Source organism: Streptomyces sp. NPDC048473, assembly GCF_043200155.1.
Taxonomy (GTDB): Bacteria; Actinomycetota; Actinomycetes; order Streptomycetales; family Streptomycetaceae; genus Streptomyces.
The window spans coordinates 56,753-114,423 of the sequence record NZ_JBICXE010000021.1 but is presented as its reverse complement, the minus strand read 5'-3'; the positions used below and the strand labels follow the sequence as shown (position 1 = coordinate 114,423).

At 69.0% G+C, this 57,671-nt stretch carries 47 protein-coding genes and 1 pseudogene (2 of these 48 running past the window's edge); 37 read left to right on the top strand and 11 right to left on the bottom strand.

Going from position 1 to position 57,671, the window contains the following annotated elements:
* Positions 1-18 carry the final stretch of a response regulator transcription factor gene (locus tag ACGFU7_RS28860; RefSeq protein WP_393699508.1) on the top strand. It extends 675 nt beyond the left edge of the window, so the window shows 18 of its 693 coding nt (coding positions 676-693); its start codon lies off the left edge, out of view; its stop codon occupies positions 16-18.
* Between the two features lie 15 nt (positions 19-33).
* On the top strand, positions 34-1,428 hold the full coding sequence (locus ACGFU7_RS28855) for a sensor histidine kinase (RefSeq protein WP_393699506.1): 1,395 nt from the start codon (positions 34-36) through the stop codon (positions 1,426-1,428).
* 9 nt (positions 1,429-1,437) lie between these two features.
* On the opposite strand, the gene ACGFU7_RS28850 is transcribed toward ACGFU7_RS28855, so the two are convergent.
* Positions 1,438-2,436: a TAXI family TRAP transporter solute-binding subunit gene (locus ACGFU7_RS28850; RefSeq protein ID WP_393699505.1), complete on the bottom strand. Its 999-nt coding sequence runs from the start codon at positions 2,434-2,436 to the stop codon at positions 1,438-1,440.
* 181 nt (positions 2,437-2,617) lie between these two features.
* Between ACGFU7_RS28850 and miaB the strand changes: the two genes are divergently transcribed.
* Positions 2,618-4,111, top strand: a complete 1,494-nt coding sequence (miaB, locus tag ACGFU7_RS28845; protein WP_393699561.1) for a tRNA (N6-isopentenyl adenosine(37)-C2)-methylthiotransferase MiaB — start codon at positions 2,618-2,620, stop codon at positions 4,109-4,111.
* A gap of 68 nt (positions 4,112-4,179) precedes the next feature.
* Positions 4,180-4,893, top strand: coding sequence for a class III extradiol dioxygenase subunit B-like domain-containing protein (locus tag ACGFU7_RS28840; protein ID WP_393699503.1), 714 nt, complete (start codon positions 4,180-4,182; stop codon positions 4,891-4,893).
* A gap of 93 nt (positions 4,894-4,986) precedes the next feature.
* On the opposite strand, the gene ACGFU7_RS28835 is transcribed toward ACGFU7_RS28840, so the two are convergent.
* Positions 4,987-5,247: an antitoxin gene (locus ACGFU7_RS28835; protein ID WP_393699501.1), complete on the bottom strand. Its 261-nt coding sequence runs from the start codon at positions 5,245-5,247 to the stop codon at positions 4,987-4,989.
* Between the two features lie 296 nt (positions 5,248-5,543).
* Here ACGFU7_RS28835 and miaA point away from each other — a divergent pair, with 296 nt between their 5' ends.
* The 6 genes from miaA (at position 5,544) to hflX (ending at position 13,474) form a co-directional block, all read left to right on the top strand.
* The gene (gene miaA, locus ACGFU7_RS28830; protein WP_393699499.1) at positions 5,544-6,482 is read left to right on the top strand and encodes a tRNA (adenosine(37)-N6)-dimethylallyltransferase MiaA; all 939 of its coding nucleotides are present in this window, start codon (positions 5,544-5,546) and stop codon (positions 6,480-6,482) included.
* A gap of 107 nt (positions 6,483-6,589) precedes the next feature.
* Positions 6,590-7,027: a hypothetical protein gene (locus ACGFU7_RS28825; RefSeq protein WP_114249333.1), complete on the top strand. Its 438-nt coding sequence runs from the start codon at positions 6,590-6,592 to the stop codon at positions 7,025-7,027.
* Positions 7,028-7,102: 75 nt separating this feature from the next.
* Positions 7,103-7,975, top strand: coding sequence for a diaminopimelate epimerase (dapF, locus tag ACGFU7_RS28820; protein WP_393699498.1), 873 nt, complete (start codon positions 7,103-7,105; stop codon positions 7,973-7,975).
* 140 nt (positions 7,976-8,115) lie between these two features.
* A complete protein-coding gene (locus ACGFU7_RS28815) occupies positions 8,116-10,260 on the top strand; it encodes a RelA/SpoT family protein (protein WP_393699496.1) in 2,145 nt (714 codons plus the stop codon).
* A gap of 96 nt (positions 10,261-10,356) precedes the next feature.
* A complete protein-coding gene (locus tag ACGFU7_RS28810) occupies positions 10,357-11,811 on the top strand; it encodes a M1 family metallopeptidase (RefSeq protein WP_393699495.1) in 1,455 nt (484 codons plus the stop codon).
* A 142-nt stretch (positions 11,812-11,953) separates the two neighbouring features.
* Complete coding sequence (hflX, locus tag ACGFU7_RS28805) at positions 11,954-13,474, top strand: GTPase HflX (protein WP_393699494.1); 1,521 nt, start codon at positions 11,954-11,956, stop codon at positions 13,472-13,474.
* Positions 13,475-13,553: 79 nt separating this feature from the next.
* Here hflX and ACGFU7_RS28800 read toward each other — a convergent pair whose 3' ends face one another.
* Both ACGFU7_RS28800 and ACGFU7_RS28795 read right to left on the bottom strand, forming a co-directional pair.
* On the bottom strand, positions 13,554-14,720 hold the full coding sequence (locus ACGFU7_RS28800) for a trypsin-like serine peptidase (RefSeq protein WP_393699493.1): 1,167 nt from the start codon (positions 14,718-14,720) through the stop codon (positions 13,554-13,556).
* Between the two features lie 261 nt (positions 14,721-14,981).
* Positions 14,982-16,202: a trypsin-like serine peptidase gene (locus ACGFU7_RS28795; protein WP_393699492.1), complete on the bottom strand. Its 1,221-nt coding sequence runs from the start codon at positions 16,200-16,202 to the stop codon at positions 14,982-14,984.
* Between the two features lie 329 nt (positions 16,203-16,531).
* Here ACGFU7_RS28795 and ACGFU7_RS28790 point away from each other — a divergent pair, with 329 nt between their 5' ends.
* Genes ACGFU7_RS28790 through ACGFU7_RS28770 form a run of 5 tightly spaced genes read left to right on the top strand, consistent with a single transcriptional unit; the run spans position 16,532 to position 24,667 of the window.
* On the top strand, positions 16,532-17,911 hold the full coding sequence (locus ACGFU7_RS28790; RefSeq protein WP_393699490.1) for a diaminobutyrate--2-oxoglutarate transaminase family protein: 1,380 nt from the start codon (positions 16,532-16,534) through the stop codon (positions 17,909-17,911).
* A gap of 29 nt (positions 17,912-17,940) precedes the next feature.
* Positions 17,941-19,830, top strand: coding sequence for an IucA/IucC family protein (locus tag ACGFU7_RS28785; protein WP_393699489.1), 1,890 nt, complete (start codon positions 17,941-17,943; stop codon positions 19,828-19,830).
* Positions 19,831-19,874: 44 nt separating this feature from the next.
* The gene (locus ACGFU7_RS28780; protein ID WP_393699559.1) at positions 19,875-20,681 is read left to right on the top strand and encodes a GNAT family N-acetyltransferase; all 807 of its coding nucleotides are present in this window, start codon (positions 19,875-19,877) and stop codon (positions 20,679-20,681) included.
* Between the two features lie 60 nt (positions 20,682-20,741).
* Complete coding sequence (locus tag ACGFU7_RS28775; RefSeq protein WP_393699488.1) at positions 20,742-22,646, top strand: IucA/IucC family protein; 1,905 nt, start codon at positions 20,742-20,744, stop codon at positions 22,644-22,646.
* Positions 22,647-22,696: 50 nt separating this feature from the next.
* Positions 22,697-24,667, top strand: a complete 1,971-nt coding sequence (locus tag ACGFU7_RS28770; protein WP_393699486.1) for an ATP-dependent DNA helicase — start codon at positions 22,697-22,699, stop codon at positions 24,665-24,667.
* 83 nt (positions 24,668-24,750) lie between these two features.
* Here ACGFU7_RS28770 and lexA read toward each other — a convergent pair whose 3' ends face one another.
* The gene (gene lexA / locus ACGFU7_RS28765; RefSeq protein WP_277328760.1) at positions 24,751-25,545 is read right to left on the bottom strand and encodes a transcriptional repressor LexA; all 795 of its coding nucleotides are present in this window, start codon (positions 25,543-25,545) and stop codon (positions 24,751-24,753) included.
* Between the two features lie 534 nt (positions 25,546-26,079).
* On the opposite strand from lexA, the gene nrdR reads away from it, so the two are divergent.
* Both nrdR and ACGFU7_RS28755 read left to right on the top strand, forming a co-directional pair.
* Positions 26,080-26,592, top strand: a complete 513-nt coding sequence (gene nrdR, locus ACGFU7_RS28760; RefSeq protein WP_093898913.1) for a transcriptional regulator NrdR — start codon at positions 26,080-26,082, stop codon at positions 26,590-26,592.
* Positions 26,593-26,754: 162 nt separating this feature from the next.
* Positions 26,755-29,658: a vitamin B12-dependent ribonucleotide reductase gene (locus ACGFU7_RS28755; protein WP_393699484.1), complete on the top strand. Its 2,904-nt coding sequence runs from the start codon at positions 26,755-26,757 to the stop codon at positions 29,656-29,658.
* A gap of 167 nt (positions 29,659-29,825) precedes the next feature.
* On the opposite strand, the gene ACGFU7_RS28750 is transcribed toward ACGFU7_RS28755, so the two are convergent.
* Together ACGFU7_RS28750 and ACGFU7_RS28745 are read right to left on the bottom strand one after the other, a co-directional pair.
* Positions 29,826-30,362 carry a TerD family protein gene (locus ACGFU7_RS28750; RefSeq protein ID WP_393699483.1) on the bottom strand — a complete coding sequence of 179 codons (537 nt, stop codon included), beginning with the start codon at positions 30,360-30,362 and terminating at the stop codon, positions 29,826-29,828.
* Between the two features lie 133 nt (positions 30,363-30,495).
* Positions 30,496-31,452 (bottom strand): DUF1152 domain-containing protein, encoded by a 957-nt coding sequence (locus tag ACGFU7_RS28745; protein ID WP_393699481.1) that lies wholly within the window; start codon positions 31,450-31,452, stop codon positions 30,496-30,498.
* 89 nt (positions 31,453-31,541) lie between these two features.
* On the opposite strand from ACGFU7_RS28745, the gene ACGFU7_RS28740 reads away from it, so the two are divergent.
* Positions 31,542-32,147, top strand: coding sequence for a YdbC family protein (locus ACGFU7_RS28740; RefSeq protein WP_361448102.1), 606 nt, complete (start codon positions 31,542-31,544; stop codon positions 32,145-32,147).
* Positions 32,148-32,205: 58 nt separating this feature from the next.
* Here ACGFU7_RS28740 and ACGFU7_RS28735 read toward each other — a convergent pair whose 3' ends face one another.
* On the bottom strand, positions 32,206-32,907 hold the full coding sequence (locus ACGFU7_RS28735; protein WP_393699480.1) for a TetR/AcrR family transcriptional regulator C-terminal ligand-binding domain-containing protein: 702 nt from the start codon (positions 32,905-32,907) through the stop codon (positions 32,206-32,208).
* 166 nt (positions 32,908-33,073) lie between these two features.
* Here ACGFU7_RS28735 and abc-f point away from each other — a divergent pair, with 166 nt between their 5' ends.
* The 6 genes from abc-f (at position 33,074) to ACGFU7_RS28705 (ending at position 40,079) form a co-directional block, all read left to right on the top strand.
* Positions 33,074-34,684, top strand: a complete 1,611-nt coding sequence (gene abc-f / locus ACGFU7_RS28730) for a ribosomal protection-like ABC-F family protein (RefSeq protein WP_393699479.1) — start codon at positions 33,074-33,076, stop codon at positions 34,682-34,684.
* Between the two features lie 25 nt (positions 34,685-34,709).
* Positions 34,710-35,369, top strand: a complete 660-nt coding sequence (locus ACGFU7_RS28725; protein WP_393699477.1) for a histidine phosphatase family protein — start codon at positions 34,710-34,712, stop codon at positions 35,367-35,369.
* A gap of 12 nt (positions 35,370-35,381) precedes the next feature.
* Positions 35,382-36,284, top strand: coding sequence for an ADP-ribosylglycohydrolase family protein (locus ACGFU7_RS28720; protein ID WP_393699476.1), 903 nt, complete (start codon positions 35,382-35,384; stop codon positions 36,282-36,284).
* 233 nt (positions 36,285-36,517) lie between these two features.
* On the top strand, positions 36,518-38,284 hold the full coding sequence (locus tag ACGFU7_RS28715) for a DUF4153 domain-containing protein (protein ID WP_393699474.1): 1,767 nt from the start codon (positions 36,518-36,520) through the stop codon (positions 38,282-38,284).
* Positions 38,285-38,687: 403 nt separating this feature from the next.
* Positions 38,688-39,398 carry a ribonuclease HII gene (locus tag ACGFU7_RS28710; protein ID WP_393699472.1) on the top strand — a complete coding sequence of 237 codons (711 nt, stop codon included), beginning with the start codon at positions 38,688-38,690 and terminating at the stop codon, positions 39,396-39,398.
* Positions 39,399-39,458: 60 nt separating this feature from the next.
* Positions 39,459-40,079: a hypothetical protein gene (locus tag ACGFU7_RS28705; RefSeq protein ID WP_393699470.1), complete on the top strand. Its 621-nt coding sequence runs from the start codon at positions 39,459-39,461 to the stop codon at positions 40,077-40,079.
* A gap of 67 nt (positions 40,080-40,146) precedes the next feature.
* Here the strand turns inward: ACGFU7_RS28705 and ACGFU7_RS28700 are convergent, their stop codons facing one another.
* Positions 40,147-40,785, bottom strand: coding sequence for a hypothetical protein (locus ACGFU7_RS28700; protein ID WP_393699468.1), 639 nt, complete (start codon positions 40,783-40,785; stop codon positions 40,147-40,149).
* A 217-nt stretch (positions 40,786-41,002) separates the two neighbouring features.
* Positions 41,003-43,174 carry a RecQ family ATP-dependent DNA helicase gene (locus ACGFU7_RS28695; RefSeq protein WP_393699466.1) on the bottom strand — a complete coding sequence of 724 codons (2,172 nt, stop codon included), beginning with the start codon at positions 43,172-43,174 and terminating at the stop codon, positions 41,003-41,005.
* Between the two features lie 111 nt (positions 43,175-43,285).
* On the opposite strand from ACGFU7_RS28695, the gene ACGFU7_RS28690 reads away from it, so the two are divergent.
* From ACGFU7_RS28690 to ACGFU7_RS28660, 7 genes and pseudogenes are all read left to right on the top strand, one after another.
* Positions 43,286-44,584 (top strand): DUF4192 domain-containing protein, encoded by a 1,299-nt coding sequence (locus tag ACGFU7_RS28690; RefSeq protein ID WP_393699464.1) that lies wholly within the window; start codon positions 43,286-43,288, stop codon positions 44,582-44,584.
* A gap of 546 nt (positions 44,585-45,130) precedes the next feature.
* Complete coding sequence (locus tag ACGFU7_RS28685) at positions 45,131-45,895, top strand: NUDIX domain-containing protein (RefSeq protein WP_393699557.1); 765 nt, start codon at positions 45,131-45,133, stop codon at positions 45,893-45,895.
* A 112-nt stretch (positions 45,896-46,007) separates the two neighbouring features.
* Positions 46,008-46,151, top strand: a pseudogene (locus tag ACGFU7_RS28680) (ATP-binding cassette domain-containing protein); the annotation flags it as partial.
* A gap of 79 nt (positions 46,152-46,230) precedes the next feature.
* Positions 46,231-47,790, top strand: a complete 1,560-nt coding sequence (locus ACGFU7_RS28675; RefSeq protein WP_393699462.1) for an ATP-binding cassette domain-containing protein — start codon at positions 46,231-46,233, stop codon at positions 47,788-47,790.
* A 160-nt stretch (positions 47,791-47,950) separates the two neighbouring features.
* Complete coding sequence (locus tag ACGFU7_RS28670) at positions 47,951-48,838, top strand: FadR/GntR family transcriptional regulator (protein WP_393699461.1); 888 nt, start codon at positions 47,951-47,953, stop codon at positions 48,836-48,838.
* A 324-nt stretch (positions 48,839-49,162) separates the two neighbouring features.
* Positions 49,163-50,710 carry an RNA polymerase sigma factor gene (locus tag ACGFU7_RS28665; RefSeq protein ID WP_389654551.1) on the top strand — a complete coding sequence of 516 codons (1,548 nt, stop codon included), beginning with the start codon at positions 49,163-49,165 and terminating at the stop codon, positions 50,708-50,710.
* Between the two features lie 132 nt (positions 50,711-50,842).
* Complete coding sequence (locus ACGFU7_RS28660) at positions 50,843-51,673, top strand: S1 family peptidase (protein ID WP_393699459.1); 831 nt, start codon at positions 50,843-50,845, stop codon at positions 51,671-51,673.
* Positions 51,674-51,774: 101 nt separating this feature from the next.
* Here the strand turns inward: ACGFU7_RS28660 and ACGFU7_RS28655 are convergent, their stop codons facing one another.
* On the bottom strand, positions 51,775-52,008 hold the full coding sequence (locus ACGFU7_RS28655; protein ID WP_024489001.1) for a hypothetical protein: 234 nt from the start codon (positions 52,006-52,008) through the stop codon (positions 51,775-51,777).
* 434 nt (positions 52,009-52,442) lie between these two features.
* Here ACGFU7_RS28655 and ACGFU7_RS28650 point away from each other — a divergent pair, with 434 nt between their 5' ends.
* From ACGFU7_RS28650 to ACGFU7_RS28625, 6 genes are all read left to right on the top strand, one after another.
* Positions 52,443-54,563 carry a type IIA DNA topoisomerase subunit B gene (locus ACGFU7_RS28650; RefSeq protein WP_393699457.1) on the top strand — a complete coding sequence of 707 codons (2,121 nt, stop codon included), beginning with the start codon at positions 52,443-52,445 and terminating at the stop codon, positions 54,561-54,563.
* A gap of 128 nt (positions 54,564-54,691) precedes the next feature.
* Positions 54,692-55,210: a DUF1453 domain-containing protein gene (locus tag ACGFU7_RS28645; protein WP_393699455.1), complete on the top strand. Its 519-nt coding sequence runs from the start codon at positions 54,692-54,694 to the stop codon at positions 55,208-55,210.
* Positions 55,207-56,370 (top strand): sensor histidine kinase, encoded by a 1,164-nt coding sequence (locus ACGFU7_RS28640; protein WP_393699453.1) that lies wholly within the window; start codon positions 55,207-55,209, stop codon positions 56,368-56,370. Before ACGFU7_RS28645 ends, ACGFU7_RS28640 begins: the two co-directional genes overlap by 4 nt.
* Complete coding sequence (locus ACGFU7_RS28635) at positions 56,367-57,044, top strand: response regulator (RefSeq protein ID WP_393699452.1); 678 nt, start codon at positions 56,367-56,369, stop codon at positions 57,042-57,044. Before ACGFU7_RS28640 ends, ACGFU7_RS28635 begins: the two co-directional genes overlap by 4 nt.
* Before the next feature lie 130 nt (positions 57,045-57,174).
* A complete protein-coding gene (locus tag ACGFU7_RS28630) occupies positions 57,175-57,618 on the top strand; it encodes a DUF485 domain-containing protein (RefSeq protein ID WP_393699555.1) in 444 nt (147 codons plus the stop codon).
* A protein-coding gene (locus ACGFU7_RS28625) for a cation acetate symporter (protein ID WP_393699450.1) crosses the window boundary here: on the top strand, positions 57,615-57,671 show its beginning. Its footprint extends 1,536 nt past the window's final position; only the first 57 of its 1,593 coding nucleotides appear in the window; it begins with the start codon at positions 57,615-57,617; the stop codon falls past the right edge of the window. The genes ACGFU7_RS28630 and ACGFU7_RS28625 overlap by 4 nt, the downstream gene beginning before the upstream one ends.

Here is a 57,671-nt window from a genome sequence, read left to right as displayed (position 1 = left end):
GTCGCCCCGTCCGCGTAGAGGCGTACGTCCCAGGTGCGCACCCGGCTGCTTCCGCTCCTCATCGTTCTCATGGCGAGCGTCCTGCTCGCGCTCGGCTTCCCGCTGGCCGTCAGCGTGGCTGCCGCCCAGCAGCAACGCGTCGTCATAGACCGCATCGACGACACGGCACGCTTCGCCGCGCTCGCCCAGTTCATCGCCGAGCGGACCCCCGGTTACGACGAGCGCCGCCGCACCCTGCGGAGCGAACTCGACACCTACGCATCGGTGTACGGCATCCGCGCCGGTGTCTTCTACCGCGACGACAGCGCCATGGCGAAGGCCCCGGCCCACTGGCAGCTCCCGATCGAGGGGGAGGGGCGAGAGGCCTTCAAGGAGGCGCTCCTGGGGCGTCGCAGCCACGATCCGCCGCAGGTCTGGCCCTGGCAGCGGGGCAGGGTCGTCGTCGCCTCACCCGTCGTACGGGACGGCGATGTCGTCGCTGTCGTGGTCATCGACTCGCCGACCTCCGAAATGCGCGCGCGCACGCTGCGCGGCTGGCTGCTGATCGCGGCCGGCGAAGCGGTCGCGATGCTGGTGGCGGTCGGCGCCGCGATCCGGCTCACCGGCTGGGTGCTGCTGCCCGTACGGACCCTGGACGCGGCCACCCACGACATCGCCAGCGGCCGGATGAGATCCCGGGTCGCGGCCTCCGGAGGGCCGCCGGAACTAAGGCGCCTGGCCCGCTCGTTCAACGAGATGGCCGACAACGTCGAGGACGTGCTGGAGCAGCAGCGCGCCTTCGTCGCCGACGCCTCGCACCAGTTGCGCAACCCCCTTGCCGCGCTGCTGCTGCGGATCGAGCTCCTCGCCCTCGAACTCCCCGAGGGCAACGAGGAGATCGCCTCCGTGCGCACGGAGGGCAAGCGCCTCGGGCAGGTTCTGGACGACCTGCTCGACCTGGCGCTGGCCGAACACGCCGATGCCGATCTGCAGCTCACGGACATAGGCGCGCTCACCGCGGAACGCGTCGCTTCCTGGCGGCCGGTCGCCGAGGAGAAGGGAGTACGGCTCAGGGCGGACGGCTCGTCCGCCGTTACCGCCTGGGCGGACCCCATCGCCCTGTCGAGCGCCCTCGACGCCATCATCGACAACGCCCTGAAATTCACCCCTGCCGGCGAAGAGGTCCTCGTCACGGTCGCCTCCGGCCGCGATGACGTCACGGTCGTCGTCGCCGACCGCGGACCGGGCCTCACCGCACAGGAGATGGAGCGCGTCGGCGACCGCTTCTGGCGCAGCGCCCAGCATCAGAACGTGAAGGGTTCCGGCCTCGGGCTCTCCATCTCCCAGGCCCTCCTGGTGGCGGGCGGCGGCTCCATCGGCTACGCCGCCCATGAGCCGCACGGGCTGCGGGTGACGGTGTCGGTGCCACGCCAGGGCCCGCAGGGCTGAGCGCGGGGATCAGGGCTTGACCGAGCGGTAGTAGCGCTTGGCCCCTTCGTGCAGCGGCAGCGGATCGGTGTAGATCGCCGTCCGCAGATCCACCAGCTGGGCCGCGTGCACCTCGCGCCCGATCCGGTCCCGGCTGTCGATCACGGTCCGAGTGAACGCCTCGGTCATCGCCGGATCCGTACGGTCCGTGGTCACCAGCACATTGGCGACCGCCACCGTCGGCACCGCCTGCCCCTGCTGTGCATTGCGGTAGGCATCGGCGGGCATCACGGCCGAGCGGTAGTAGCGGGCGGACCCGCCCACGGCCTGAAGCTCCTTGATCAGCGGGGCCTCCAGCGGCACCAGCCGGATCGCGAACCGGTCCGACAGCTCCTGCACGGCGGAGGTGGGCAGTCCGCCGGACCAGAAGAAGGCATCGAGCAGGCCGTTCTCCAGTTGCTTCGGCATGGTGTCGATACCATCGGGAACCGGCGTCACATCGTTCGCGGGATCCAGACCGGCGGCCGTCATCAGCCGGTCGGCGACCAGCCGTACGCCCGACCCCGGCTGTCCCACCCCGACGCGCTTGCCGATCAGGTCCGAGACCTTCCGCACCTCCGAGTCCCGGGGCACGACCAGCTGGACGTAGTCGTCGTACAGCCGCACACAGCCCCGCAGCCGGTCGGCGCCGGGCCGGCCGCTGCGCAGATAGGTGGCCAGGGCATCGGTGGTGGCGATGGTGAAGTCGGCCTTCCCGGTCGCCACCCGCGCGATGTTCTGCTGCGAGCCCTCACTGGTCTGCAGCCGTATCGACACCTGGGGCAGATCGCTGGCCAGGTCCCCCTTGAGCCGTTCGCCGTAGCGCTGGTAGACCCCGCTGCGTACGCCGGTGCTGAAGGTCAGCGTTCCGCTCGGCGCCGGTTGTCCGAGCGGGAGCAGCCACCACAGCAGCAGCCCGAGCACGACGACGAGGGCGGCGCACGCCTGAAGGGTGCGGCGCCGGCCGATACGGGACAGTGCCTGGAGCATGGCGGCGATCCTGCCAGCCCGCCGGGGCGATGACCAGGGGCGGGCCCCGGCGGCAAAGAGCCGCAGTCCCCGCACCCGGGCACAGGGGCCGTGAGCCCGGCCGGAGAGGTATTCATCATTGCGGCCCGACCGGAGCCCTTACCCTGGACGGGTGAGCGGCAACGACGTGGCTGGTGGAGTAGTGGACGGTTTGAAGACGTACGAGGTGCGCACCTACGGGTGCCAGATGAACGTCCATGACTCCGAGCGGCTGTCGGGGCTGCTGGAGGGCGCGGGTTACGTACGTGCCGCCGAGGGCTCCGACGGCGACGCCGACGTCGTCGTCTTCAACACCTGCGCGGTCCGGGAGAACGCCGACAACAAGCTCTACGGCAATCTCGGCCGGCTCGCCCCGATGAAGACCAAGCGGCCCGGCATGCAGATCGCCGTGGGCGGCTGCCTGGCGCAGAAGGACCGCGACACCATCGTCGCGCGGGCCCCCTGGGTGGATGTCGTCTTCGGTACGCACAACATCGGCAAGCTGCCGGTGCTGCTGGAGCGCGCCCGTATCCAGGAAGAGGCGCAGATCGAGATCGCCGAGTCCCTGGAGGCCTTCCCCTCCACGCTCCCCACCCGCCGCGAGTCCGCCTACGCGGCGTGGGTCTCCATCTCCGTCGGCTGCAACAACACCTGCACCTTCTGCATCGTCCCGGCGCTGCGCGGCAAGGAGAAGGACCGCCGCACCGGCGACATCCTCGCCGAGATCGAGGCACTGGTCGCCGAGGGCGTCTCGGAGATCACCCTGCTCGGCCAGAACGTGAACGCGTACGGCTCCGACATCGGCGACCGCGAGGCCTTCTCCAAGCTGCTGCGCGCCTGCGGGAAGATCGAGGGCCTGGAGCGGGTCCGTTTCACCTCGCCGCATCCCCGCGACTTCACGGACGACGTGATCGCGGCGATGGCCGAGACGCCCAATGTGATGCCTCAGCTGCACATGCCGATGCAGTCGGGCTCGGACACGATCCTCAAGGCGATGCGGCGCTCGTACCGGCAGGAGCGCTTCCTCGGCATCATCGAGAAGGTGCGCGCCGCGATGCCGGACGCCGCCATCTCCACCGACATCATCGTGGGCTTCCCCGGCGAGACCGAGGAGGACTTCGAGCAGACCATGCACGCGGTCCGCGAGGCGCGCTTCGCCAACGCCTTCACCTTCCAGTACTCCAAGCGCCCCGGAACCCCGGCCGCCGAGATGGAGGGGCAGATCCCCAAGGAGGTCGTCCAGGAGCGGTACATGCGTCTGTCCGCCCTCCAGGAGGAGATCTCCTGGAAGGAGAACAAGAAGCAGGTCGGCCGAACGCTGGAGATCATGGTCGCGGAGGGCGAGGGCCGCAAGGACGGCGCCACCCACCGCCTCTCCGGCCGCGCCGCCGACAATCGCCTGGTCCACTTCACCAAGCCGGACGAGGACGTGCGTCCCGGCGATGTGGTGACCGTCGAGATCACCTACGCGGCCCCGCACCACCTCCTCGCCGAGGGCGCTCCGGTGGGCGTACGGCGGACCCGGGCCGGGGACGCCTGGGAGAAGCGCACCGCCACCGAGGCCGCCAAGCCTGCCGGAGTGATGCTGGGGCTGCCCGGTATCGGTGCCCCGGCGCCGCTGCCGGCCGCGGCGGCCCCCGGCTGCGGCTGCGACTGACACCGGCAGGACGCAGGCGGCGGCGGTGGCAGACGGGCGCACAGCGCCCAAGCAGTACGCTGCCCACCATGCTTGTCGCCGCCGCTGTCTGCCCCTGCCCGCCCCTGCTGGTACCCGAGGTCGCCGCCGGTGCCGCGCCCGAGCTCGACGCCCTGCGGAAGGCCTGCGCCGATGCCCTCGGCGTGCTCGCTGCCGCCCGGCCCGATCTGCTGATCGTTGTCGGGCCCGCGGACCACGCGGGGCGTGGCCCGCATCCCGAGGGGGCCACCGGCACCTTCAAGGGCTTCGGCGTCGACCTCGGTGTACGGCTGGGGCGCGAAAAGGGGCCGGTGTCGGACCGCCCGCTTCCGCCGTCGCTCGCCGTCGGCGCCTGGCTGCTCGCCCGCGCGCCATGGGGCGCGGCGCCGGTCGAGGGGCTCGGCGTGGGGGAGCCGCTCGAAACCGGTCGCTGCACGAGCACCGGACGGGACCTGGCCGCCAGGGCGGACCGGGTGGCCCTCCTGGTGATGGGTGACGGCAGCGCCTGCCGCACGCTCAAGGCCCCCGGCTATCTGGACTGCCGTGCCGAGGCGTTCGACGCGGCGGCCGCCCATGCGCTGGGCACGGCGGACCCCGACGCGCTGATCGCGCTGGACGAGTCGCTGGCGTACGAACTGAAAGTGGCGGGCCGGGCGCCCTGGCAGGTGCTCGCGGGCGCGGCCGAGGGGGCGGGCCTGGGCGGACAGCTGCTGTACGAGGACGCTCCGTACGGCGTGGACTATATGGTCGCCACCTGGTCCTGAGCCCCCGCCCGTACCCTTGCCCGAGCGGATACAGCCGACGGCCGTGCAGCGTCGTCGCTCCACGGCCGTCCGTCGGGCTTGATCAGTTGATGTTCAGGAAGCGGGCGGCGTACCACCGTCGTCGTGCTTGGTACCACCCTCGTCGTGCCTGTGGGACAGGCGCTCGACCGCGTCCTTGGCCTTCTTCGTGCCGGACTCGATCTTGTCGCTGTACTTGCCCTTGGTCTTTTGGTCGACCGTCCGTGCGGCCTTGTCGAGCCCTTGGTCGATCTTGTCCCCGTGCTGATGCGCGAGATCGCCGACCTTGTCCTTGGCGGGGCTCAGCTTGGCCTTCAAATTGTCCAGGAAGCCCATCGGGCACCTTCCCTGCTGGGGGGACTAGGGTCGGGCGTCCTCTCCGGCCTCGCTGCCGGCGGCCTCATCAGGCAGCCCTGAGGGTGAACGGCAAACCGTGAAAAAACGCCCGTATTCACTTACGAATTCTACTGGTACGGGCGAAGATCCGCGCCGCGCGCAGCGTCGCACCCCGCCACTCGGCGCCCCGGGGGCCGGGGCAGGGGGCTTCCGGCCGGCACGGCAAACGACCCCCGTTCGGAGCCGGTCACCTCTCTCGTTCGGGAAGAGGGCCAGAGGTTTGCGAGACTGGGGCGGTGAGAAGTTCAGCTCCCGCACCGCGGGTCATCACCGTCGTCGGTCCCACTGCAGCCGGAAAGTCCGATCTGGGGGTATTCCTTGCTCAGCAGCTCGACGGCGAAGTGGTCAATGCCGACTCCATGCAGCTCTACCGGGGGATGGATATCGGCACCGCGAAGCTGACGCTCTGCGAACGCGGAAACGTTCCGCACCGCCTGCTGGACATCTGGGACGTCACCGAGGCCGCCAGCGTCGCCGAGTATCAGCGGCTGGCCCGCGCGGAGATCGACCGGCTGCTTGCCGCCGGCCGCACCCCCATCCTGGTCGGCGGTTCCGGGCTCTATGTGAAGGGCGCCATCGACGCCCTGGAGTTCCCCGGCACGGACCCCGGCGTACGGGCCAGGCTGGAGGAGGAACTGGTCGAGCGTGGCTCCGGGGCGCTGCACGCCCGGCTCGCCGCCGCCGACCCCGAAGCGGGTCGGGCCATCCTGCCCAGCAACGGCCGCCGAATCGTCAGGGCGCTCGAAGTCATCGAGATCACCGGCAAACCCTTCACCGCCAACCTCCCCGGTAACGATGCGGTGTACGACACCGTGCAGATCGGCGTCGACGTCGCCCGCCCCGAACTCGACGAACGCATCGCGCTGAGGGTCGACCGGATGTGGGCGGCCGGACTCATGGACGAGGTGCGTGCCCTGGAGGCGCACGGTCTGCGCGAGGGGCGGACCGCGTCCAGGGCGCTCGGCTACCAGCAGGTGCTTGCCGCGCTGGCCCAGGAGTGCACCGAGGGCGAGGCGCGCGCCGAGACCGTACGCGCCACCAAACGATTCGCGCGCCGTCAGGACTCATGGTTCCGCCGCGACCCGCGGGTCCACTGGCTGAATGGCGCCGCGGAGCACCGCAGGGAACTCCCGCAGCAGGCGCTGGCGTTGGTCGAACGAGCGGTTACAGCCTGATCACGTGATGGCATCGGGAAGCCCTGCCCGTCATTTCGGCGACCGGGAGCGTGCCATCATCGAGCATCGATCGACCAGTGGAGTCCGAGTTGGGAGGGCGCGTGGCGATGGAGGCCGGCCCTCGCGACACAGAACAAGACGCACCGGACACGCTGCACGAGGCAGGACGCTTGAGCCCCGACGGGCCCGATGAGCTCGAGGTGACCCCCGAGGTCGAGGTCGAACTGCGGCCCGCGCGGCGGCTGCGCATCTGGCAGCTCGCACCGATCGTCATGCTCGCCGCCGTGGGATCGCTGATGTTCGCGTTCCCGCTGGCCTTCGAGTTCGGCGACGGTGGCGCGGTCGTCGCCATGCTGGGCCTGCTGATCAGCTGCTGCGCCGCGGGGTGGGGCATGATGGCCGCCCGTCGCGTGGGTTACACCTGGCCCGGGCTGCCGCAGCGGGGCTCGGGCGAGCGATCCGACTGGCGCGTGATCGCGCTGTACGTCGCCGTGTGCGCCGCCCTGGTCGCACTGGCCGTCTGGCGCGTGGCACGGCTCCGCTGACGGACGGAGCGCTTTCGACGGGTGACGGACGGGCCGGTTTCGCCGGCTGTCGGTGCCGCCTCGTACAGTTGCCCTGTGAGCACCTCGCAGATCGCCTTCCTCAAGGGCCACGGCACCGAGAACGACTTCGTGATCGTTCCCGACCCGGACAACGCCGTCGACCTGCCCGCCTCCGTCGTCGCCCGCCTGTGCGACCGACGGGCCGGTATCGGTGGTGACGGGCTGCTGCACGTCGTACGGTCCGCCGCGCACCCGGAGGCCCGGGCCATGGCAGGCGAGGCCGAGTGGTTCATGGACTACCGCAACGCCGACGGTTCGATCGCCGAGATGTGCGGCAATGGCGTACGGGTCTTCGCCCACTATCTGCAGCGCGCCGGGCACGTCGAGGAGGGCGACCTCGCCGTCGCGACCCGGGGTGGGGTGAAGAAGGTGCACATTGCCAAGGGCGGTGACATCACGGTCTCCATGGGGCGCGCGCTCCTCCCCGGGGACGGCGTCACGGTCAGCCTGGACGGCCGCAGCTGGGACGCCCGCAATGTGAACATGGGCAATCCGCACGCGGTCGCCTTCGTCGACGATCTGGCGCACGCCGGCAATCTGCTCTCCGTACCGCCGTTCAGCCCCGCGGCCGTCTACCCCGACGGCGTCAACATCGAATTCGTCGTGGACCGCGGACCGCGCCATGTCGCGATGCGGGTCCATGAGCGCGGCTCGGGCGAGACCCGCTCCTGCGGCACGGGTGCCTGCGCCGTGGCCGTCGCCGCGGCCCGCAGGGACGGCGCCGACCCAGCGGAGACCGGCACCCCGGTCACGTACACGGTCGATCTGCCCGGCGGCACCCTCGTGATCACCGAGCGGCCGGACGGCGAGATCGAGATGACCGGAGCCGCCGTGATCGTCGCGGAGGGCTTGATCGACTCTGCCTGGCTCGAAACGGCGATCGGCTAGAGCTTCGCTCGAATGGGTGATCCGTTTCACGCTGAGCGAGAGCCGGACTCCGCCACGTGGTGGGCTCGATAGCATCAAGCACCGGCCCGGAGGCGCGTCCGCACCTCCCCACCGCCGGTCGACGTTGCCGGAGGTGCCCCATGAGCGCAGAGGCCACCAACCCAGGTGCTCCCATCCGCAGACGGGGCCGTCCCCGGATCGATCTCCGCAGGCTCGGCCGCGTCGCGCTGCTCGGCCCCGTCTCCCGCGACCGGCTGCCCGACGCGATCGGCCATGTCGCCGAGGCCCACCGGGCCCACCACCCGGATGCCGACCTCTCCATCCTGCACAGGGCCTACGTACTCGCGGAGTCCTCGCACCGCGGACAGATGCGCAAGAGCGGCGAGCCGTACATCACGCACCCGCTCGCCGTCACGCTGATCCTCGCCGAGCTCGGCGCCGAGACCACGACACTCACCGCCTCACTGCTCCACGACACCGTCGAGGACACCGAGGTGACCCTCGATCAGGTGCGGGAACAATTCGGCAAAGAGGTCTGCTACCTCGTCGACGGCGTCACCAAACTCGAAAAGGTCGACTACGGAGCCGCGGCCGAACCCGAGACCTTCCGCAAGATGCTGGTCGCCACCGGGGACGACGTCCGGGTGATGTCGATCAAGCTCGCCGACCGGCTGCACAACATGCGCACCCTCGGCGTGATGCGCCCCGAGAAACAGGCCAGGATCGCCAAGGTCACCCGCGACGTGCTGATCCCGCTGGCCGAACGACTCGGCGTACAGGCCCTCAAGACCGAGCTGGAGGACCTCGTCTTCGCGATTCTCCGCCCCGAGGAGTACGAACACACCCGCGCACTGATCGCCGCCGCGTCGGCGCAACCGGACGCCTCCGGCGCCGCGGCCACCCACGACCCGCTCGCCGCCATCGCCGAGAACGTCGCAGCAGTGCTGCGGGAGGCCGGCATCCCCGCAGAAGTCCTCATCAGGCCGCGCCACTACGTCTCCGTACACCGCGTCAGGATCAAACGCGGCGAACTGCGCGGCACCGACTTCGGCCGGCTGCTGGTCCTCGTCGGCGAGGACGCCGACTGCTATGCCGTGCTCGGTGAACTGCACACCTGCTTCACCCCGGTGATCTCCGAGTTCAAGGACTTCATCGCCGCACCCAAATTCAACCTGTACCAGTCACTGCACACCGCGGTCGTGGGACCCGACGGGGCGGTCGCCGAAGTCCTCATCCGTACGCACCGGATGCACAAGGTCGCCGAGGCGGGCGTCATCGCCCTCGGCAATCCGTACACCGCGGACAGCGGCTCCGCACCGCAGTCCGCCGAACCCGCGGACGGAGAGCGCGCCGACCCGACCAGGCCCGGCTGGCTCTCCAGGCTCCTGGAATGGCAGCAGTCCGCCCCGGACCCCGACACCTTCTGGACCACACTCCGCGCCGACCTCGCCCAGGACCGGGAGATCACGGTCTTCCGCACCGACGGCGGCACGCTCGGGCTGCCCGCCGGAGCCAGCTGCGTCGACGCCGCCTACGCGCAGTACGGGGACGAGGCGCACAGCTGCATCGGCGCCCGGGTCAACGGCCGGCTGGCCACCCTCGGCACCGTACTGAGCGACGGCGACACCGTGCAGCTGCTGCTCGCCGAGGACGCCGCCTCCGGCCCCTCGCCCGACTGGCTCGACCACGCCAGGACCCCCGCCGCCCGTATCGCCATCACCGGCTGGCTGGACGCCCACCCCGAGGATGCCCAGGGCCCGCACAGCAGCAGGCCCGCGGAGCCCAGGACCGAACCACAGCCCCAGGAAAACACCGACCCCGGGCACGCCAGGTCCGCGAGCGCCGTGGTGGACCGGCCGGACGCCACCGTACGACTCGCGGGCTGCTGCACCCCCGTACCACCCGACGCCGTGACCGGATTCGTCGTGCGCGGCGGCGCCGTCACCGTGCACCGGCTGGAGTGTCCCGCGGTGGCCCGGATGCAATCCGTCGGCCGGGTGCCGGTCTCGGTGAGCTGGGGCGACGCGGCAGGGTGCCGGGTCACCCTGGTCGCCGAGTCCTTCGGACGGCCCCGGCTGCTCGCCGATCTCACCGAGGCGATCGCGACGGCGGACGCGGCGATCATCTCCGCCACCGTCGAACCGCCCAGCGAGCAGCGCGTCCGGCACACCTACACCTTGCAGCTCTCCGATGCCGCCGGACTACCGGCGCTGATGCGCGCTATGCGTGACGTGCCCGGGGTGTACGACGTGAGCCGCGCCCAGCACCCCGCCGCCACCGTCTGACCCCGCCGCGCAGCGCCATCTGCCTCAGCGATCTCGTTCGAGTGGCGTGGCGCGCGCCGCACCTGCCCAGGTGGGAGTCGCTGGTAGCGGTAGTTCATGCCGTTCATCTCCCGCCGTCTGCGGGCCGCTCTGCTGGCCACCGCATCGGCCGCCCTCGTTGCCGCCGCCCTCCCCTCACCCGTGCCGCTCGGCATCGGCGACCAACTCTTCCCGCACCTCGGCAACCCCGGGTACGACGTCCTCTCGTACGACATCGGACTGACCTACCACGGCAGCAACAGCAAGCCGCTGGACGCCGTCACCACGATCGACGCCCGGACCACGCAGCCGCTGGACCGGATCAACCTCGACTTCACCCGGGGCACTGTCAGTGCCGTCGAAATCAACGGTCTGCGCGCCGACTTCGCCATTGCGGACGAGGACCTGGTCATCCAGCCCGCCGGCCGGCTCCCGGCCGGAGCGCCGCTCCACATCACCGTCCGGCACACCAGCGACCCGGACGGCGAACAGGACAGCGGCGGCTGGCTGCGCACCGCCGACGGTCTGGCCATGGCCAATCAGGCCGACGCCGCGCACCGGGTCTTCCCGAGCAACGACCACCCCGCCGACAAGGCGTACTTCACCTTCCGGATCACCGCGCCCAAGGACTTCACGGTGGTCGCCAACGGCCTGCCCGCCGGCACGGCCCGGCACGGCGGAGAGACCACCTGGACCTACCGGACCGAACACCCCATGGCCACCGAACTGGCCCAGGTCACCATCGGCCGCTCCACCGTCCTGAAACGCACCGGGCCGCACGGACTGCCGGTACGCGACGTGGTGCCGAGCGCCGACCGCGAGCGGCTGGAACCCTGGCTCAGCAAGACACCCGGTCAGCTGGAATGGATGGAACAGCAGGTCGGCCGCTACCCCTTCGAGACGTACGGACTGCTGGTCGCCGCCACCAACACCGGCTTCGAGCTGGAGACCCAGACGCTCTCGCTCTTCGAACGGTCCCTGTTCACCCAGACCGCCTACCCCAAGTGGTACGTCGAGTCGATCATGGTGCACGAGCTCGCCCACCAGTGGTTCGGAGACAGCGTCTCCCCGCATGCCTGGTCCGATCTGTGGCTCAACGAGGGACATGCCACCTGGTACGAGGCCCGCTATGCCGAGGAGCACGCCGACAAGCCGCTGGAAAGTCGGATGCATGACGCCTACATCAGGTCCGACGGCTGGCGCGCCGCGGGCGGCCCGCCGGCCCGCCCCGACGTTCCGGCGCCCGGGCAGAAGCTCAGCCTGTTCCGGCCGGTGGTGTACGACGGCAGCGCACTGATCCTTTACGCGCTGCGCCAGGAGATCGGCGAGAACGCATTCGACGCGCTGGAGCGAAGCTGGGTGGAGAAGCACCGGGACTCCAATGCCGCCACTGCGGACTTCGTCCGGCTGGCGTCACAGACTGCGGGCCGCGACCTGACCTCGTTCTTCGACGGCTGGCTCTACGGCAAGAAGACTCCGCCGATGCCGGGCCACCCGGACTGGCACAGCGCCAAGCCCGCAGGACAGCGGTAAACCCGGGTGACGGGCCCGGCGGACCATGCCACTATCGACGGGTCGCCTCGGCGGCCGGACCGGAGATTCCCGACGCGGGAATCATCGGGAGAGGTCACGCGTTGTGACTGATGTAACGGACTTCCATCGACGTAAGGATCCAATGACCTCCTCTTCTTCCCTTCCCCAGGACGCGCAGGACGCGCAGAGCGCTACGGAGAATGTCACCGAGAGCCTCACCGAGAGCCTTCGGGCCGACGCCCTGATGGAAGAGGACGTCGCCTGGAGCCACGAGATCGACGGAGAGCGGGACGGCGAGCAGCTCGACCGCTCCGAGCGTGCCGCACTGCGGCGGGTGGCAGGACTCTCGACCGAGCTCGAGGATGTCACCGAGGTCGAGTACCGGCAGCTGCGCCTGGAGCGTGTGGTGCTGGTCGGCGTCTGGACCTCGGGGACCGTGACCGACGCGGAGAACTCCCTCGCGGAGCTGGCCGCACTCGCGGAGACGGCGGGCGCCCAGGTGCTCGACGCCGTCTTCCAGCGCCGCGACAAGCCCGACCCGGCCACCTACATCGGCTCGGGCAAGGCCCTGGAACTGCGCGACATCGTCCTCGAAACAGGGGCCGACACCGTCGTCTGCGACGGTGAGCTCAGCCCCGGCCAGCTGATCCATCTGGAAGACGTCGTCAAGGTCAAGGTGGTCGACCGGACCGCCCTGATCCTCGACATCTTCGCCCAGCACGCCAAGTCCCGAGAGGGCAAGGCGCAGGTCTCGCTGGCACAGATGCAGTACATGCTGCCGCGGCTGCGCGGCTGGGGCCAGTCGCTCTCCCGTCAGATGGGCGGCGGCGGTTCCAGCGGCGGTGGCGGCATGGCAACCCGTGGTCCCGGTGAGACCAAGATCGAGACGGACCGGCGTCGGATCCGCGAGAAGATGGCGAAGATGCGCCGGGAAATCGCGGAGATGAAGACCGGCCGCGATATCAAGCGCCAGGAGCGCAAGCGCAACAGGGTGCCGTCGGTCGCCATCGCCGGCTACACCAACGCGGGCAAGTCCTCGCTGCTCAACCGGCTGACCGGTGCGGGCGTCCTGGTGGAGAACGCACTGTTCGCCACCCTGGACCCGACCGTGCGCCGGGCCGAGACGCCGAGCGGCCGGATCTACACCCTGGCCGACACCGTCGGGTTCGTACGGCATCTGCCGCACCACCTCGTCGAGGCGTTCCGTTCCACCATGGAGGAGGTCGGTGAATCCGATCTGATCCTGCATGTGGTGGACGGCTCCCACCCGGTGCCGGAGGAACAGCTCGCCGCGGTGCGCGAGGTGATCCGCGAAGTGGGCGCGGTGGACGTGCCCGAGATCGTGGTGATCAACAAGGCGGACGCGGCCGATCCGCTGGTGCTGCAGCGGCTGCTGCGCATCGAGAAGCACGCGATCGCCGTCTCGGCGCGCACCGGCGCCGGTATCGACGAGCTGCTTGCACTCATCGATACCGAACTGCCCCGGCCCTCGGTCGAGATCGAGGCGCTCGTGCCGTACACCCAGGGCGGACTCGTCTCCCGGGTGCACGCCGAGGGCGAGGTGATCTCCGAGGAGCACACGCCGGAGGGCACCCTGCTCAAGGCGCGGGTCCATGAGGAACTGGCAGCCGACCTCTCCTCGTTCGTCCCCGTGGCGCACTGACCGCAGCGCGGTACGGATCAGTACGGACCGAAGGCCCGCTCCCGGTGAGGGAGCGGGCCTTCGGGCGTGCGGGTGGCTGCTACTGGCTGCCGAACTTCTCGCTCATCGTGGTGAAGACGTCCTGCGCGCCCTTGCCCAGGTGGGGACCGGCGAGCCAGCCCGAAGTCACCGGGCCGATGGAGGTGTTGGAGACCAGCGCGAGCTTGCCGTCACTGCCTTCGCTGAACCACCCGCCGCCGGACGAGCCGCCGGTCATGGTGCAGCCGATGCGGTACATCGTCGGAGTGCTCGGGCTGACGGAGAGCCGGCCGGGACGGTCGACGCACTTGTGCATGATCAGGCCGTCGTACGGCGGGGCGGCGGGGTAGCCCCAGGCGCCCATGGCGCTGATCTTCGAGATCTCGGGAGCGTCGAAGTTGACCGGCAGGGCGTTGCCCACGGTCTCCTCAAGGGACTTGGTGCCCTTCTCCGGCTTCACATGCAGCACCGCGTAGTCATAAGGGGCGCCTTCGCCCCCGGTGGGACCGCCATCGGCGAGCCATTCACCGGACGTCGTGGCCCAGTCGGCCCAGTACGCGCCGTACGGGGCGATCTCCTGAGGCTGCGCGTTCTCCAGCGCGGCCGCGGACTTGCCCTTGTCGTTGTACGCGGGCACGAAGACGATGTTGCGGTACCAGCCGCCCTTCGCACCGGCGTGCACACAGTGTCCCGCGGTCCACACCAGGTTGGACCTGCCCGGGTTCTCGGGATCCTTGACGACCGTGCCCGAGCAGACCATGGAGCCCTCGGGGGAGTCGAAGAACACCTTGCCGACCGGGGCCGCGTAGTCGTGGTACGGCGTCTTCTCGCGCTCGGCCTCGACCGGGGCGGGCTCCGGGTCGGTGACGCCCCGGCCGCCGGAGAGGTCGCCGGCCGCCATGGTCTTCGCCGGGTCCTTGGCCGACTTCATCCGGTCGGGCTTCCACAGCCCCTCGATGACCGGGTTGACGAAGTCCTTGGCCTCACGCAGCCACTTGTCCTTGTCCCAGTTCTTCCACTCGCCGTTCTTCCACTTCTCCGGGTCGACGCCATGCTTCTTCAGCGTCTCGGCCAGACCGTCGGGCAGGGAGCCGGAGTCCTTGCCACCCGCGGAGTCGGCGGCGGGTTTGTCGGCCGCGTTGTCCTCGCTCGGACCACAGGCCGTGGCCGTCAGCGCGAGCGCCGCGACGAGGCCGGTCGCGGCGAGCAGCGGACGTATGGATCGCATGGAAAAGATTCCCCCTGAAATCTCCGAAATTGCCATGAACTTGTCATGTGAAACGGCGGCCGGATCAATGGCAGCCGAAGATGCAGGCCCACCCTACGACGGTGCGGACCATGCTCTTTGCCACGGAGACACGACCCGTATGGGGTGTGGGCAACTCGGGGCCGTGGCGCGACAGCAAGGGCCCCCGGCGGGCAACTGCCGCACCGGGGGCCCTGATGTGCCGTCACCGTCACCCGGACCAGGCCGGGTGACGGTCTGTCGTCACTGCCCTGCGTACTTCTTGCTGACCGACTCGTAGACGCCCTTGGCTTCCTTGCCGAAGCGCGGCCCGGCCAGCCAGCCCGCCGTCACCGGGCCGATGGAGGTGTTCGAGACCAGCGCGGGCTTGCCGTCCTGGCCCGCCGCGACCCAGCCACCACCGGAGGCGCCGCCCGTCATGGTGCAGCCGATGCGGTACATCGTGGGGTCCTGTGCGGTCAGCGAGAGCCGGCCCGGCTTGTCCGCGCACTGGAACGCCTTCTGGCCGTCGTACGGCGGAGCCGCCGGGAAGCCGGTGGCCGTCATGCTGTCGATCTTCGGCACGGCCGGGGCGTTGAAGTCGACGGGCAGCGCCGAGCCGACCGTTTCCTCCAGGGACTTACCGGTCGAGCCCTTCTCCGGCGTGACATGCAGCACCGCGAAGTCGTACGGGGCGCCCTGCCCGCCGACCGAGGAACCCTGCGAGATCCACTGGTCGGACGTCTGCGCCCACTGGCCCCACCACACGCCGTAGGGCGCGATCTCCTGCTTGGTCGCCTTCTGCAGCTCGGCCGTCGACAGACCGTTGTTGTTGTACGACGGCACGAAGGCGATGTTGCGGTACCAGCCGCCCTTCTTGCCCGCGTGCACACAGTGCCCTGCGGTCCACACCAGGTTGGACTTCCCGGGGTGCGCCGGGTCCTTCACCACGGTCGCGGAGCAGACCATGGAGCCCTCGGGGCTGTCGAAGAGCAGCTTCCCGGACTCTGCGGCATTGGCGTGGTACGGCGTCGGGACGCCGGCGGCCTGGACCGGCTCGGGCGTCGGGTCCGTCACGCCCACATCACCTGAGATGTCATTTTCGACCGGCTTCTCCGGCGACTTGTCGGCATCCCGCATCCGGTCCGGGTCCCAGAGGCCCTCGATGATCGGGTTGACGAAGTCCTTGGCCTCGCGCAGCCACTTGTCCTTGTCCCAGTTCTTCCACTCGCCGTTCTTCCACTGGTCGAGGTCGATCCCGTGTTCCTTGAGCCGGTCCTTCAGATCGTCCGGAATGGTGATCTTGCCGTCCGAGGACTGGCCGACGGGACTGCTCGGCTTGTCACTGGCGTTGTCCTCGCCCGGACCGCAGGCAGTGGCGGTGAGCGCGAGGACCGCGGTGACCGCGGCCACGGCGAGCACCGAGGAACGCGTGCGACGTGCGCTCCCCTGACGTGCGGTGAGAACTGGTCGAATGAGTCGCATGTGGTGATCCCCCTGGGACTTCGTAACTCAACACTTCTGTACTGCACTTCGGTACTGCTCCGAGCCACCCGCTCCGAACGCCCTGCGGGCTTCCGGAAGGTTGCCCGAGCCCTCCGTGCGGCCCCCACTATGCCGGTGCCGATGGGGACGGTACGCAGCAGGGCCACGGTTCCGTTCCCGCGAGGATCTTCGGATTTACCCGTGATCCTCTGCGCCCGGCGTCGTTGGTACGTACGAGGGACTCGAGGACAGCGTTCATCCCCGCAGTCCGTCCGTGCGCCGACGTACTGACGTGCAACGCAACTGTTACAGCGGGAGGACCAACAGCCGTGGCCGTGACCGAACCAGCTCCGGTGGCAGCACCGGCGGTGCACGAGGGGATCCTGCGCCGCCAGTCGCTGCGCGAATCCGCCGCCCGTACCTATGCGCGTTCACTCCCGATCGTGCCGGTACGGGCCCGTGGGATGACCATCGAAGGCGCGGACGGGCGGCGGTACCTCGACTGTCTCTCCGGCGCCGGCACCCTCGCGCTCGGGCACAACCATCCGGTGGTCCTGGAAGCGATCAAGAAAGTGATCGACTCGGGCGCACCGCTGCATGTGCTCGACCTCGCCACCCCGGTCAAGGACGCCTTCACCACGGAGCTGTTCGCCACCCTGCCGCGGCAGTTCGCCGACAACGCCCGGATCCAGTTCTGCGGACCCGCCGGTACGGACGCCGTCGAGGCAGCGTTCAAACTGGTCCGTGCCGCGACCGGCCGCAGCGGACTCCTCGCCTTCACCGGCGCCTACCACGGGATGACGGCAGGAGCCCTTGCCGCCTCGGGCGGCGCCGAGGACGTACGGGTGACGCGTCTGCCCTTCCCGCAGAACTACCGTTGCCCCTTCGGTATCGGCGGCGAGCGCGGCGCGGAGATTGCCGCCCGGTGGACCGAGAACCTCCTGGACGATCCCAAGGGAGGCGCACCCGCACCGGCCGGGATGATCCTCGAACCGGTGCAGGGGGAGGGCGGTGTGAACCCCGCTCCCGACGGCTGGATGCGCCGTATGCGCGAGATCACCGAGAACCGGTCCGTCCCCCTGATCGCCGACGAGGTCCAGACGGGCGTCGGCCGCACCGGTGCCTTCTGGGCGGTCGAGCACAGCGGGATCGTGCCCGATGTGATGGTGCTATCCAAGGCCATCGGCGGTTCCCTCCCGCTCGCAGTGATCGTCTACCGCTCCGAACTCGACACCTGGCAGCCGGGCGCCCACGCCGGCACCTTCCGGGGCAACCAGCTCGCGATGGCGGCGGGCACGGCCACTCTCGCCTTCGTGCGGGAGAACCGCCTCGCCGAGCGCGCCGCGACGCTCGGCGCCCGGATGGTCGCACGCCTCCAGGCGCTGGCCACGGACCACCCGTCCATCGGAGACGTCCGCGGACGGGGCCTGATGATCGGGGTGGAACTCGTCGATCCCGAGGCCGCCGCGCGGGGCGACAGCCCCGAGCCACCGCCCGCCCCGGTCCTCGCCGCCGCCGTCCAGCAGGAGTGCCTGCGCCGCGGGCTCATCGTCGAACTCGGCGGACGCCACTCCACCGTCGTCCGTCTCCTCCCGCCCCTCACGCTCACCGACGAACAGGCAACAGCGGTCGTGGACCGCCTCGCCGACGCCCTGGCAGCCGCTGAGCGCCTGCCGCACCGCCGGACCACGACCGGGTCGATCCGCTGACCCCGGACACCATCACAAGGAAGACCGCCGTGAACCCCACCCCCGCGCCCCAGGCCGACGGCCCTCCCCCCACCCAGCAGCGAGGACAGGCCGGGCTCACCGGCAACCTCGTCGTCGAGCAGACCACCGTGCCGCGCCAGAAGGCGGCACTGTACGACGAGCGGTACGCCCCGAAGGCCACGTTCACCTGTGCGGCACCGGCCGAGCTCCTCGACGATCCGGACCCGCTGCGGGCAGCCGACACGGCGGGCGTCGAGAATCTGCTCCGCTGCTGGGTCCGGGAGAGCGACCTGCCCCGGCCGGAAGGGGAGACACTCCGTATCCCGCTCCCCGCCAGCGGAACCGCTCTGCTCGTCCCCGTCCTCTACTGGTCCGCCACGGGCTGGCACCGCTTCGGCATGCCTGCCCTGGAGGGGGCCCCCGAAGGAGCGCCGCCTGCCGACGCCGTCACGGTCGCCGCTCTCCTGGGCCGCGAGGCCGACCGTCACGAAGGCGCCGACATGGTGGCCCGGGTCGCCGACTCGGTACAGCGGACGGCCGGCTTCATCGCCGAGCGGCGCCGTACCCCCGGCGCCCCGGCCGAAGCGGACCTCTTCCTCACCGCCGAGCAGTCACTTCTCCTCGGGCATCCGCTCCACCCCACACCCAAGAGTCGCGAAGGCCTCTCCGACTCCGAATCCCGCCTCTACTCACCCGAGCTGCACGGCTCCTTCCCGCTGCACTGGATGGCCGTCGACCGGTCCGTGCTGGCCTCCGACTCGGCCTGGACCGACGGAGGCCGTCCCGTGTCGGCCGCGGAGCTGGTTGTCTCTTACGCCGAAGGACTGCAGCTCCCCGGCAACACCGCAGCGATTCCGCTCCACCCCTGGCAGGCCCGCGAACTCGGACACCGGCCCGAAGCCGCCGCACTGCTCGACGCCGGACTCCTGCATGACCTCGGACCGCACGGGAAGCACTGGCACCCCACCTCATCCGTCCGTACCGTGCATCGGCCCGGTGCCGAGGTCATGCTCAAGCTCTCCCTCGGCGTCCGCATCACCAACTCCCGTCGTGAGAATCTCCGCAAGGAACTCCACCGTGGAGTGGAGGTCCACCGGCTGCTCCGCAGCGGACTCGCCGCGCAGTGGCACGCCGTCCACCCGGGCTTCGACATCGTCCGCGACCCCGCCTGGCTCGCCGTCGACGGCCCGGACGGCGAGCCTGTCGCGGGCCTCGACGTGATGCTGCGCCACAACCCGTTCGGTCCGTACGACGACGCGGTCTGCATCGCCGCACTCACCGCCCCGCGCCCCTGGCCGGGCCGGACGGGCATGCACTCACGCCTTGCCGAGATCGTTCTCTCCCTGGCCGCCGCCACCGGAAGAGCCGTAGGAGCCGTCGCCACCGAGTGGTTCCTGCGCTACCTCGACCGCGTCGTACGTCCCGTGCTCTGGCTCGACGCCCACGCAGGCGTGGCCCTGGAAGCCCACCAGCAGAACACCCTGGTGCTGCTCGATCCCCACGGCTGGCCCGTCGGCGGCCGGTACCGCGACAATCAGGGCTACTACTTCCGCGAGTCCCACCGTGCGGCACTGGAGAGCCGGCTCCCCGGTATCGGATCGGTCAGCGACACCTTCGTCTCCGACGCGGTCACCGACGAGCGCTTCGCCTACTACCTCGGCATCAACAATGTGTTCGGACTGATCGGAGCCTTCGGCGCCCAGCACCTCGCCGACGAACACGTGCTCATCGCCGCGTTCCGCCGATTCCTCGGCTCGGCCACCGCACTGGGTTCCCCGCTGCCCGCACATCTGCTGGAGAACTCCCACCTGCGGTGCAAGGCCAACCTGCTGACCCGGCTGCACGGCCTCGACGAACTCGTCGGGCCTGTCGACACCCAGTCCGTCTACGTCACCATTGCCAACCCCCTGTGTGCCTGAGGGAACATGACCACCGCGTGAACCGCCGAGAGGAGAGCAACACCGTGGCTCCCGCCGATGCGCACACCGACGCCGGTACCGGCCCTGCCCCACAGGCCGACATGGGCGCCGAGGACACCCTGGACCTGCCGCTCTCCGAAGAACTCCTCGCCCTGTTCGGCGAGGACACACCGGCCACCGCAACACGCCCCCTGCCGTCGAACGCGTCCGCGTCATCCGAACCGGACGACGCGGGCCCGGCCGCAGGAACGCAGGCGACCATCAGCGGGTCGGCCGCCTCCGATCTGCTCGACCACCCTGCCGACTGGGGACCGGTCACCACCCCGGCCGGAGTGTTCCAACTCGTCCCCGTGCGGCTGGAACGCGATCTCCCCGTGATCAGCCGTTGGATGAACGACCCAACAGTCGCCGCGTTCTGGGAACTCGCCGGATCCGAAGCCGTCACAGCCGACCATCTGCGCCCTCAACTCGACGGCGACGGACGCAGCGTCCCGTGCCTCGGCGTGCTGGCAGGCATTCCGATGAGCTACTGGGAGATCTACCGCGCGGATCTCGATCCGCTGGCGCGTCACTACCCCGCTCGACCGCACGACACCGGAATCCACCTCCTCATCGGTGGTGTGAACAACCGCGGACGCGGGGTCGGCACCATCCTGCTCCGAGCCGTCTCCGACCTCGTACTCGACAACCGCCCCCTGTGCGCACGTGTTGTCGCAGAGCCCGATCTGCGTAACACCCCCTCCGTCTCCGCCTTCCTGAGCGCAGGCTTCCGCTTCTCCGCGGAAGTCGAACTCCCCGACAAACGAGCTGCCCTGATGGTCCGCGACCGAACTCACCGTGCCCAGCTGTGAACAATCTGCTGCATTGCATATACCGCTCGAACCCCATCGGTTCCATCCCGAGGAGTCCCCGTGCCGAAATATCCTGCGAGCCATGATTCAGCGGAATCTGCCGCGCTGCTCAGCACGCCAGAACTGAACCGGACGGTCTGGGACAGAGCCGCCGCCCGACTGCTCGCGAAGATGCTCGGTCAATTCGCCTACGAGGAAGTCATCGAGCCGGTCGGGCAGGCCGACGGGGGCGATACGTACACCCTCGGGCTCGACGACGGTGGAATCCTGAGCTTCAGCGCCCGGCGGGGCGTGTACGGCAGTTGGCACATCGCACCCGATTCCATTCTGGAGACGCGCGGGAGCGCCCGTGACGCACCGGCCGACTCGACGCGGGACAGCGACAGGGGCGCGCCTGCCGAGCCGCTCCAGGACCGGAACACCGGCACCGCCCCCTTCCGCGACCCGCTGCAGTTCCTCGCCCGCGCCCGCCACCTCCTCGGGATCGACGGCGCCACCCTCGGCCATCTCATCCGCGAGATCACCACCACCCTCGCCGCCGACGCCCGGCTCGACCACACCGCGCTCCCCGCCGCCCGACTGGCCGACCTCGACTACGCCGAGCTGGAAGGGCACCAGACAGGCCACCCCTGGCTCGTCGCCAACAAGGGGCGCCTCGGCTTCTCCGCCGCCGACGCCTCCCGCTACACACCCGAGGCACGCAGGCCGGTCAGGCTGCCGTGGATCGCCGTCTCCACCCGGATCGCGGCCTACCGAGGGGTGACCGGCCTGGCCACACCGGAGCAGTTGTACGTACAGGAACTCGACCCGCCGGTCCGTGACTCCTTCGCCGCCGTGCTCCGCGCCCGCGACCTCGATCCCGGCAGCTATCTCTGCCTTCCCGTGCACCCCTGGCAGTGGGACGAATGGATCGTTCCGGTCTTCGCCCCGGCCATCGCCGCAGGTGACATCGTTCCGCTCCACACCGACGCGGACCTCCGGCTGCCGCAGCAGTCCATCCGCACCTTCACCAACGTGGCCCGCCCCGACCGGCACACCGTCAAACTGCCCCTGTCGATCCTCAACACGCTGGTCTGGCGAGGCCTGCCCACCGAACGCACCCTCGCGGCCCCCGCCGTCACCACCTGGGTCCAGGGTCTGCGCGACCGGGACGCCTTTCTGCGCGACACCTGCGGGGTCATCCTGCTCGGCGAGGTGGCCTCCGTGACCGTCGAGCACCCGCTCTACGACCACCTTCCGGAGACTCCGTACCAGTTCAAGGAGATCCTCGGCGCGATCTGGCGAGAACCCCTCCAGCCCCGGCTCGCGCCGGGCGAACGGGCCCGGACCCTCGCCTCGCTGCTCCACACCGATCCACAGGGCCGCGCCCTCACGGCCGAGCTCGTCGCCCGCTCGGGGCTGACGCCCACCGCATGGCTGATCCGGCTCTTCGCCGCGCTGCTCCCGCCGCTGCTGCACTTCCTCTACCGCTACGGCACCGTGTTCTCCCCGCACGGCGAGAACGCCATCGTCGTCTTCGACGACCAGGACGTACCGGTGCGCCTGGCGATCAAGGACTTCGTGGACGATGTGAACATCAGTGCCCAGCCACTGCCGGAGCACGAGTCGATGCCGGAGGACGTACGCCGCATCCTGCTCACCGAGGAGCCCTCCTTCCTCACCCAGTTCATCCACTCCGGACTGTTCATCGGTGTCTTCCGCTTCCTGTCCCCGCTGTGCGAGGAACAGCTGGGAGTTCCGGAGGCCGATTTCTGGTCACTCGTGCGGGCCGAGATCCTGCGGTACCACGCCCGCTTTCCCGAGCTCAAGGAGCGGTTCGAGATGTTCGACATGCTGACCCCGCGCATTGAACGCCTTTGTCTGAACCGCAACCGCCTGCACGTCGACGGTTACCGGGACCGCCCCCGGCGCCCGCACGCCGCCATCCACGGAACCGTTCCCAACCCGCTCCACCCCTCCGTCTGAGTCCGGGAGTGACCGTCGTTGTCAGTGGTGCCCCGTAGGGTGGTCGGGCTATGACAAAGCCATCCCTCCCCGAGCTCCTGCACGCCGCCGTGACCGCCGTCGGTGGTACGGAACGGCCCGGCCAGGCCGCCATGGCCGAGGCCGTTGCAGAGGCTGTCGACGACAATGCCCATCTGCTCGTCCAGGCCGGTACCGGCACGGGCAAATCCCTCGGTTACCTGGTGCCCGCGCTGGCGCACGGAGAGCGCGTCGTGGTGGCGACGGCGACCCTGGCGCTGCAGCGACAGCTCGTGGAGCGCGACCTTCCGCGTACGGTCGACGCCCTGCATCCGCTGCTGCGTCGCCGCCCCCAGTTCGCCATGCTCAAGGGCCGCTCGAACTATCTCTGCCTGCACCGGCTCCATGAAGGAGTGCCGCAGGACGAGGAGGAGGGGCTCTTCGACCAGTTCGAGGCAGCGGCCCCGTCGAGCAAGCTCGGTCAGGATCTGCTGCGGCTGCGGGACTGGTCGGACGAGACCGAGACGGGTGATCGCGACGACCTCACCCCGGGAGTCTCCGACCGTGCCTGGGCGCAGGTCTCCGTCTCCTCCCGCGAATGCCTGGGCGCCAGCAAGTGCGCGTACGGCGCGGAGTGCTTCGCGGAGCAGGCCCGTGAGCGCGCCAAGCTCGCCGATGTCGTCGTCACCAATCACGCCCTCCTCGCCATCGACGCCATCGAGGGCGCTCCGGTGCTCCCGCAGCACGAGGTGCTGATCGTCGACGAGGCCCATGAGCTGGTCTCCAGGGTCACCGGAGTGGCCACCGGCGAGCTCACCCCCGGCCAGGTCAACCGCGCGGTGCGCCGAGCGGCGAAGCTGGTCAACGAGAAGGCGGCCGACGCCCTGCAGAGCGCGTCGGAGGGCTTCGAGCGAGTGATGGAGCTGGCGCTCCCCGGCCGCCTGGAAGAGGTACCCGAGGATCTCGGCTACGCACTGCTGGCGCTCCGCGACGCCGCGCGTACGGTGATCTCGGCCCTGGGTACCACCCGGGACAAGTCCGTCCAGGACGAGGACGCCGTCCGCAAGCAGGCACTCGCATCGGTGGAGACGATTCACGGCGTTGCCGAGCGCATCACCCAGGGCTCGGAGTACGACGTCGTCTGGTACGAGCGCCATGACCGCTTCGGCGCCTCTGTACGGATCGCCCCGCTCTCCGTATCCGGACTTCTGCGCGAGAAGCTCTTCGCCGAGCGGTCCGTCGTCCTCACCTCGGCCACGCTGAAGCTCGGCGGGGATTTCAACGGGGTGGGGGCGTCGCTCGGACTCGCTCCCGAAGGCACAGCGGGGGACGACATTCCGCAGTGGAAGGGGCTCGACGTCGGGTCGCCGTTCGACTACCCGAAGCAGGGAATCCTGTACGTCGCCAGGCATCTGGCCACGCCCGGTCGGGAGGGTTCCCGCACCGACATGCTGGACGAGCTCGCCGAACTGGTGGAGTCGGCGGGCGGGCGCACCCTCGGGCTGTTCTCGTCCATGCGGGCGGCCCAGGCAGCTGCCGAGGAACTGCGCGGCCGGCTCGACAAGCCGATCCTGCTGCAGGGCGAGGAGACTCTCGGAGAGCTGATCAAGAACTTCGCAGCCGATCCCGAGACCTGCCTCTTCGGCACGCTGTCGCTCTGGCAGGGCGTCGATGTGCCCGGGGCCAGCTGCCAGCTGGTGGTCATGGACAGGATCCCATTCCCGCGCCCCGACGACCCGCTGATGAGCGCACGTCAGAAGGCGGTCGAGGAGGCGGGAGGCAATGGGTTCATGGCGGTCGCGGCGACGCATGCCGCGCTGCTGATGGCTCAGGGCGCCGGCCGGCTCGTACGGGCCACGGGCGACAAGGGCGTGGTCGCGGTGCTCGATCCACGGTTGGCCAACGCCCGGTACGGCAGCTATCTGCGCGCCTCACTGCCGGATTTCTGGTACACCACCGACCGTAACCAGGCGCGCCGCTCACTCGCGGCGATCGACGCGGCAGCCAAGGCCGACGACCAGTAGCCCGCCCCGGGCGTCCGGCGGCACAGGCAGGGCCCCGGGATCGGCGCAGTGGATCCCGGGGCCCGGTCGGAACAGGCGAGTCTTCACACCCGCCGCAGCACCGCCACCACCTTGCCGAGAATCGTCGCCTCGTCGCCCGGGATCGGCTGGTACGCGGAGTTGTGCGGGAGCAGCCACACATGGCCGTCCTCCCGCTTGAAGCGCTTTACCGTGGCCTCGCCGTCCAGCATGGCTGCCACGATGTCGCCGTTCTCCGCGACGGGCTGGCGGCGCACGGTGACCCAGTCGCCGTCACAGATCGCCGCCTCGATCATTGAGTCACCGACGACCTTGAGGACGAACAGCTCTCCGTCACCGACCAGCTGGCGGGGGAGCGGGAAGACGTCCTCGACCGATTCCTCGGCGAGGATCGGGCCACCGGCTGCGATCCGGCCGACCAGCGGCACATACGACGCTGCCGGCTTCCCGGTCGTATCGGTGGGCTGCGAGCTGGGCTGGTCCGAACCGCGGACCTCGTACGCCCGCGGGCGATGGGGGTCGCGACGCAGGAAACCCTTGCGCTCCAGGGCCATCAGCTGATGGGCGACGGAGGACGTGCTGGACAGGCCCACCGCCTGACCGATCTCCCGCATCGAGGGCGGGTACCCGCGTCGTTGCACGGAGTCCCGGATCACCTCGATCACTCGCCGCTGCCGGTCCGTGAGCCCAGAGCTGTCCGCTCGGATACCTGGAGGTCGGCCGGGCAACGAGCGCGCTGGGCGCGCGGGCTCCGGCCCCTCCGTGTTCGTGACTGAGTCATTCATGGCATGCACCGGCTCGAGTCGGCTCTGGGAGCGGTCCTGGGCAGTGATGGTGGCACTGTCTGCGGTGGTGGTCACGTCGGCCCCTCTCGAATGGTCTCCCTAGCTGCACAACGGTAGTAGCTTTCGAAAGGTTGCGCCAAACACACGTTCGAGTGAAAAACGAATAAAAGTCTGTCGTGCGTTCAACTCTGGGTGTATGCGGGACGGCCGGAGTGACCGGGATCCTGCTTGGGTCGACCCCTTGGACCGACCGGCAATTCGGACTATTACGGTAGCGCTCGCCGGCGCGGCGCCGCCGAGCGGGGTGGTCTCCGCGTCCTTGTCCGAGTCTGGCAGCAGGAGCCCCGCAATCCTGGCAGCCGCACGGTTCCCGTAACCTCGTGCTCGGTCGTACGCTGCCTGCGGTCCGCCCGCGATGCGCGACACGCGCTAGGGCCGAATGCGCGGCCAAACCCAAGATCTAGTGGTTGGATTGTTCCGGCCGCCCAGAAGTTGTGGTCCCTGGTCCGTCGGGGGTGCGGCCATCGCCTATGCTTGTGACTGCTTCGAGGGGCCCTGACGGGCCCTGAAGAGGCTATTTCGTCGTGCTGTGAAGGAGGGTTGGGAGCCATGCACTGCCCCTTCTGCAGGCACCCCGACAGCCGGGTCGTCGACAGTCGCACCACCGATGACGGCACGTCGATCCGTCGTCGCCGTCAGTGCCCCGACTGCTCCCGCCGTTTCACGACGGTGGAGACCTGCTCGCTGATGGTGGTGAAGCGCAGCGGTGTCACCGAACCCTTCAGTCGTACCAAGGTCATCTCCGGCGTGCGCAAGGCATGCCAGGGGCGGCCGGTCACCGAGGACGCCCTCGCCAAGCTCGGCCAGCGGGTCGAGGAGGCGGTGCGTGCCACCGGCAGCGCCGAGCTGACCACCCATGACGTGGGTCTGGCCATCCTCGGCCCCCTGCAGGAACTCGACCTCGTCGCGTACCTGCGTTTCGCGTCCGTGTACCGGGCGTTCGACACACTTGAAGACTTCGAGGCCGCCATCGCGGAACTCCGCGAACGGCGGCCTCCCGTGGAGGAGCGCGGGAGGGGCGAGACCCTTGAGGTCCCCGTTCCCGCCGTCGCCGCCGACTGAGCGGCACCGGCCGATCGACACAGGTCCGTGGATCGGCGACAGGGCGGCTGTAAATAGACCTGCTCCGGGCGCTGTGCGTGGCGCCCGAAGCATCAGAGACAGACTGTGCCCCGGGAAGTTCTGGGCACTTCAGGGCGTTTTTGCCCACATATGGGAGGCGGCATGACAGAGACGGCGAGCGGCCCGGCACGAGGTTCCCGAGCCAAGGGATCCAAGTCGAGCAAGGGTCTGCGTATCGAGCGCATCCACACCACCCCCGGCGTACATCCGTACGACGAGGTGGCGTGGGCGCGCCGTGACGTCGTCATGACCAACTGGCGCGACGGCTCGATCAACTTCGAGCAGCGTGGCGTCGAGTTCCCCGACTTCTGGTCGGTGAACGCGGTCAACATCGTCACCAGCAAGTACTTCCGCGGGGCCGTCGGTACCCCGCAGCGCGAGACCAGTCTGCGACAGCTCATCGACCGGATCGTGAAGACGTACCGCAAGGCCGGCGAGGACCACGGCTACTTCGCCTCTCCCGCGGACGCCGAGATCTTCGAGCACGAGCTGGCGTACGCCCTCCTGCACCAGATCTTCAGCTTCAACTCGCCGGTCTGGTTCAACGTCGGTACGCCCCAGCCGCAGCAGGTCTCCGCCTGCTTCATCCTGGCCGTCGACGACTCCATGGAGTCGATCCTCGACTGGTACAAGGAAGAGGGCATGATCTTCAAGGGCGGCTCCGGCGCCGGCCTGAACCTGTCCCGCATCCGCTCCTCCAAGGAGCTGCTGTCCTCCGGTGGCAACGCCTCCGGCCCGGTCTCCTTCATGCGCGGTGCCGACGCCTCCGCCGGAACGATCAAGTCCGGTGGTGCCACCCGACGCGCCGCCAAGATGGTCATTCTCGACGTCGACCACCCCGACATCGAGAACTTCATCGAGACCAAGGTGAAGGAAGAGGAGAAGATCCGCGCCCTGCGCGACGCGGGCTTCGACATGGACCTGGGCGGCGACGACATCACGTCCGTCCAGTACCAGAACGCCAACAACTCGGTCCGCGTGAACGACGAGTTCATGAAGGCCGTCGAGTCCGGCGGCAAGTTCGGGCTGCGCGCCCGGATGACCGGTGACGTCATCGAAGAGGTCGAGGCCAAGTCCCTCTTCCGCAAGATGGCCGAGGCGGCCTGGGCCTGCGCCGACCCGGGTATCCAGTACGACGACACGATCAACCAGTGGCACACCTGCCCGGAGTCCGGCCGGATCAACGGCTCGAACCCGTGCAGCGAGTACATGCACCTGGACAACACCTCGTGCAACCTGGCCTCGCTGAACCTGATGAAGTTCCTCAAGGACGACGGCAAGGGCAACCAGTCCTTCGAGTCCGAGCGCTTCGCCAAGGTCGTCGAGCTGGTCATCACCGCGATGGACATCTCCATCTGCTTCGCCGACTTCCCGACCCAGAAGATCGGCGAGAACACTCGCGCCTTCCGCCAGCTGGGCATCGGTTACGCCAACCTCGGCGCCCTGCTGATGGCGACCGGTCACGCGTACGACAGCGACGGCGGCCGCGCCCTCGCCGGTGCCATCACCTCGCTGATGACCGGCACCTCGTACAAGCGCTCCGCCGAGCTCGCCGCGGTCGTCGGTCCGTACGACGGCTACGCCCGCAATGCCGAGCCGCACCAGCGCGTCATGAAGCAGCACGCCGACGCCAACGCCGTGGCCGTCCACGTGGACGACCTGGACAACCCGATCTGGGCCGCCGCGACAGAGGCATGGCAGGACGTGATCCGCCTCGGCGCGAAGAACGGTTTCCGCAACGCGCAGGCCTCGGTCATCGCGCCCACCGGCACCATCGGTCTCGCGATGTCCTGCGACACCACCGGCCTCGAGCCCGACCTCGCCCTGGTCAAGTTCAAGAAGCTGGTCGGCGGCGGCTCGATGCAGATCGTCAACGGCACCGTCCCGCAGGCCCTGCGCCGCCTGGGCTACCAGGAGGAGCAGATCGAGGCGGTCGTCGCCCACATCGCCGAGCACGGCAATGTGATCGACGCCCCCGGTCTGAAGACCGAGCACTACGAGGTCTTCGACTGCGCGATGGGCGAGCGTTCCATCTCCGCGATGGGCCACGTGCGCATGATGGCCGCGATCCAGCCGTGGATCTCCGGCGCGCTCTCCAAGACGGTGAACCTGCCGGAGACGGCCACCGTCGAGGACGTCGAAGAGGTCTACTTCGAGGCGTGGAAGATGGGCGTCAAGGCGCTCGCGATCTACCGTGACAACTGCAAGGTCGGCCAGCCCCTCTCCGCGAAGACCAAGGAGAAGGAAAAGCCCGCAGAGGTTGCAGTCACGGCCAAGGCCGAGGAGACCATCCGTACCGCGGTCGAGAAGGTCGTCGAGTACCGCCCGGTCCGTAAGCGCCTCCCCAAGGGCCGTCCCGGCATCACCACCTCCTTCACGGTGGGCGGCGCCGAGGGCTACATGACCGCCAATTCCTACCCGGACGACGGTCTCGGCGAGGTCTTCCTGAAGATGTCCAAGCAGGGCTCCACCCTCGCGGGCATGATGGACGCCTTCTCCATCGCCGTCTCGGTCGGTCTGCAGTACGGCGTCCCGCTGGAGACGTACGTTTCGAAGTTCACCAACATGCGCTTCGAGCCGGCCGGTATGACGGACGACCCTGATGTGCGGATGGCGCAGTCGATCGTCGACTACATCTTCCGCCGCCTCGCGCTGGACTTCCTGCCCTTCGAGACCCGTTCGGCACTCGGTATCCACTCGGCGCAGGAGCGTCAGCGTCACCTCGACACCGGTTCGTACGAGCCCTCCCTGGAGGACGACGAGCTGGACGTCGAAGGCCTGGCCCAGTCCGCCCCGGTGCAGACGGAGCCCCTGAAGGCGGTGGCCGCCGTGCAGGAGGCCGAGAAGCCGGCCCCGAGGACGGCGCACACCTCGGCGGAGCTCGTCGAGATGCAGCTGGGCATCAGCGCGGACGCACCGCTCTGCTTCTCCTGCGGTACGAAGATGCAGCGCGCCGGATCCTGCTACATCTGCGAGGGCTGCGGCTCGACCAGCGGTTGCAGCTGACGCCGGGCGCCGATGCGTGGGGCACAACGTCCGACGTAGCCCGCGCGCCCAGCTGATCAGCAGCTCGTACGAAGGGGATCGACCGGCGGTCGGTCCCCTTCGTCGTGCCGCAGCTCCGGGGGGGCAGGGACGGGATGTGTGCTGCGTGAACCGTGCCCTGTGACGTGTCACGTTCCGGGCGTACGGCTTCCCATCATTCCGGCGAACGAATCGGGGTCCCCGTCGAAGCCCCGGACCGATCCATGGAACTCCCAGACGCCGGAGGCACCGCGGATGAACTCGGCGACGGTTGCCGCGGTGGCGGCGCCGACCGCGGAGAAGTCGTCCTCCGCGAGATTCGTGTAGCCCTCCCGAACCTGAACGCCGGTGTTCGCTATTTCGGCGAATGTCCTGCGGCCGTCGCGCTGCTGAATGGCGACGCCTACGACAACCCGGGTGTATGTGGCCGACAACCGGTCCAGTTCCAGAGTCATGACCTCGTCGAATCCGAGGCCCTGGCCGGTCCTGCTGTCGCGATTGAGGGTGATGGTGCCGTCCGGTGAGCGGCTGTCGAAGTGCACGAGATACGCGGGGCTGCCGTACGGCGCCGCCGCGAGGTAGGCCGCCGCGATGATGTCGAGGTCATGGGCCGGGGCACCCGGAGGGCTGGGATCCCATTTGAGCCTGACTTCGACCTTTTCGATGTCCTTGTTGGGCGTGCTCATCGGACTTGCCTCCCTGGCTTGCCGCTGGGCCGTCGTCGGGCCGTTCACACCACCCGATCATGTCTGTAACCGACCGTGGATCCAACCGGCTTGGCCGTCAGCGGCGGAATCGGGCCACTGTCGGTTCGGCGGTTCAGTGCGGAATCCGGCGCGGTGGTCTCTGGCGGACCTCTTCCCGGAAGATCTCGATGGCGCTGCTGACCTGTCGGATGAGATGCGTGTGCTCGATGCGGTCGAGATAGAGGCAGTTGCGGGCCACCCCGTCCAGCTCGAAGGCGAAGCAGAGTGTCATCAGAGGGTTGATGAAGAGTTCGCTGCCACGGGTGCGCGAGGTGAACTGGACGTCTCCGAAGGCTCCCTGGACGGCTGCGGCAATCGACCCGTTGACGATGCTGGGGTGGTCAGGGGTGTGGTGCTGAGCGTGTGCCACCGCATCGACGAAGAGGGCGCCTTCGCGTGTCGTACGGGATACGGAGAATACGCCGAGGCAGGAACCGTCGCGTTCGAGTGCGGCGATGTTCTCCAGTACGAGGCCGTGACTCACCCCGTGGTATGCGTCGATACCGAAGCCGATGGACACAACCAGGCGTTCCGGTACGTCGATTGCGGCGAGCGCCGCGACGCTGGTCAGGTCCTCCTCCGGTGTGCCGAGGCCGGATTCGTCGCCGCGCATCAGGATGTCCGTACCGCCGTCGACCAGGATGACCGCATCGATGTCGTACTTCTCGATCAACGCCCGGTACGCGGCCCGCAGCGGTTGTACGCCCACTCGGGAGAAGGCGTGCACACTGCTCGGGTAGCCGTGCAGGGCGAGCCACTGGGCGAGGGTGCGTTCTGGGAAGTACGCCTGGTGGAGGGCCGTTTCGGGGGTGATGACGGCGACGTCCGGCGCGAGCCAGGCATCGACGGGCAGCCCTTCGAGAGCGCTGAACGACAGATTGGCGAGCTGGACGTGCTTGCCCTGGTGGAGCAGGGAGAGCGCGATGGGGAGACCCGCATAGATGTCGAAACCGCCGCCGGCCCCTGTGACGAGGATGCGTTCCGCGGATTCGAGTCGGGAGAACAGGGGGTTGGTGTGCAGCGAGGCCATGGAGATCATTCTGCGATTCACGGCCATTGATCCGGGCGTACTCCATCAGAGCGTGACCCGCGCCACGTTCGGCACCGTACGATGGCGCGGTGCTGGTCAAGTGGATTCGTTGCACCGTGGTGGACCGTCGAGGTTTTGAACGGGGACAGCGAAAGTGGGCGGGGCTGCTGGGTGAACCGGGGTTCAGGGGACAGGGCGGCGGGTGGAGCCGAGGGCGTCCGGAAGTGGCGCACGTCTTCGCTTTCTGGGAGAACCGTGTCTTCTACGACTCGTTCATGGCGCGCGCGCACGACCGACTGGCTGCCGCGCAGTCCGGCACGTACAGCAGCATCCAGGTCAAGCTGTTCGAGTACCGCTTCGATGTGAAGACCGGCTTCGAGCCCCGCTTCACCGATGCGGATGTTGTCAGGGTGGCGCACAGCAAGGTGCACGAGGACCGGGTCGAGCATTTCGCATTGATGCAGGAGAGGGTGTGGAATCCGGCGATGGCCGGATCGCCCGGCATGCTGCGAGGAGTGTTCGGGGAGGCGCCGGGGCACGAGTTCCTCGTGCTGTCCATGTGGCAGTCGAGCGCCGAACGTGGCAAGTACCGGGCGGGGAGCATCGAGCGGCTGACTCAACGGGCGCAGACCGAGGACGATGTGGCGGCGGTGGCGGGAGACGTCGTACAGCTTGAGCCGTCCTGGACGGTGTGATCGGCCGGGACGGATCGGTGCGGCGGGGACAGCGCGCCCGGGGTGATTCGACCGCTGATCAGGCAGGTTCGGCCGAGATGAGCGGGGTGGGCGGGGTGTTGAAGACGCCCGCTCGGGCAGCTGCCAGCGCCGCGTCGGCAGCCTGGTCGGCCAGTGTCCCGTCGAAGGGCTCGCGGGTGACGAACAGCCTGAAGAACAGGGGCGAGGTTGCTGCCCTGACCAGCGCTCCGGCGTTCGTGTGCTGGTCCAGTTCACCGCGCGCGACACCGCGCGCGACGATGACCTCGCAGCGGGCGAACCGCTCCGAGTAGAAGGCGCTCAGCGCTTCGGCGGCGCGCTGGGACTGGAAGGCCGCGGCGATGAACGCGGTCGGTGCGGCCCCTGCGGCAGGGTCGGTGAAGGCGTCGGCTGTCGTGTGCGCCAGGGCGCGCAGATCTCCTTCCAGGCTTCCGGTGTCGGGTGGTGCCCAGCTGTCCTCTCCAGCCAGGTCCAAGGCGTCCACCACGAGCCCTTCGAGGTTTCCCCAGCGGCGGTAGAGAGTCGTCTTGTGGATGCCGGAATGCTCCGCGACGTATTCGACGGAGAGGCCTGGGTAGCCGTGTTCGACCAGGCCGGTGAGGACGGCATCCCGGACTGCAGCCCGGGTGCGAGCGGTGCGACCGCCCGGGCGGCGGGTGCCGGGGGCGAGCGGGGCTTCCGGAGCGCCGGTCTCCGGGACGGCTTCCTGCGCGGTCTCCGGGACGGCTTCTTGTCCAGTCAATTGCTACTCCTGTTGCGTTAGTGCTTTCCAGTGTGCCACACTCGCCTTAATGCGACATCGACTGCGTTTACTCGCGGTCGCTGGGCGGGGTGGGCTGAAACCGGTCGTTCCCCACTGGTCGCCGCTGTTTCCGCTGCCTGTTGGTTGTCCTAGTACGGAGGCGCCCTTGCCCACACAGATCTCACTGCACGACGTGACCGTGACCCGAGGTGAACGGCTGTTGCTCGACGATGTCTCGCTGGCCGTGCGCCCGGGTGAGCGGATCGGCATTGTGGGGGAGAACGGCGCGGGGAAGACGACCTTGCTTCGCCTGCTCGCAGGCCTCGAACAGCCCGATTCCGGCAGTGCGTTCACCGCTGCCGACCGCGGCACGGGGCTGCTGGCTCAGACTCCACGGCTGCCGCCCGGCAGTACAGTCCAGGACACGATCGACGACTCCCTCGCGGAACTGCGCACCATGGAGCGGAAGTTGCGGGAAGTCGAGGCTGAGCTCGGCGCGGCCGACAGTGCCGCGCTTGCCGCCTACGGAGACTTGCTCACGGCGTTCGAGCTGCGCGGGGGCTACGAAGCGGACGCGCGCGTCGAAAAGGCCATGCACGGCCTCGGCCTGGCACACATAGAGCCGGCCAGGAAGCTCGGCAGTCTCTCCGGCGGCGAGCAGGCACGGCTCGGCATCGCCTGCCTGATCGCGGCGTCCCCGGAGGTGATGCTGCTCGACGAACCCACCAATCACTTGGACGGAGCCGCTCTCGACTGGCTGGAGGGTGCCCTGCTGTCCCACCCCGGCACGGTGATCGCCGTGTCCCACGACCGGATCTTCTTGGAACGCGTGGCCACAACAGTCCTGGAGGTCGACTCCGACCGCCGGACGGTCGTGCGCTACGGCGGTGGATATGCGGGATTCCGGGCTGAGCAGAGCGCCGCGCGGAGGCGCTGGGAGCAGTCCTATACGCAGTGGTGCGAAGAGACGGCGCAACTGGAGGAGTACACGGCGACCACGGCTCACGGTGTCGCGGCCGGCCGCGACATCAAGGACAACAACAAGATGGCGTACGACCGGGCTGCGGGCCGGGTCCAGGCCTCGGTGTCCGGGCGGATCCGCAACGCTCGCAAGCGCCTGGAGCGCCTGAGGGAGGAGCCCGTCCCCAGGCCGCCGGACCCGCTGCGCTTCGCCGCTAGGCCCACCGCCGGCGCGGCCGAAGGGGAACTGGTGTCCCTGACGGACATACGGGTCGGTGATCGGCTCGCAGTCGACCGGCTCTGCGTGGCGGCAGGCGACAGACTGCTGATTCACGGTGGCAACGGGGCGGGGAAATCCACTCTGCTCCGCGTCATGGCAGGCGTACTCGAACCGGACACGGGCCGAGTCGTCCGGCGGGGCGGAATCGGCTACCTCGCGCAGGAAATACCCATGCACCGCCCGGCGGAGCGTGTGCTCGCGACATTCGGCCGAGGACTGCCGCTCACCGACGAAGAGCAGGCGGAACTGTTGCTCTCGTACGGACTGTTCCGTTCCCGGGATCTCCAGGTGCCGGTCGGATCGCTTTCCGCGGGGCAGCGTAGACGGCTCGCCCTCGCCCGTCTGCTGGCCCGGCCCGCGGACCTGCTGCTGCTCGACGAGCCCGCGAATCACCTGGCACTCGGACTCGTGCAGGAGCTGGAAGAAGCGCTGGCCCACTGGCAGGGCGCGCTGGTGGTGGTCTCCCACGACCGGCTGCTGCGCCGCCGCTTCACAGGCGACATCCGTCGTATGGAGTCCGGGCAATTGCTCGAATGAGACGCAGCCGTTCTAGGGTCGGTACATGGCGCGACCGCAACGCATTGTCCTCGTCCGGCACGGGGAGTCCGAGGGCAACGTCGATGACACGGTGTACGAGCGTGAGCCGGACCATGCGCTGAGGCTCACCGCGACAGGGCTGCGGCAGGCCAGGGAGACGGGCGTGCGGCTGCGCGAGGTGTTCGACGGCGAGCGGGTCAGCGTGTACGTCTCGCCCTACCGCCGCACGCACGAGACGTTCAGGTCCTTCGGGCTGGACCTTGAGCGGGTACGGGTGAGGGAGGAGCCGCGGCTGCGGGAGCAGGACTGGGGGAACTGGCAGGACCGGGACGACGTGAGGCTGCAGAAGGCATACCGGGATGCGTACGGTCACTTCTTCTACCGCTTCGCGCAGGGGGAGTCCGGGGCCGATGTGTACGACAGGGTCGGGGCCTTTCTGGAGAGTCTGCACCGGAGCTTCGATGCCCCCGACGCCCCGCCGAATGTTCTGCTGGTCACGCACGGACTGACCATGCGTTTGTTCTGCATGCGCTGGTTCCACTGGTCGGTGGCCGAGTTCGAGTCACTGTCCAATCCGGGCAACGGGGAGACCAGGACGCTGATACTCGGAGAGGACGGGCGCTACACCCTTGACCGGCCGTTCGAGCGCTGGCGTACCCCTGAGCCGTACGGCATCACCGGATAGAGTGGAAGGGCGATGACAACCGCTGACTCTGCTTCCGACCAACGTTTCGAACGCGCCCTGGCCAGCCTGCGAGGGCTGTCCGTGGGGGACGCACTGGGCTCCCAGTTCTTTGTGCCCGCCAACTATCCGCTGCTGAAGCAGCGCGAACTTCCACCCGGCCCCTGGCAGTGGACGGACGACACCGAGATGGCCTCGTCGGTGCTGGCCGTGCTGGTGGGGCACGAGCGAATCGACCAGGACGCGCTCGCTCGTTCCTTCGCCGAGCATCATGACTTCGACCGGGGATACGGCCCGGCCGTGAACCGGCTGCTCAGACTGGTACGGGAAGGCGGCGACTGGCGGGAGCTGGCGTCCGCGCTGTTCAAGGGCCAGGGCTCCTGGGGCAACGGCTCGGCGATGCGCATTGCGCCGCTTGGCGCCTGGTACGCGGACGACCCGGAGCAGGCCACACACCAGGCCGAGATCTCCTCGTACCCCACGCACCAGCATCGCGAGGCGGTCGTGGGCGCCATGGCCGTTGCGGCCGCAGCCTCACTGGCGGCGGCGACCGCGGGACCACCGACCCCGACAGAGCTCCTCGACGGCGTTATCGCGCTCGTACCGCGCAGCGCGGTCGGTGCAGGACTGCGCCGGGCACGCGACATGCTCGACTACGGCGATGCCGGGACGGTTGCCGCGGTCCTCGGCAACGGCCGGCGCACCAGTGCACATGACACCGTTCCGTTCGCCCTCTGGTCGGCGGCGCGGAGCCTCGGCGATTTCGAGCAGGCTTTCTGGGGGACGGCCCAAGCGGGCGGCGACGTCGACACGACCTGTGCGATCGTCGGTGGGATCGTCGCAGCGGGCAAGTCAGGCGCACCGCCCGCCGACTGGTCGGTACAGACGGAAGAGCTGCCGGACTGGCTCCCGCGGTAGGGCGAAGGCGGCGGCAGCGCCGCCGACGATGCGGCGCGTCAGCCGGGCCGGCCGACTGTCACGGTACTGCCACAGCCGTTCCTCACGCGGTCGGAAACTGTGAGGGGAAGCTACTCTTTCGGCCACGCCGCCCTCGATGATCATCCTGACGGGCGTGCACCGAAATGAGACGCCGGGGTGCCCCCGTGCTGCCCAGCGGCGGTGCGTGCAGACCCCGGTGGGGGAGGGGTCCCATGTCCGATCACACGTCAGAAACGCCCCGGCCGGAAGATGCCCCCGAGCGGTCCGAGCCGTCGGGTCGGACCGGGGCGTCCGAGCCGTCGAGTCAAGTCGGGACATCTGAGCCGGCCGCATTGTCGAAGGCTCAGCTGCCGGAGCCCCGGGGAGCCGCCCCCGAGCCGCCGAAAGTGCCGGCATTCGCACAACAGGGCAGGCAACAGCATCCGCCCAACCCCTGGCAGCCAGGCAAACCCCAGGCCTCGGCACTCTCGCGGCTGCGCCCGGCCAAGCCCGCCACCATTCAGAGCGCGACGCTCTACTCCGTCCTCGCCACCGCGATACTGAGCGCCCTGCTGCTGGGTGACGGCCTCGGCCTGAATCTGCTGATCGTCGCGGTCCCCGCAGCGCTCGCGGCCTTCTTCGCCGCGCAGGCGGCCGGTCGCCGCCTCCGTCCATGGACAGCTGTCTGGGCCGTCGGTGGCCTGGCGCTCCTTGCCATCCCGGCCCTTCGGGACGCCGGATGGCCTACCTTCCTCGCCGTTGTGTCGGCCGTCGCACTGGGCTCACTCGCCCTGCACGGCAGTCGTAGCTGGCTCGGGGTGTTTCTCGGCTCATTGGGCCTGTTCAGCTCCATCGCCGACGGTCTGGCCTGGGGCGGGCGAGGCGTGCATGAGCGGATGGCCGGCTCCCGGGGCCGATTGGGCGCGGTACTGCGCACCACTGCGGTGGCGGTCGTCCTGCTCATCGTGTTCGGGGCACTGTTCGCAAGCGCCGATGCCGCCTTCGCCGATGTGCTCGGCAACCTGATCCCCGACGTGTCGGTGGGCGGCAGTCCCTGGCGGTTGTTCCTCTTCGCGGTCGGCCTGATCGGTGCGCTCGCCGCCGCGTACACCGCAGCTGCCCCGGTGCGCTGGGACGGCATCACCGTTCGTCCGGGGAAGGCACGTGGGCGGCTGGAATGGGCCCTGCCGCTCATTGTGCTGAATCTGTTGTTCGCCGTCTTCATCGCCATCCAGCTCACTGTGCTGCTCGGCGGATACGACAAGGTGATGGCCGCGACCGATCTCAGCTACTCCCAGTACGCCCGGCAGGGTTTCTGGCAGCTTCTCTGGGCCACACTCCTCACGTTGCTGGTGATCGCACTCGCCCTGCGCTGGGCTCCTCGCGGACGGGGGAGCGACCGCACTCTCGTACGGAGCGTGCTCGGCACGCTGTGCCTGCTCACCCTCATCGTCGTGGCGTCCGCACTGAGGCGTATGGACCTGTACGTCGATGCGTACGGTCTGACGCGGCTGCGGATATCCGTGGCCGCGGTGGAACTCTGGCTGGGCGTGGTGCTCGTCCTGATCATGGCGGCCGGAGGGTTCGGCGCCCGCCTGCTGCCGCGCGCCGTGGCTGCGAGCGCAGCCGTCTGCGTGCTCGCATTCGGACTGATCTCGCCCGACGGGCTGATCGCGGAGCAGAACGTTCAGCGGTACCGCAACGACCACTCGATCGACATCGACTACCTCCGAGGCCTGTCGGCCGACGCCGTGCCGGCCCTGGACACACTGCCCGAGCCACTTCGCTCCTGCGCCCTCATGGACATTGAACGGTCGCTGCGAGACTCCGACGATCCCTGGTACGCCACCAGCTGGGGCGAGGCGCGGGCCCGGGACATTCTGAGAAAGCGGAGTTCGAACGATCTGGCGCAGGCATGCAACGCTTTGCGTACGAGCGGCGGAGGCAGTGACCGCGGCGGTGACGAAGACGATCAGTACGACCCTTACGACCCGTACTGAGTGGGCTGAGCCGCACAGGTGCAGGCCGCGCCGCCACGGGGCGGCCTGCACCTGATGTGCGCGCGGGGGCCGGGGCGGCGTGCCCAACATCCTGTGCGGCACGCGGCAGGCCCCCTGCGGCCCCGAGCTCCGCGCCGCGTTCTGTGCTTCACGAATGTGATGCAGGCACTGCTGAACGCCTCCAGCAAGTGATCCTCAGCGACGTGCTCCCGGCGTCGGCACAACACTTTGTGAGCACCGCCTCCGTACGCAGAGTTCTTCGGACGTATGTACCGCAGCAAACTGAACGCCGGGGCCCATGACCGTGCCGCGATCCGTTCTGCGGCCCGGTGGGCGGACGGGACGACCGTCGGGTGCCCCGGGGTGTTGTCGGTGTCGCCATCGGCGTACGCTGACAGGCGCCATGCCGTACGAACCACCTACGCACACCGTCGAGCGCTCACTGCGCGCTACCACTGGTGCCAAGACCGTCGCCGGTGTCGACGAGGTCGGACGCGGAGCGTGGGCGGGACCGGTCACTGTGTGTGCGGCCGTCACCGGCCTTCGCAGGCCCCCCGCCGGACTCACCGACTCCAAGCTGATCAGCCCCAAGCGCCGTGCGGAGCTGGCCCCGTTGCTGGAGCGCTGGGTCACCGCGTTCGGTCTGGGGGATGCTTCTCCGCAGGAGATCGACGACCTGGGGATGACGGCTGCGCTGCGCCTCGCCGCTGTGCGGGCCCTCGAAGCTCTGCCGGTGCGGCCCGACGCGGTGATACTCGATGGCAAACACGACTACCTGGGACAGCCCTGGCAGGTCCGCACAGTGATCAAGGGCGACCAGTCCTGTATCGCGGTCGCGGCTGCTTCGGTGATCGCGAAGGTCCGACGGGACACGATGATGGCCGAACTGGGCGCGGATTCCGGCGAGTACGCCGCCTTCTCCTTCGGCGCCAACGCCGGTTACCCGTCGCCCGTGCACAGGGCCGCGCTGGAGGAGTGGGGACCTACACCCCACCACCGCCTTTCGTGGTCCTACCTCGACGCGCTGCCCAGGTGGCAGCACCTCAAGAAGGTCCGCTTCTCCGCCGAGGCGGCTGCACTGGAAAGCGGGGGCCAACTCGGCTTCGACTTCTGATCGCGCACATGTACCCACCCGCTGATGCCTAGCGTGTCGGCGTTTGATAGACAACCACCCATGCCTCTCATCCCCGAGGAGCCTCAGATTCACGAGAGCGCCCAGGGTCCCCGCGTCACTCCGGCCGCAGGCCGCACCGCGTCGACCCCCCGTCCTGTACCCGGTCCGCGTTCAGCGGCCATGCCGCGCCCCGGTCGCCCGGGACCTGGCCCCGCGAGGCCCGCGCCCCCGGTGCAGCGCCCGCACTCCGCCTCCGGTCAGCCGCAGGCGGCCCGGCCGGAGAATCGTTCCGCACCGCAGATCCAGCTGATTCCCGCCTCGGCTGCCGGCGCACTCGACGCCGCCGACGAAGCGGTGGACCTGCTGCTCGACTCCGGACGCGCACCGGGCGACATCCTGGTGCTCACCACCGGTGAGCAGCACCCGTGGGCCGCGCACGAACTCACCTTCGGTGAGGCCGCCTACTGGGCGCAGCACGAAGCCGGCGATGACGTCTTCTTCGCCGGTGCCGCAGCCACGGACCGGGTGAAGCCCCGCCCCGTGGTGATCGTCGCCGTCAACGACGACGGCGGTGACGCCGTTGCCGACGCACTGTCCGGTGCGCGGGAACGCGCTGGTGCCCTGCTGCTCGTGTGCGGGGACCCGCAGCGGATCAACGCGGTGCTCGGCGCCGGCGTCTGAGCCGTAGGGCACACAGGACCATGGTGACCCGGCTGCCCGACAGGGCAGCCGGGTCCGCATCCACGGGTCAGCGTGCTGCGGTGCGCCGCAGCGCCTGAGCCGCACCGCCACCGGTGCGCAGTGGGACCGGATCATGGTCGAGCGATGTGTCGGCGAGAGCGGACGGCTGTGATGCGGAGCTGGGCCGACGCCCGCCCCGGCCCTCGCCGAGCACCTGCCAGCCGCCGCGGGTCAGCGTGATGTACGCGCCGCACCGCAGGCCGTGCAATGTGCAGGCGTCCCGCAGGCCCCACATCCACGCTCCGTCCTCCTCCGTCCAACGCTCGTCGCCCTCGCGGCAGTAGAGCAGTACTGCGGTACGGACAGGTGTGCGGCGGCGCAGGTCGTGCGGGATGACCCGGCGCAGATGCGCCAACAGTGCGTTGCGGAACTCCCAGCCGTCCGCGGCTATGGAACGGCGGGCGAACGAGGCGCTGGCCGTGAGGCGTTCCTCATGGTCGAGTACGGCGACGACAGCCGTCGCCGGGGTCGGTCGGTGCCGGGTGTGCAGGCCGCTGACAACCTCGCGGGGACTGCGCAGCAACGGTATGCCCGCTTCGGCCCACTCGGCCGGTTCGAGCATCCTGGCAAGGCGGTTGGCGGAATCGGCGGATGCCGAGGACGCCGACATCGAAGTGTCTGCGGACGGAGCGAATCCGAAGGTCACGATCCTCCCTTCGCATACGCGCCCACGGTGCGGGCAGGGTCGGGTGAGGGCGCACCGCGGCACAGCCCTTCCGGGCCGCGAAAGGACCGTGCGGGGAGCGAGTCCAATTCTTCCTGGCGTACCGGCAGGCGGCAACGAGCAATTGGCGCAGCTGACGGGAATCAGCCGGAATGACTCTGATATCCCTGCCCACGCGGTGCCCGGATGACGCCTCCTGTCACGCCTGAACGGCGAGGACCAGCGGAAACACTCCCTGCGCCCCGGCCCGGCGAAGCAGCCGCGCGGCCACGGCCAGTGTCCAGCCGGTGTCCGAGAGATCGTCCACAAGCAGCACGGGACCACCCGCCGTGGCCAAGGCGTCGGCCAGTTCGGGCTCCACGATCAGTGCTTCGTGCAGAGCCCGGACCCGCTGTGCGCTGTTGGTCTGCGAGATCCGTACCCCGGCGGACCCTGGTGCATAGGTGACGCTGCCGAGCAGGGGCATCCGGCCGACCTCGGCGATGCGGCTCCCGAGCGACTGGATGAGCTGCGGCTTGCTGTGCGAGGCGATGGTGACCACCCCGACCGGTCGGGGCGCGGCGTCTTCCGCTCCGGATGCCCAGCCCCCGGGCCCCTTGGCCCAGTCGGCCAGTACGCTCACCACCGCGTTCGTCACGTCGTCCGGCACAGGGGCATCCGGTGTCTGCGCCGCCAACATCGGGCGCAGCCGGTTGCCCCAGCCGATGTCGGAGAGCCGGCCCAGCGCGCGGCCGGTGAACGACAGTTCTCCGGCAGGAATACGGCCCTTGAGGTCGACGCCCACGGCGGCGAGACCGGTAGGCCACATCTTGCGGGGCTCCACCTCCACGCCCGGCCTGCCGAGTTCGCCCCGCGCACCGTCCAGGGCCGCATCGGACACGTGGACGTCGAAACGGGCTCCCGCACAGTTGTCACAGCGCCCGCATGCGGTTGCCTCCTCGTCGTCCAACTGGCGCCGCAGAAACTCCATCCGGCAGCCGGTCGACGTCGCGTAATCGCGCATCGCCTGCTGTTCGGAGGCCCGTTGACGGGCCACCCAGGCGTAGCGCTCTGCCTCGTACACCCAGGGCTCACCCGTGGCGACCCAGCCGCCCTTGACCCGCCTGACCGCGCCATCGACATCGAGCACCTTGAGCATGGTCTCCAGCCGGGTGCGTCTCAGGTCGACCAACGGCTCCAGAGCCGGCAGCGAAAGCGGACGGCCGGTCTGGGCGAGAGCATCGATCGTCCGCCGGACCTGCTCCTCGGGAGGGAAGGCAACCGATGCGAAGTACTGCCAGATCGCCTCGTCCTCCTTGCCCGGGAGCAGCAGCACCTCCGCATGCTCGACACCTCGGCCCGCGCGCCCCACCTGCTGGTAGTAGGCGATGGGAGAGGAGGGCGAGCCGAGATGAACGACGAAGCCCAGGTCTGGCTTGTCGAATCCCATGCCCAGCGCGGACGTTGCCACCAAGGCCTTGACACGGTTGGCAAGGAGGTCGTCCTCCGCCTGCTGGCGGTCGGCATTCTCGGTGCGGCCGGTGTAGGACGCCACCGTGTGCCCGCACTGGCGCAGATACGCGGTGATCTCCTCGGCGGCCGCGACCGTCAGCGTGTAGATGATCCCAGAGCCGGGGAGTTCCTTGAGATGATCGCCCAGCCAGGCCAGCCGGTGCGCGGCATTGGGCAGCTGAAGGACGCTGAGGCTGAGGCTCTCCCGGTCCAGCGGGCCACGCAGTACAAGCGCATCCGTACCCGCGCCGGTACCCAGCTGCTCCGCGACATCCGCGGTCACCCGTGCGTTCGCGGTGGCTGTGGTCGCCAGCACGGGTACGCCGGCGGGCAGGTCGGCCAGCATGGTCCGCAGACGTCGGTAGTCGGGCCGGAAGTCATGGCCCCAGTCGGAAATACAGTGCGCCTCGTCGACCACGAGCAACCCGGTCGCGGCGGCAAGCCGGGGCAGGACCTGATCCCGGAAATCGGGATTGTTGAGTCGCTCGGGGCTGACCAGCAGCACATCCACCTCCCCGGCCGCCACCTCGGCCTGGACGGTGTCCCACTCCTCCGTGTTGGACGAATTGATCGTGCGGGCGCTGATTCCGGCCCGGGCCGCTGCCGCGACCTGGTTACGCATCAACGCCAGCAGCGGCGACACGATCACGGTCGGTCCACTGCCCTGCGCACGGAGCAGCGACGTTGCGACGAAGTACACGGCGGACTTGCCCCAGCCGGTTCGCTGGACGACCAGGGCTCTGCGCTTGTCGGCGACGAGCGCCTCGATGGCCCGCCACTGGTCCTCCCGCAGCCGTGCAGCGCCTGAGGTGTCCCCGACGAGTCGGGCAAGTACGGAATCGGCCGAAGCCCTGAGCTCTGCGCGGTCTGCGTTGGTCATGCCCCCATGCAACCCGATGGCTACGACAAACCGCGAACGGCCCCGCGACCCCTGTGGATAAAGTTATCCACAGGGGTCGCGGAATTTGGCCGCTCGCGGGACGGTCATGCCATGAACCAGCACCACGAATCCACCGGTCCGGCCGACGAGCAGCAGATCACCCTGCGAGGGCCTGCCGAACTCGCCGATGCCCTCCCGTATCTCATGGGGTTCCACCCGAACGACAGCGTGGTCATGGTCGCCCTGCACGGCGGCCGGGGCCGCTTCGGCGGGCGGCTCAGGCTCGGTATCCCGCAGTCACCTCAAGAATGGCCACCCGTCGCCGAGCAGCTTGCCGAGTGCCTGATCAAGGGGAGCGAGCGGCGTGGGGAGCGCCCCGACGCGATCGTCATCTTCCTCTGCCAAGATCCTGCCGAAGGCGAGAACGGCAGTCAGATCATGGAGCGGCTGAGGCCCCTTGCCCAGCGTCTGCGTACGGCCTGCGGTGCGCTCGACGTACCCGTGCTCGAAGCGCTCTGTATCTCTGGCGGCCGGTACTGGTCGTACTGCTGCCCGGACGAGCGTTGCTGCCCGGCCGAAGGGAACCAGCTGGCGCTGCCCGGTACCTCGGTGATGGCGGCTGCCGCTGCGTACGCGGGCATTCAAGTGCGCGGAACGCTTCGGGAGATGGAGGCCAGGCTTGCACCTCTGAACACGACGGCGGTTGCAGAGCAGCAACGGGCACTTGACTCGGCCGGGGCCGAACTGGTGCCGAAGATCCTCGACGAGGTGGGACGCAAGGACGTCGCCCGAGAGACCTTGGGGCTTGCCCGAAGGCTCATGAAACGCCTCGGGGAGGCGTCGGTGACGGTGCCCTCCGCGTCGGATATCAATGACGACCGGCTGATCAGCCATGACGAGGCCGCTGCGGTGATCCTCGGTCTGCAGGACCGGGAAACCCGTGACAAGGCCGCGGAATGGATGGAAGGGCCCGAAGCCGATTCCGCGTTGCGGCTCTGGCGGGCGCTGTCCCGTCGCTGCGTCGCACCGTACGAGGAGCACGCCGCGGCGCCGCTGACCCTGGCCGGGTGGGTCTCATGGTCGACGGGCGATGAACCGGGCGCACGGGTCGCGCTGGGTCTCGCCCTGCGGGTGGATCCCGGGTACACCTTTGCTCAACTTCTCCATGAGGCGTGCAACCAAGGCCTTGATCCGGAGACGCTGCGCCGCTGTCTCCGGGGGGAGCGCAGTGCCCGGACGGGCCGGCGCGGCCACCGTACGGACCGGAGCACACGGCCCCGCACGGCACGCCCGGCCGCCACGCGGCGAAGGAAGACCCCATCCGGCTCCGCCCGCCCCGAATCGTCCACTACCCGACGCCGGCCCGGGCAAGTCTCCCCCAGCCGTCGCGGGTCCAGGAGCGGTCGATGACCCCCGTGCCTCGTCGCTCCGACCCAGCAGCTCTCCCCGCCTGACGGGGGCAGCGCCGGGGCTGTCGTTGTCGACGGCCGTCAGTCGGAGGCTGTGGTGGCGGCCCGTGTGCTGCGGCGGCACGCGGTGTGGGCGGCCGGTGCTCCGTACGACTCCGGCTTGCGGTGGGTACACGGCCCATTGGAGCGAAGCCGGTGCCGAGTCGAAGTCCGGCCGTGGATCGCCCCCCACGCGCGGGGACGGCCAGCGGGAGCCGCCATGGTGCGCGGACTCGGTGATCTGCAGGGCGTTGGTGGCCGGCGCACGGGGGTTCCCGGCCGGCGAGCGGGCCTGGGCCGGCGGAGGGCCGCCGCCATCGGCGCTGCGGTCGCGCTCGGTCCGGGCCTTGCCGCCCCGGATGGACGGGGGAGCGATTGCCCCGGGCCCAGCGAGGAATCCCGCGTCATGACGGGCGAAGAGCACCGCGGAGAGCAAGACGAAGGGAGTCACGCCGAAGAGCACGGCGAAGGGAGTGTTTATCGTCAGGCAGACGACTATGATCACCGCATGCCGCCCTACGACCCGTCGACTTTCCCGCCCTTCGCTGTCACCGTCGACCTGGTCGTGCTCACGGTGCGCCGTCATGCGCTCTGCGCGCTGGTGGTACGCCGCGGTGAGCCGCCGTTCCAGGGCCGATGGGCGTTGCCCGGCGGGTTCGTCAAAGCCGATGAGGATCTCGGAGTCGCAGCAGCGCGCGAGCTCGTCGAGGAGACCGGCCTGTGTGCCCAGGATCCGGCAGCCCCGGCGGTCGGCAACGGCGCCCATCTCGAACAGCTCGCCACCTACGGCGACCCCGGGCGTGACCCCCGGATGAGGGTTGTCAGTGTTGCTCACCTTGCTCTGGCCCCCGATCTTCCGGCCCCCCGGGCGGGTGGTGATGCGCACAGTGCGCGTTGGGCACCTGTCGAGGACCTGCTCGGACCGGAGGGTGGCTTCGGCCATGAAGGCGAAAACCAGGCCCCGCTGGCCTTCGATCACGCGCAGATCCTTGCCGACGGCGTCGAACGGGCTCGTTCCAAGATCGAGTACTCCTCTCTGGCCACCGCTTTCTGCCCGCCGGCTTTCACGGTCGGTGAGCTTCGGAGGGTGTACGAGGCGGTGTGGGGCGTGGTTCTCGACCCGCGGAACTTTCATCGCAAGGTGACAGGCACGCCGGGCTTCCTGGTGCCTGCCGGCGGGACGACCACTCGGCAGGGTGGTCGCCCCGCCCAGCTCTTCCGGGCCGGTGCGGCCACGGTGCTCAACCCGCCGATGCTGAGGCCAGAAGTCTGAGCTTGCGGAACGCCCGCAAGGCCGGTGCTACACAAAAAGTCAGATATGTCGCGTTATCTTGCTGCGGTACCCGCCCTGCCGCCGAGCGGTCTCACCTTCCGCGAGAGAAGCGATGCTCCAGGCCATCGGACTCACCAGCGCCCGCCGCCGTGGCCTTTCGGCCGCCGTGGACGATCTCACCTTCGAAGCCCGGCCCGGCCGCGTCACCGCGCTTCTGGGCGCCCCCGGCTCGGGCAAGACCACAGCCCTCCGCCTGATGCTCGAACTCGACTCGGGGCGGGGGGTCACCTACTTCCGGGGCAGACCGCTGCACCGCATCCCGCACCCCGCGCGAGGTGGGCGTACTCCTCGGGGAGGTACCGGGTCACCCCGCCCGTACCGCCCGCGGCCAGCTCCGCATGCTCTGCGCCGCCGCAGGTGTACCGGCGTCCCGGGCCGACGAACTGCTCGAGACCGTCGGTCTTGCCGGACTCCGGGACCAGCGCATCGGCACACTCTCGCTCGGCATGGACCGCTTGCTTGCCCTCGCTTCGGCGCTGCTCGGTGACCCGCACACGCTCATCCTCGACGACCCTGCCGAAGGTCTCTCTCCGCGCGAGGTGTGTTGGTTGCACGGGCTGCTGCAGGCCCACGCCGCCCAGCGCGGGACCGTTCTGTACACCACGACCGATCCCAAGGAGGCCGCGCGGGCAGCCGACCATGTGGTCACCATCGACGGCGGACGTCTCGTCGCCGACCAGAGCGTCAGCGACTTCTCCCGGACCCGACTCCGCCCCCGGGTCGCGGTCCGTACCCCGCACGCAGCCCGCCTCGCCGCCGTCGTCAGCCGCGAGGCCCGAGCGGCCAGGCGCTCGGTCGAGGTGGTCGCCGAAGCAAGCAGTCGCCTCTCCGTGTACGGCTCCACCTGCGCAGAGATCGGCGACGCAGCATTCCGGCACAGGCTCCCGGTGCACCAACTCGCCGATGAGGTTGGCGACACCGGACCCACCAGTCCCACAGGTCCCGCAGAACCCACCAGTCCCACGGATCCCGCTGTTGGCGAAGGCGAAGGGCAAGCCGAACCGCGACCGGCCGCGCAGGCATCCGGCTCGGACCTGCCGCCGCCGATCCGGCGCCGCCCGCCCCGTGGCCCGCTCCACCCACTGCGATACGAACTGCGCCGCCTCCTCGGTGTCAGAACAACAACCTTGATCGTGGCCGCTGTTCTGGTCGTCTCGGTCGGGCTCTCCGTCCTCCTCGCCCGCTCCGGTCATGCTCAGCTGCCGAAGGTGCTGGTGGCCTGGCCATCGCTGCTGCCACTGCCGCCCGCAGCGATCGGGGCCGGACTGCTCGGTGCCCTCTCGTTCGGCGACGAATTCCGCTACCCCGCGCTCGCGGCGGGCCGAGGCGCCGTCCCCCGCCGTCTGGGGTTGCTTCTTGCCAAGCTGGTGGTGTCAGCGGGCGTCGCCCTGGTGCTCGCTCTGGCTGTCGTGCTGGCCTCCGCTGAAGCCCTTCGTCTTGTGTACGGCAATGATTTGATCAAGGTTCCATCGAATTCGGTATATTTGAGCGCGAGTTGGGCGGGACTGACCGTGGGCTGCGCCTGGGCGGGCCTCTTGGCCGCCGGAGTCTTCAGAGTGACGACGGCCGGTGTCGCTGCGGTACTTGCCGTGCCTGTGCTCGTTGTTCCGCTTGTCCAGGGCTTGCTGACGGGTCCGGCCTCTCGTCCGTTCGTCGGGCTTCCGGCCAGGCTCCGCGAGCTGGTGTGGCCGCGCTGGCCGCAGGAGACGGACCGATGGGTGGCGGCTGCCGTGCGCGTGGTGGCGCACCCTGTGGGGGCTGCGTTGTCGTTGTCGTTGTCGGTCCTGATCTGTGCGTATCTGTTCACCAGCCTTCGTGGCAGGGTTCGTTGGTGATCGCAGGGCGGTGGCAGATTGCTCCGAGCCTCGCAACTTCCTCAAAGATGCCCGATTTCCACCAATAAGGCGTCAATTGGGGGGTGGGTGCCGATCACCCTTTCGTGTGCTTTTCACCAAAGACCTCAAGGGGCGGCTGAGCTGCGCCGACAAAGGATGCGTGAGTACCCTTGCGCACACCATGATGACCGCCGCCCGCTCCGCCGATTCCGGCCTCGCCGGCCCGGGTGAACTCGACCGCTACCCGTATGCGGAGGCGCCGGCCGGCGAGCGTGCCGCTCTTCGTTCCTGGGACGGTCCCGATGCCGAGCTCGGCCGGGCGAGCCGACGGGGCTCGGCCAGCCGGGGCCGTGGCCTCCACGGTCAACTCGTTCAGCAGCTGGGCCAGATGATCGTCTCCGGTGATCTGGGCGCCGACCGCCCCCTCGTGCCGGAAGAGATCGGTCAGCGTTTCGAGGTCTCCCGCACCGTCGTACGCGAATCGCTGCGCGTCCTTGAGGCCAAAGGCCTGGTCAGTGCCCGGCCCAACGTGGGTACCCGGGTCCGCCCCGTCAGCGATTGGAATCTGCTGGACCCCGACATCATCGAATGGCGCGCCTTCGGCCCTCAGCGCGAGGACCAGCGCCGCGAGCTGGGCGAGCTCCGGTGGACGATCGAGCCGCTCGCTGCCCGTCTTGCCGCAGGTCACGGCCGCGAGGACATTCAGCAGCGCCTCGGTGACATGGTCGAGATCATGGGGCACGCGCTCGGGCAGGGCGACGGGATCACCTGCTCCCGGGCCGACGCGGAGTTCCACTCCCTGCTCATCCAAGCGGCGGGCAATCGCATGCTTGAGCACCTCTCCGGCATCGTCTCCGCGGCCCTGCAGGTCTCGGGCGGTCCCGTCACGGGCTGCGACCGCCCCAATGAGGCATCCCTCGGCCACCATGCCCGGATCGTCGATGCCCTCGCATCCGGCGACTCGGCGGGCGCCGAAGCTGCCATGCGTCAACTGCTCGTCGTCCACCCCGAGGTGGAGCGGGTTGTGCCCGCGCCCCGCGAGCACTGAGCGCAGCACGGCCAGGGTGTACGAACCACGTGTCGCCGGGCCCCAGTGGTCCGGCGGCACAATTGTGGGGGGATGGCACCTCTGGTCACGTTCGTCGCAAATGAGGTGTGACTCGGGCCACGCGGATTGGGCGTAACACTCCTCGAAACAGTGCGATGACTTAAGAGGTGACCGCCGCGGAAGGAATACAGCAGCCATTCGGTGCGCTGTGCAGTTCTGAGGCCAAACCCGCGCCGTCGGTACATTCCCAGCCCGACGGTCGTCGGTTCCAGCCCTCTCCAGGGCAGGGCCGGAAGCCGTTTCCATCGTTCCGAGAGGTTGTTCGTGTCGGCCAGCACATCCCGTACGCTCCCGCCGGAGATCGCCGAGTCCGAGTCTGTGATGGCGCTCATCGAGCGGGGAAAGGCTGATGGGCAGATCGCCGGCGATGACGTGCGTCGGGCCTTCGAGGCTGACCAGATTCCGCCAACCCAGTGGAAGAATGTTCTGCGCAGCCTCAACCAGATCCTCGAGGAAGAGGGTGTGACGCTGATGGTCAGTGCCGCGGAGCCGTCAAAGCGTGCCCGCAAGAGCGTCGCAGCAAAGAGCCCGGTCAAGCGCACCGCCACCAAGACTGTCGCGGCCAAGACGACCGTGACCAGGACCGTCGCGGCCACTGCCGCCCCGTCGGCAGAGACCGTGGACGTGGTGGCTGACGACGCTGCCGCGGCCGGCCCTGCGAAGAAGACGGCAGCCAAGAAGACGGCTGCCAAGAAGACCGCCGTGAAAAAGACGGCGGCCAAGAAGACAGCAACGAAGAAGTCCGGAAAGCAGGACGACGAGCTCCTCGACGGCGACGAGGCGGCCGAAGAAGTAAAGGCCGGCAAGGGCGAGGAAGAGGAGGGCGAGGGCGAGAACAAGGGCTTCGTCCTCTCCGACGACGACGAGGACGACGCACCTGCGCAGCAGGTCGCCGTCGCCGGCGCCACCGCCGACCCGGTCAAGGACTACCTGAAGCAGATCGGCAAGGTTCCCCTCCTCAACGCCGAGCAGGAGGTCGAGCTCGCCAAGCGCATCGAGGCCGGTCTGTTCGCCGAGGACAAGCTGGCGAACTCCGACAAGCTCGCGCCGAAGCTCAAGCGTGAGCTGGAGATCATTGCCGAGGACGGCCGCCGCGCCAAGAACCACCTGCTGGAGGCCAACCTCCGCCTCGTGGTTTCGCTGGCCAAGCGCTACACGGGCCGCGGCATGCTCTTCCTGGACCTCATCCAGGAGGGCAACCTCGGTCTGATCCGCGCGGTCGAGAAGTTCGACTACACCAAGGGCTACAAGTTCTCCACGTACGCCACCTGGTGGATCCGTCAGGCGATCACCCGCGCCATGGCCGACCAGGCACGCACCATCCGCATCCCGGTGCACATGGTCGAGGTCATCAACAAGCTCGCCCGTGTGCAGCGTCAGATGCTCCAGGACCTGGGCCGCGAGCCCACGCCGGAGGAGCTGGCCAAGGAACTCGACATGACCCCCGAGAAGGTCATTGAGGTCCAGAAGTACGGCCGTGAGCCGATCTCCCTCCACACCCCGCTGGGTGAGGACGGGGACAGCGAGTTCGGTGACCTGATCGAGGACTCCGAGGCGGTCGTCCCGGCCGACGCGGTCAGCTTCACGCTCCTCCAGGAGCAGCTGCACTCGGTGCTCGACACGCTCTCCGAGCGTGAGGCGGGCGTGGTCTCGATGCGCTTCGGTCTCACCGACGGTCAGCCGAAGACGCTGGACGAAATCGGCAAGGTCTACGGCGTGACGCGCGAGCGCATCCGTCAGATCGAGTCGAAGACCATGTCGAAGCTGCGCCACCCGTCGCGTTCCCAGGTGCTGCGCGACTACCTCGACTAGGTCGCAGGAGTACACAGACCGAGGGCCCGGATCCCGTGGAGGAGCCGGGCCCTCGGCCTATCTGCGGGTGCGGTCGGCGACGGGCGGGATGACTCTGGGTGGGAATGGTTCACCACAGAGTCAGGAGTGCGCATGTCCCGTACCGTCTTCCGTGCCATGACCGGGGTACTCGCTCTGGTTGCCGCCACGGCTGCGATACCGCTGGGATCCCCCACTCCGGCTGTTGCGGACAGCATCGTCATCGGTGGCCAGCCCGCACATGTCAAGGACAGCCCCTGGGTTGTGGCACTGTCCAGCCGCGACCGGTTCGGAGAGGCGCGCGCCGGCCAGTTCTGCGGGGGTGTCGTGGTGGCGCCGAAGAAGGTTCTGACCGCTGCGCACTGCCTGAGCCGGGAGGCGCTCGGCGTCGATGTCGGCAAGGTGCGCGATCTGCGGGTCATCTCCGGCCGGGACGCCCTGCTCGGGACCGGAGGGCAGGTGACACCGGTACAGGCGGCATGGAGCAATCCGGGGTTCGACCCTGCCACTAACGCGGGGGACCTGGCGGTGCTCACTCTGGCCAACGCGCTGCCCGCGAAGAGCGTGATCCCGATGGCCGAATCCGGTGACGCGGCATACCAGCCGGGTACCGGCGCCGTCGTCTACGGGTGGGGTGACACGACCGGCAACAGCGACTATGCGTCGTCACTCCGCTCCGCCGCAGTGAGCGTACTGCCGGACAGCCTGTGCCAGCAGACCTACCCGGGCGGCGGAGACGGTACGTACGACGCCTCAGCGATGCTCTGCGCGGGCGAACTGCTGGGCGGCTACGACGCATGCCAGGGCGACAGCGGGGGGCCGCTGGTGGCCCGTGGGCGGCTCATCGGGCTGGTGTCCTGGGGGAACGGCTGTGGCCGGGCCGGGAGCCCCGGCGTGTACACGCGGATCTCCGCAGCGATCGGGTGGATGCCGGGCGGTAGCTGAACGACATCACTGCGTAGGTACGAGAACGGGCGGCTCCCCATAGGGGAGCCGCCCGCCGTCAGGTCTGGGACCTGATCCTGGCTCGTCGTGGACGCGAGGTGTCAGTGTTGTTCCTCTTCGGCGGCTTGGGCCTGCACGGCCGTCAGCCGGTCCGTCTCATCCTGTATTTCCGCGGCGATCTTCTTGAGTTCCGGCTCGAACTTGCGACCATGGTGGGCGCAGAAGAGCAGTTCACCGCCGCTGATCAGGACGACGCGCAGATATGCCTGGGCGCCGCAACGGTCACAGCGGTCTGCTGCGGTCAGCGGGCTCGCGGGGGTCAGAACAGTAGTCACGTCGCCTCTTCTCTAGCTCGACGAGCTGTCGTACCAGGGTCAACATCCAACCAGGCCGAAAACGTTCCCGCTCGTGGCTTTTCTTCGAAACTTCTTCTCAAGATGGCTGTCTGTTGCCGGTTGGCGGCGAATGTGCCGTATTGCGTAGCGCTACGGTTTCGCATTGCTTGTCTTGGTGGATCCTCCCGGCTGGCTTGCCGGTTTGTTCTTGAGGACGTGCCCGGAGCCTAAATGGTTCATGCCTGGAAGGGAACGTGATGTGCACGTCACTCCTACGAGGGATCGAACGTGTATGCGAGGCTGGACTAGTGTGAGGGTTCTCGGAGGGTGGCGTTACAACCGCTCTACCAGGCCTCGGTACCCTCTCAACAGCGACCGAAGCCGAGCCCGTTACCCACTGGGCTCCAAATGAAATTCAGCGAGGAGCGAACCGCGTGACCGCCGATACGTCCGTGCCGTCCACTGCGCTGCTGACCGGAGCAGACCGAGACGGTTCCAACTACACCGCGCGGCACCTGCTCGTACTCGAGGGGCTCGAAGCGGTTCGCAAGCGTCCCGGGATGTACATCGGGTCCACCGACAGCCGCGGCCTCATGCACTGCCTCTGGGAGATCATCGACAACTCGGTCGACGAGGCTCTGGGCGGCTACTGCGACCACATCGAGGTCATCCTCCACGACGACAATTCCGTAGAGGTCCGCGACAACGGGCGCGGCATCCCTGTCGACGTCGAGCCCAAGACGGGCCTGTCCGGCATCGAAGTCGTGATGACCAAGCTGCACGCCGGCGGAAAGTTCGGCGGCGGCTCGTACGCCGCGTCGGGCGGCCTGCACGGCGTCGGCGCCTCCGTGGTCAACGCGCTCTCCGCCCGGCTCGACGTCGAGGTCGACCGCAACAGCGCGACCCACTCGATCAGCTTCCGCCGCGGAGTTCCGGGGATCTTCACCGAGCAGGGGCCGGACAGCCCGTTCGACCCGGCCAACGGCCTGCTCAAGGGTAAGCGGGTACCGAAGGCGCGCACTGGCACCAGGGTGCGTTACTGGGCGGACCGGCAGATCTTCCTCAAGGACGCCAAGCTCAACCTGGAGACGCTCCACCAGCGGGCGCGGCAGACGGCCTTCCTCGTTCCAGGCCTCACGATCGTCGTCCGCGACGAGCGCGGTCTCGACGGCGAGGGCAAGACCGAGGAGACTTTCCGCTTCGACGGCGGAATCAGTGAATTCTGCGAGTACCTCGCCCAGGACAAGGCGGTCTGCGACGTCCTGCGCCTGACCGGGCAGGGCTCTTTCAAGGAGACCGTGCCGGTCCTGGACGAGCGCGGACACATGACGGCGACCGAGGTCACGCGTGAACTCGTCGTCGACATCGCCATGCGCTGGGGTACCGGATACGACACCAACCTCAAGTCCTTCGTCAACATCATCGCCACCCCCAAGGGAGGCACGCATGTGACCGGATTTGAACGCTCCGTGACCAAGACGGTCAACGAGGCGCTGCGCTCCGCCAAGCTGCTTCGCGTCGCCGAGGACGACATCGTCAAGGACGACGCCCTGGAGGGCCTCACCGCGGTCGTCACCGTGCGGCTGGCGGAGCCGCAGTTCGAGGGCCAGACCAAGGAAGTGCTCGGCACCTCGGCGGCCAATCGGATCGTCGCCAACGTCGTGGCCAAGGAACTCAAGGCGTTCCTGACCTCGACGAAGCGCGATGCCAAGGCCCAGGCCAGGGCGGTCCTGGACAAGGCCGTGGCGGCCGCGCGCACCCGCATCGCGGCCCGCCAGCACAAGGACGCACAGCGCCGCAAGACAGCGCTGGAGTCCTCCTCGCTGCCGGCGAAGCTCGCTGACTGCCGCAGCGACGACGTGGACCGCAGCGAGCTCTTCATCGTTGAGGGCGACTCCGCGCTCGGTACGGCCAAGCTCGCCCGGAACAGTGAGTTCCAGGCACTGCTGCCGATCCGGGGCAAGATCCTCAATGTCCAGAAGGCGTCTGTCTCGGACATGCTGAAGAACGCCGAGTGCGGTGCGATCATCCAGGTCATAGGAGCCGGGTCGGGGCGGACCTTCGACATCGACGCCGCTCGCTACGGGAAGATCGTCCTGCTGGTGGACGCCGATGTCGACGGCGCGCACATCCGCATTCTGCTGCTGACGCTGTTCCAGCGCTACATGCGGCCCATGGTCGAGGCGGGCCGGGTCTTCGCCGCCGTACCCCCGCTGCACCGGATCGAGCTGGTCCAGCCCAAGAAGGGCCAGGACAAGTACATCTACACGTACTCCGACGGCGAGCTGCGCCAGCGGCTGCTGGAGCTCCAGCGGAAGAACGTCCGGTACAAGGACTCGATTCAGCGCTACAAGGGTCTGGGCGAGATGGATGCCGACCAGCTGGCGGAGACCACGATGGACCCCCGGCACCGCACACTGCGGCGGATCAACATCGGCGACCTGGAATCGTCCGAGCAGGTCTTCGATCTGCTGATGGGCAACGAGGTGGCGCCGCGCAAGGAGTTCATCACCAGCTCGGCCGCCACCCTGGACCGCTCGCGTATCGACGCCTGAGTGTCGCCGTCTCCACCCCTGGGTGGAGACGCCGTCTCCACCCAGGATCAACCCCTGAGCCGATCCTCTGACCTGGTCGTTTCCGTAGCGTCGAAGGCGTTCAACCTTCCCGCATCTCGGAGGCAGCCATGTCCGGGCTCGTCAATGTCCTGGTGATCGTCGCCGTCATCGCTGTTGTCGTGGTCCGCCAGTGCTCGGCACGGCGGATCTCCGACGACAAGCACTGGTGGATCCTGCCGGGCATTCTCCTCGTCATGTCGCTGCGCGAGCCCGGGCTGGTGGACCCGCGTCACGAGGCGCTGTCCGTGGCGGTCCTGGGCGCAGAGGTGGCGGTGGGGCTGGTGACCGGCGCCGGCTGGGGCTGGACTTCCCGGCTGTGGCGCGAGGCGGACGGTTCGCTGTGGAGCAAGGGCACCAAGGCCACCGTCTTCGTCTGGACAGGGGGACTGGCGCTGCGGGCGGCCCTCTACGGGGCTGCCGCACTGATGGGCATACACCAGGGCAGCGCCGCCCTGCTGTCGGCTCTCGCGGTGACGTTGGCGGTGCGCAGCGGTGTGCTGATGTGGCGGGCCGGGCAGATGCGTCCGGCGTACGGTGGCTCCGCCGACGGGATGTCGTCGCAGGCGGCGTGGAAGGACCGCGTGTGACGCGCACGATCTGGACCAGCTGGCCGTCCAGGGAAGCCCTCTCAGGGGTGAGCCGCGCCGGCCCGCGGGCGGCGATCGCCTGGTCCGTCCGGCTGGGTCTGCTCACCGCCATGCTCTGGGGCACATTCACCGGCGGACGGTTCGGGCCCTGGGAGATCGCGCTCGGGCTGGTGGGCGTGCTGGGTTGTGCGGTTGCCGCGTGGGCGTTCTTCCGGACCAGCCTGGAACACCGGCTGTGGCCGTCGCTGGGACTTCTGGCGTTGCTGATGGCGGCGGCACTCGGGGCGCAACAGGCCGGCGCCGGTGTGCCCGCGGTGATCCTTTGGTGTGGTTGCGCGGTCGCCGCTCTGGAGAGGCTGCCGCTCGCGGCGGGGCTCCCGGCCACGGCCGTCGCGCTCGGCGCGTACGCCGCCGTCAACACCGACGACTGGCTGACCACGGCCATGACCACAGCGGGCCTTTGCCTGGCTGGCTACGTGATCAGACTGGATGCCGAGGCCCGCGGCAGCGCACAGAGACTCCTCGCGCAGGAGCGGGCGGCCCGCGCGGCGGAGGCCGAGACGGCTGCCCTGGACGAGCGGGCCAGGATCGCCAGAGAGATCCACGACGTTCTTGCCCACAGCCTCTCGGCACAGTTGGTGCATCTGGAGGCGGCGCGGCTGCTGATCGAGCGGGAGCCCGCGGGGGAGTTCCGGGACCGGGTACTGGAGCGGGTGGTGGCGGCACGTTCCATGGCGCGTGAGGGGCTTGCGGAGACCCGCCAGGCTCTTTCGGCGCTTCGGGGGGAGGTGTCCCCGGTGGAGGATTTTCTGCGGCAGCTGGTGGCCGCGGAGCCCGCCGAGGTCAGCGTGGCGGGGGAACAGCGAACGCTGACCGCTGAGGCATCGCAGACGGTCCGGCGGGTGGCGCAGGAGGCCTTGACCAATGTGCGCAAGCACGCACCGGGGGCCAGGGTCCTCGTACGGCTGGAGTATCTGCCGGACGAAATCGCCCTGGAGGTCAGGGACTCGGGTGGACACAGACCCGAGGACGAGCTCGCTGACAGTGGCTCCGGATACGGTCTGCTGGGGATGAGGGAGCGGGCCGAGCTGATGGGCGGGACGCTGGAGGCAGGTCCCGGCGAGGAGGGTTTCGTGGTGAGTCTGCGGGTGCCCGCGTGAACGCGCGGGTTGTGGTCGCCGATGACCAGTCGGTGGTGCGCGAAGGAATCGTGATGCTGTTGGGGCTGCTGCCCGGAATCGAGGTGGTCGGGTCGGCGAAGGACGGTGAAGAGGCCGTCGAGCTCGTGGCCGAGCTGGCTCCCGACGTGGTTCTGATGGATCTGCGGATGCCTCGTTGCGACGGGGCGGAGGCAACGCGGCGGATCCGCAAGGAGTATCCGGGAACCCAGGTGGTGGTGCTCACGACATTCGCGGATGACGACTCGCTCTTCCCCGCGCTGCAGGCGGGAGCCCGGGGCTATCTCACCAAGGACGCCGGGGGCGATGAGATCGTGCGGGCCATCCAGGACGTGCTGTCGGGCGAGGCCGGACTCTCGCCCTCCGTGCAGCGCCGTCTGCTGGAGCGCGTCACCACGCAGCCCCCGCCGCCCGGCCCGGCTCCCGAGCCGCAGCTGCCCGACGGTCTGACGCCACGTGAGCTGGAAGTGCTCGTCCTGATCGCGGAGGGGCTGTCCAACCTGGAGATCGCCCGCAGGCTGCATATTTCGCAGGCCACCGTGAAAAGCCACATCAACAACCTCTTCGCCAAGGCAGGAGTACGCGACCGGGCACAGGCTGTTCGCTATGCGTACGTTCGGGGCCTCGCACGGCCGCCCGGGTCAACCTTCACCTGAAGAGGTGAAGACCGGCGAATGAATGCCCGGGATCTTCCCGATCTGCCCATTCTTGGGTACGCGGCCGAAGTGGTCCGTGGACAAGGGGAGTTGTTCGGTGGAGAAGGAAGCAGGGCGCGAGGCCGCAGCGATGCGACTCGACGACCCGTGGTACGACGCGCTGGCCTCCGGATGGGGCGAGCTGGACGGTACGGGGAGCTTCGCTCCCGCCGGACCACCCGGGCCCGCTGAACCGCAGCCCGGCCACAGTGCGGCCGACATCTATCTGGAGGTGCAGCGCAGCGAGGCCTTCCAGGAAGTGCGCCGACGGTACCGGCGGTTCGTCATTCCCGCCACCCTCGCCTTCCTCGTCTGGTACCTCGCCTACGTCGTCGCCGCGATCACCGCACCCGGGCTGATGGCCCGTCCGGTGGCCGGAGCGGTCAATGTCGCAATGGTCGCGGGGCTCGGGCAGTTCCTCACGACGTTCCTTCTCACCGGGGCGTACGCACGTCATGCACGGCTGCGCAGGGACCGGGCCGCACTCGATCTGCGCTGGGAGACACAGGAGATGACGCGGGGGATCGGGCGTTGAACGGGAACCACCAGACCCTGGCGCTCCTGCTGTTCAGCGCCTTCATCGCAGTG

Coding starts and splice junctions, on each gene's coding strand:
- ACGFU7_RS28825 (WP_114249333.1), top strand. CDS start 6,590: ATGGAGGCCGGCCCTCGCGACACAGAACAAGACGCACCGGACACGCTG.
- ACGFU7_RS28815 (WP_393699496.1), top strand. CDS start 8,116: ATGAGCGCAGAGGCCACCAACCCAGGTGCTCCCATCCGCAGACGGGGC.
- ACGFU7_RS28685 (WP_393699557.1), top strand. CDS start 45,131: ATGCCGCCCTACGACCCGTCGACTTTCCCGCCCTTCGCTGTCACCGTC.
- ACGFU7_RS28755 (WP_393699484.1), top strand. CDS start 26,755: ATGACAGAGACGGCGAGCGGCCCGGCACGAGGTTCCCGAGCCAAGGGA.
- ACGFU7_RS28630 (WP_393699555.1), top strand. CDS start 57,175: ATGCGACTCGACGACCCGTGGTACGACGCGCTGGCCTCCGGATGGGGC.
- ACGFU7_RS28660 (WP_393699459.1), top strand. CDS start 50,843: ATGTCCCGTACCGTCTTCCGTGCCATGACCGGGGTACTCGCTCTGGTT.
- ACGFU7_RS28850 (WP_393699505.1), bottom strand. CDS start 2,436: ATGCTCCAGGCACTGTCCCGTATCGGCCGGCGCCGCACCCTTCAGGCG.
- ACGFU7_RS28695 (WP_393699466.1), bottom strand. CDS start 43,174: ATGACCAACGCAGACCGCGCAGAGCTCAGGGCTTCGGCCGATTCCGTA.
- ACGFU7_RS28795 (WP_393699492.1), bottom strand. CDS start 16,202: ATGCGACTCATTCGACCAGTTCTCACCGCACGTCAGGGGAGCGCACGT.
- ACGFU7_RS28770 (WP_393699486.1), top strand. CDS start 22,697: ATGACAAAGCCATCCCTCCCCGAGCTCCTGCACGCCGCCGTGACCGCC.
- ACGFU7_RS28690 (WP_393699464.1), top strand. CDS start 43,286: ATGAACCAGCACCACGAATCCACCGGTCCGGCCGACGAGCAGCAGATC.
- ACGFU7_RS28705 (WP_393699470.1), top strand. CDS start 39,459: ATGCCTCTCATCCCCGAGGAGCCTCAGATTCACGAGAGCGCCCAGGGT.
- nrdR (WP_093898913.1), top strand. CDS start 26,080: ATGCACTGCCCCTTCTGCAGGCACCCCGACAGCCGGGTCGTCGACAGT.
- ACGFU7_RS28745 (WP_393699481.1), bottom strand. CDS start 31,452: ATGGCCTCGCTGCACACCAACCCCCTGTTCTCCCGACTCGAATCCGCG.
- ACGFU7_RS28645 (WP_393699455.1), top strand. CDS start 54,692: ATGTCCGGGCTCGTCAATGTCCTGGTGATCGTCGCCGTCATCGCTGTT.
- ACGFU7_RS28750 (WP_393699483.1), bottom strand. CDS start 30,362: ATGAGCACGCCCAACAAGGACATCGAAAAGGTCGAAGTCAGGCTCAAA.
- ACGFU7_RS28710 (WP_393699472.1), top strand. CDS start 38,688: ATGCCGTACGAACCACCTACGCACACCGTCGAGCGCTCACTGCGCGCT.
- ACGFU7_RS28720 (WP_393699476.1), top strand. CDS start 35,382: ATGACAACCGCTGACTCTGCTTCCGACCAACGTTTCGAACGCGCCCTG.
- ACGFU7_RS28715 (WP_393699474.1), top strand. CDS start 36,518: ATGTCCGATCACACGTCAGAAACGCCCCGGCCGGAAGATGCCCCCGAG.
- ACGFU7_RS28800 (WP_393699493.1), bottom strand. CDS start 14,720: ATGCGATCCATACGTCCGCTGCTCGCCGCGACCGGCCTCGTCGCGGCG.
- ACGFU7_RS28725 (WP_393699477.1), top strand. CDS start 34,710: ATGGCGCGACCGCAACGCATTGTCCTCGTCCGGCACGGGGAGTCCGAG.
- ACGFU7_RS28840 (WP_393699503.1), top strand. CDS start 4,180: ATGCTTGTCGCCGCCGCTGTCTGCCCCTGCCCGCCCCTGCTGGTACCC.
- ACGFU7_RS28835 (WP_393699501.1), bottom strand. CDS start 5,247: ATGGGCTTCCTGGACAATTTGAAGGCCAAGCTGAGCCCCGCCAAGGAC.
- hflX (WP_393699494.1), top strand. CDS start 11,954: ATGACCTCCTCTTCTTCCCTTCCCCAGGACGCGCAGGACGCGCAGAGC.
- ACGFU7_RS28810 (WP_393699495.1), top strand. CDS start 10,357: ATGCCGTTCATCTCCCGCCGTCTGCGGGCCGCTCTGCTGGCCACCGCA.